This is a genomic window from Micrococcus sp. SL257 (genome assembly GCF_026625585.1).
GTDB lineage: Bacteria > Actinomycetota > Actinomycetes > Actinomycetales > Micrococcaceae > Micrococcus > Micrococcus luteus.
On record NZ_CP113053.1, the window covers coordinates 957,878 to 1,012,177 of the forward strand.

The window sequence follows — 54,300 nt, forward strand, 5'->3', positions numbered from 1 at the left end:
TGATCTGCTCGACCTCATCCAGCGGCACGTCCCGGGTGAGCTTGAGGGTGAGGGCCTGCGAGTGGGAGCGCATGGCGCCGATCCGCACGCACAGCGAGTCGAACGGGATCCGGTCCGCCCCGGTCAGTCCGAGCACCTTGTTGGTCTCGTCGTAGGCCTTGCGCTCCTCGCGGGAGACGCCGTCGCCCAGGTCGGAGTCGATCCAGGGGATCAGCGAGCCGCCCAGCGGCACGCCGAACTGCGTCGAGTCCAGGCCGCCGCGCTGCAGCTCGATCACCTTGCGGTCGATCTCGAGGATAGCCGACGCCGGATCGGCCAGCTCGGCGCGCACCGCGCCGCCCAGCTCGGCGTACTGGGTGAGCAGCTCGCGCATGTGCCGGGCGCCGCCGCCGGAGGCCGCCTGATAGGTCATGGCGGTGCCCCACTCGACCAGGCCCGCCTTGAACAGGCCACCCAGGCCCATGAGCATGCAGGACACGGTGCAGTTGCCGCCGATGAAGTCCTTCGTCCCGTTCGCCAGGGCGGCGTCGATCACGCCGCGGTTCACGGGGTCCAGTGCGATCACGGAGGTGTCCGCCATGCGCAGGGTGGAGGCGGCGTCGATCCAGATGCCGTCCCAGCCGGCGGCGCGCAGCTTCGGGTACACGGCCTGCGTGTAGTCCCCGCCCTGCGCGGTGAGGATCACGGGCAGGGCCCTGAGCGCGTCCACGTCGTACGCGTCCTGGAGCACGCCCGGGTCGCCGGCCATGCCCTCGAGCACGGGCGCGGGACCGCCGGCGTTGGACGTGGAGAAGAAGACGGGATGGAGACGGGCGAAGTCGCCCTCCTCGGCCATGCGCTGCAGGAGGACGGACCCCACCATGCCACGCCAGCCGACCAGACCCACGGTGGGCACGGCGGCCGCGTCGGGGGCGTTCACAGATGCGGGGGCAGCGGAAGTCATGCCCTCCAGGCTAGCGGCCCTGCTGCGCGCGCTTCCGCTTGTTCCACGCGATGAGACCGCCCACGGCGAACACCTGGGTCAGCACGAGCAGGAACACCAGCCCGGCGAGGGTCTTGCCCTGCAGCACGAGGATCAGCCCGAACACGGCGCACACGAACGCCAGCACGGGCAGGGCGACGAGCGCGAGGAACGAGACCGCCTGCGGGGAGAGCAGACGCTGGTCGGAGTCGGTCGGGGCCATGTCAGTCGCGTTCCCATCGTTCGAAGCGGTGGCGCGGGCCGGAGGCGGAGTCCAGCCACGCGTCGGGGGCGGGGTCGACGGCGGTGCGCCGCCAGCGGGCGTCGAGCAGCGGGGCGTGCGTGTCGCCGTCGACGTCCGCGTCGATCACGGTCACCTCGGCGCGCGAGGCCACGTCGAGGGCCTGCTCGTAGAGGGTCGCCCCGCCGATCACCCACACGGTGTCACAGCCGTCGGCCTCGGCCGCGGCGGCCAGGGCCGCCCCGAAGTCCGGCACGACGACGGCACCCGCGGCCCGCAGCTCCGCGCCGGCCTCCTCGGTGGCCGTCAGGGTGCGGGAGACCACGATGTTCGTGCGCCCGGGCAGCGGGCGGAACCGCGCCGGGAACGACTCCCACGTGCGCCGGCCCATGATCACGGGGTGGCCGTGCGTGTGGGCCCGGAAGTTCGCGAGGTCCTCGGGGACGTGCCACGGCATGGTGCCGTCGCGGCCGATGACGCGCTCGGGGGTCTGGGCCCAGATCATGGCGATCACGGGCTCGGTGGGACGGGTGGCCCGGCTCATGGGTCGCTGCGCATCCTCGGCTCAGACGGCGATCGGCGCCGTGATGGTGGGGTGGTGACGGTAGTCGAGGACCTCGAAGTCCTCGTAGTCGTAGTCGAAGATCGACGCGGGGGTGCGCCGCAGCCGCAGCCGCGGGTACGGGTACGGGTCGCGGGAGAGCTGCTCGCGTACCTGCTCCTCGTGGTTCGCGTAGATGTGCACGTCCCCGCCGGTCCACACGAACTCGCCGGGCGTCAACCCGGTCTGCTGCGCGACCATCACCGTGAGCAGCGCGTACGAGGCGATGTTGAACGGCACGCCGAGGAACAGGTCCGCCGAGCGCTGGTAGAGCTGGCATGAGAGCCGCCCGGGGGCGCCGTCCTGACCGGGGGAGACGTAGAACTGGAATAGCGCGTGGCACGGCGGCAGCGCCATCTCGTCCACCTCGGCGGGGTTCCACGCGGTGACGATGTGCCGGCGCGAGTCGGGGTTCGTCCGGATCTGCTCCACGACCTTGGCGATCTGGTCGATGTGGCCCCCGTCCGGGGTGGGCCACGAGCGCCACTGCACGCCGTAGACGGGGCCGAGCTCGCCGTCCTCGTCCGCCCACTCGTTCCAGATCCGCACGCCGCGCTCCTGGAGCCACCGCACGTTCGAGTCCCCGCGCAGGAACCACAGCAGCTCGAGCGCGACCGACTTGAAGTGCACGCGCTTGGTGGTGATCAGCGGGAAGGACTCGGCCAGGTCGAAGCGCAGCTGGCGGCCGAACACGCTGCGCGTGCCCGTGCCGGTCCGGTCCGTCTTGACGGCCCCGTGGGCCATCACGTCGGCGAGGAGGTCCTCGTAGGGGGTCGGGATGCTCACCCGGTCCACTCTAGCGATCCGAGCGGACGCGCTGAGCGTCGTGGACGGCCCGGCGGAGGCGGGTACCGGCAGGGCAGGGCCCCGCCCCCGGTCAGCCGTGGAAGACCATGTCCTGGTACTCGGGGTAGCGGCGCAGGTAGTCCTCCACGTAGGAGCACTCGGGCACGATCCGGTCACCCTCCGCGCGCAGCCGGTCCAGGACCATGGTCACGAGGGCGCGGGCATAACCGCGGCGGCCGAACTGCTCGTCGATGATGGTGTGCTGCAGGCGCAGGACCACGGTGTCCTCGCCGTCCGCGCCGCGCACGGTCTCCTGGTCGTAGCCGAGGAACCCGATGAAGGTCCCGTCCTGGCGCAGCTCGAAGCGCTGACGGTCCGGGTCCCGGGTCACCGTGAGGCGCTCGTGGACGATCTTCTCGGGCTGGCTCTGGGCGGCGGTGTTCTCCATGACCCGAGCCTAGGGCCGGGGGCGGGCCCGCTCAACGGTGGCCCGGTCGTGCGGGCCGAGGCCGGCGCGGGCGGCTCAGTCGTCCCAGGGGTCGTAGACCTCGACGGCCACCACGTCGCCGTCGAGGTCGAGCGCGCGGTGCGCCACGAGCACAGCGCCGGGCCGCAGCCACGGGTCCTCGGTCGGCAGGGCCCGCAGCACGCGGTCCGCCTGGCCGGCGGCCGCGTCCTCGACCACCTCGAACAGCGTCGGCAGCACCGGCCGGTGCGTGCACACGACCAGCGGCCGGGAGCGGCCCATGAGCTCGGCCATCACCTTGCGGGTCTTCTTGGGCTTCTCCCGGGCCGTGGTCTCCGTGAACGCGCCATTGGTCTTCAGCGGCAGCCGGCTGGACTTCACGAGCGGGGCCAGCGTCTCCACGCAGCGGCGCCACGGGGAGGAGACCAGCCGCTCCGGCCGCCAGGCCGACACGAGGCCCTCGACAGCGAGCGCCTGCCGCCGGCCCGTCGCCGCCAGCGGGCGCTCCTGCTCGGCGCGGGACCACGAGGAGCGGGGCTTGGCCTTGGCGTGGCGCAGCACCAGCAGCGGCACGGTCCGCAGGCGCCCCCGGGAGGCGGCACGCAGCAGCAGCTCGAGCGGTTCGCGATCCGAGTCGTTCGTCAGCAGCCGCCGGGCCTCGTCCGGCCCGACCCAGCGGACCTCGTCCACCTCGTCGCCGTCGGGCAGGGCGCGCTGGCCGTCGACCTCGGCGGCCCAGTACCAGACCTCCTTGCTCAGACGTGCGCCCCGCTTGCCGGGCACCTCGTACGCGGTCACGCACAGCGGGATGCCCGGCCGCAGCTCCAGGCCGACCTCCTCGCGCAGCTCGCGCACCGCGCACTCCGGCAGCGTCTCACCCGGATCAAGCTTGCCCTTGGGCCACGACCAGTCGTCGTAGCGGGGCCGGTGGATCACCATCACCTCGAGGCCGCCGGGCACGCGGCGCCACGGCAGCATGCCGGCGGCCAGCACCTCGGCGCGGGGGCCTTCCGAGACACGGTCCTCCGTGGACCAGCGGGCGACGCGGTCGGCGTGGGACGAGGGCATGGGGCGGGTTCCTCTCGGGGTGCGGCGGCCGCGACGACTGCTGGGGCAGGGCACGGGGCGTGGCCGACCCCGCGGGGGCCGGCCACACCAGGATACGAGGCCGCCGGGATGTGCCCGGCCGGCCCCCGCCCGAGGGTCTCAGGGGCGGCGGTACTGGGCGTCGGCGGCGAACAGCTCGAAGCCGAGGGACGCGTAGAGCGCGACGGCGGCCGTGTTGTCCGCGTCCACGTACAGGTCCACGACGTCGACTCCCTGTTCCGCCATCCGGTGCAGCCCCGCCAGCGTCAGGGCCCGACCGAGGCCGAGGCCCTGGGCGTCGGGGGAGACGCCCACGGCGTACACCTCCCCGACGCGCGGGCCGTCGGCTCCGGCATCCGGCTCCACCTTCGTCCAGTGGAAGCCGAGCAGCCGCCCGTCCGCCTCGCGGGCGGCGAGCAGGAGGCCGTCGGCGTCGAACCAGTCCTCCGCCATGCGGTCGTCGAGGTCGGCGCGGGTCAGGCTGCCCTGTTCGGGGTGGTCCGCGAAGGCGGCGGCGTTCACGTCCAGCCAGGCCTGCTCGTCCTGGCCGGGGACGAAGCCGCGCAGGGCCACCCCGTCGGCGAGCCGCACCTCCGGCAGGGCCGCGAGCGCCGCGTGCGACAGGCGCATCCGGCGCAGCTCGCGGACGGGCTCGAGGCCGTGCCGCCGGGCGAGCCGGACCGCCCCCGGGAGCATGCCGTGGGCCCAGACGCTCGTGGTCTCCTCCCGAGCCAGGTCCCGGACCGCGGCGGCCGCGGCGTCGGCCAGGACCGTCCCCCGGCCGGTGCGGCGTGCGGTCGGGTCGACGACGAGCTCGAGCACCGCCGCCGCGCCCTCGGGCACGAGCACGGCCGCCCCGTCGATCGCCCCGTCCGGGCCCCGGGTGGCCCCCCACCAGAGCTGCCCGCCGCGGGCGAGCAGCACGCGCGTCTGGTCCGACAGCGGGGGATGACCGTCCGCCGCCCCGGCGCGGTCGGCCAGGTCCAGGACGGCGCTCGCCTCCTCCGGGCGCGGGGTGACGACGCGCGGCATGCCGTCAGCGTCGGAGGTCGTGGGGGTGGGGTGTTCGGCCATGCCGGCCACCCTACGGAAGGAGGACGGTGGCCCGCGAGGTGCGCCCCGCCGTCGCCCGCCCAGGGCCGAGCCGGTGCGCACCTGGCAGGATGGGGCAGGTGATGCGCTTGTCCATGGCCCTGAGTGCGGCCGTCGCCGCCCTCGTCCTGGGCGGTGCCGCGTTGCTGGGCCCGGTCCCCGCCGCCCTCGCCGCCGCCGTCGTGATCCTGGTCATCGCCTGGGGCTGGCCGCGGCAGATGGGGGCGCCCGCGCGCCTCTCGCTCAGCGTCACCCTGGCCGTCGCCGGGGGCATCGCGGTGCTGCTCATGCTGCTGTGGCCGCCGCTCGAGGACGGCCACAGCGGGGCCTGGACGCTCTTCGAGCCGCTCGCCGTCGTCGTCGCCTGGAGCACCATGGCCTCGTTTGTCGTCCAGCTGGTGCGCGGGACCGGCCGGCCGCTGCGCCTCGAGTCCACCGTCGCCACGATGGGCGGGGCGTTCATGGCCGTCGTGACGGCGTGCTGGGTGGCCGTCTCACGCTGGAGCGACACCCCCGCGGTCGCCGGGCTGGTCATCACGCTGGCGGTCACGGTGGCCGCGGTCTCCCTCGTCGGCCTCACCCCGTGGATGCAGGGCCGGCCGGGAGTCCTGGCGCTCGTGGTCATCCCCCTCAGCACGGTGCTCGCGTGGCCCGTCTCCGCGCTGGCCGGCGTGGGCGCCCGGGACCGGCCGGCCGTCATGGCCGCGGCGCTCGCGGTGGCCGTGCTGGTGTCCCTGACCGCCGCCACGGCGCCGTCGTCGCGGCCGCGACCCGAGGACCGGCCGGTGGGCACCACCCTGCGCCCGCGCCGGGCGGGCTACGCCCTCGCGTTGGCGCCCGTGGGCGCGGCCGGCGTCGTGGCGCACGTCATGGTGGGCTTCCTGGCCTGACAGGTCGGGCCCGCTCGGTAGGATGTCCCGCATGGATACCCTTCTTGCGCTCGAGATCTTCTTCCTGGCCCTCGTGGTCCTGGCCGGCCTGGGGATGGCCGCCGTCGCCGCGGTCGTCATCAGCGGCCTCTTCAAGGGCCAGCGCTGAGGACGCGCGGCCCGCTGTCGGGCCGCGCCGTGATCTGCCATGGCGACTGAACTCCCCTACGACCTCACCCCCGAGCTCGCGCCCCTGTCCTGGCTCATCGGCAGCTGGGAGGGCCAGGGTCGCCTCGGCGACGGCTCCGCCGGCACCGAGATCTTCTACCAGCGGGTGGACTTCACCGAGCACGGTCTGCCGTTCGTCGAGTACCGCGCGGAGTCGTGGCTGTGCGAGGCGGACGGCACGCTGCTGCGTCCGCTGACCGTGGAGTCCGGCTTCTGGCAGGTGGACCGGGCGCGGCGCGACGGTGACGTCGGCCCCGGCATGCGCCCGGCGGACATCGTCCCCGCGTTCCGCTCCGCCGAGGACGTCGAGCGGCTGCGCGCCGGCGACGAGGGCTTCGGCCTGACCGCCACCATCACGCATCCGGGCTCGCTGTCCGAGCTGTACTACGGCCGCATCAAGGGCCCGCAGCTGCAGCTGGCCACGGACGCGGTCCTGCGTGGCTCCGCCGCCGGCCCGTACCACCGGGCCACCCGCATGGCCGGTCTCGTGAACGGGCAGCTGTTCTGGCGCTGGGACGTCGCGGACGCCGCGGGCGCCGAGCTCGAGGCGCACGCCTCCGCCATCCTGGACCGCATGCCGAGCGCGGCCGAGGGTCGGCTCGCTCCGGGGGCCGAGCGTCCTCGCGGGGCTCGCGGGGAGCAGTCGTGACGACCTCCCGCAGCCCGCTGCTGGACCTGGCCGTGGCCGAGCCGCAGGGGCCGGCCGGCGGCGCCGTCGAGGGCCGCGGCCCGGACGCCGGCGTCGCCGCGCACTACGGTCGCCCCCTGCCCGAGCAGCGCGCCCTCGCCCGGGGCCGCGCCCTGGTCGACCTCTCCCACCGGGCCGTGCTCTCCGTGTCCGGCCCGGACCGGCTGAGCTGGCTGCACACGCTCGGCACGCAGCACGTCGAGACGCTGCCCCCCGGCACGAGCACCGAGATCCTCTTCCTCGACGTGCAGGGGCGGATCGAGCACGCCGCCCACCTGCTCGAGGACGGTACCGCGGCCTGGCTCGTCACGGACCGCGAGGACGGCCCGGGCCTGGCCGCGTGGCTCACCTCGATGCGCTTCTCCCACGACGTCACGCTGCGGGACCACACCGGGGCGGTCGCCGTCGTGGGCGCCACCGCGCCCGTGCCCGGCTGGGAGGACCGCACCGTGTGGCTGGACCCGTGGCCGCGCGTCGGCGCGGGCGGCTGGGCCTACACGGCCGATCCGGATCCGGCGACCCACCCGGGTGCGGACTGGTCCTGGCGCGAGTACCTCGTCACCCGGGCCGACCTCGAGGCCACCGTCCGCGCGCTCGGCACGGGCGTGCTCGCGGGCTGGTCCCTGGCGGGCACGACGGCGGCCGAGGCGCTGCGCATCGAGGCCGGCCGCCCCCGCCGGGCCCTCGACGTGGACGACCGCGCGATCCCGCACGAGCTGGACCTGCTGCGCACCGCCGTGCACCTCGAGAAGGGCTGCTACCGCGGTCAGGAGACCGTGGCGCGCGTGCACAACCTGGGCCGCCCGCCCCGCCGCCTCACCCGCCTGCTCCTGGACGGCTCCGTCCACGCGCTCCCCGAGCACGGTGCCCCCGTGATCCTCCGGCCGGCCGAGGACACGCCCGAGGCCCGCGCCGCCGCCCGTCCGGTGGGGACGGTCACCGCCGCGGCCCAGCACCATGAGGCGGGCGCCGTCGCCCTGGCGCTGCTCAAGCGCACGGTGCCCGTGGACGCCGAGCTGCTGGTCCGCGAGGACGGTGTCGCCGAGGACGGTGTCGCCGAGGGCGGCTGGATCGCCGCGAGCCAGGAGCCGCTCGTGTCCCCGGACGCCGGGCAGGTCGTCGGCCGACCGCGCGGCGTGGGCCGCCTGCGCTGACCGACTCTCCCGCTCAGTCCAGCGCGAGCACGGTCCGCGTGCCCGCCGCCTCCAGCCCGACGGCGATCGCCACGTGGTGCGCGGCCGTGTGGCCCGCCTGCACCTCGGCGAACGGCAGCAGCCCTTCCAGCGCCGCCCGGTCCATCGCCACGGCCACCGCGTAGCGGCCGAGCCCACGACCGCGCAGCCGCGGTGGGGTGAGGGTGCCCAGCGAGGCCAGCACGCCGCCCGTCACGCGATGCCCCGCCGCCGCCACCGCGGCTTCGATCGCCCGTCCCGCGCCGTCGTCGGGAACGAGCGCGACCGAGGACTCCCAGGAGAGGACACCCGCCTCGGCCACGTCGTCCGCGGGGGCCTGCGCGACCACGGCGTGGACGTGGGCGGGGTCGTCGGACACGGCGACGGTGCGCGAGGGGTCGACCGGCGGCGGTTCCTCGGCGGCGTAGAGCGTGAACTCGCCGCGCGAGCGCACGGCCTCCCCGGCGGCGGCGCGCACCGCCGTCCGCAGCAGGGCCGACTCCACGCCCAGCGCCTCGGCGGGCACGCCGCGGCAGGCACGCGTGAACCACGCCGGCCCCGCCACGACGGTGGCCCAGGGCAGGGCCAGCACCTCCGCCTCGGCGACGCCCTGCCGGGCCACCTCGATGCGGCGCGGCTCGGCGCCCGCCGCCGGGGCGTCGCCGGGCAGGAGCGCGGTGTCGGGCAGGCCGAGCCGACGCGCCAGCCCGAGGGCCAGCACGCCGACGGCGGGGTGGTCGGGTCTCACCGGCCGAACAGGATCTTCGCCTCGTCGTAGCGGGAGACCGGCACCTTCTTGAGGCCCTTGAGGGCGGCGCTCATGGGGATGGAGATGATCTCCGTGCCGTTGGCCGCCACCATCTGTCCCCAGCGGCGCTGGGCGACGAGGTCGACGGCGCCCATGCCGAAGCGCGTGGAGAGCACGCGGTCCGTGGCGGTGGGGGCGCCGCCGCGCTGGATGTGGCCCAGGATGGTGCTGCGCGTCTCGATGCCCGTCATCTCCTCGATCTCGCGGGTCACCCACTCGCCGATGCCGCCCAGACGCGGCCGGCCGGACGCCTCGACGCCGGCCTCGGCCAGCGGGTCGTCGTGGCCCTCGGGGACGAAGCCCTCCGCCACCACGACCAGCGGGGAGCGACCGCGGTCGTGGACCTGCTGCACCCACTCGGCGACCTGGGACATCGGGGTGCGGACCTCGGGGATGAGGATCGCGTGGGCGCCGGCGGCCATGCCCGAGTGCAGGGCGATCCAGCCGACGTGGCGGCCCATGACCTCGGCGACCATGCAGCGGTGGTGGGACTCGCCCGTGGTGCGCAGCCGGTCCATGGCGTCCGTGGCGATCTGCACGGCCGTGTCGAAGCCGAACGTGTAGTCGGTGCCCTGCAGGTCGTTGTCGATCGTCTTGGGCACGCCCACGATCGGCAGCCCGTCCGCGGCCAGGAGGTTCGCGCCGGCCAGGGTGCCCTCGCCGCCGATGGCGATGACGGCGTCGATGTCCAGCTCGCGCAGGTTGCGGAGCATGTTCTCCGGGCCGCCGCCCTCCGCGTTGTAGGGGTGCGTGCGGGAGGTGCCGAGGATGGTGCCGCCGGTGCGGGCCAGGCCGCGCACGCGGGAGCGGGGCAGGTCCTCGACGTCCTTCTCGATCAGGCCGGACCACCCGTTGCGGATGCCCACCATCTCCATGTCGTACGACTTGATGCCGTGCAGGACGGCGGAGCGGATGACGGCGTTGAGGCCGGGGCAGTCGCCTCCGGAGGTGAGCATTCCGATGCGCATGGGATCCTCTCGGGCGTTCTCGTGCGGGGGGTCGGCACCACCCTAGGCGCGCCCGCCCCGTCGCGTCAGGGGACGGGCGACGGGCGGCGGGTCAGCCGAGGGCCACGAGGACGGCGACCTGGAGGGCCGTCGCACCCACGAGGATGCCGCTCGCCGGGCCGAGGGTGCCGGGACGACGGCCGCTGAGCAGAGCGCCCAGCATGACGGGGGCGATCACCGCGAGCGCGGCCACGAGCATCGGCACCGCCAGCAGCGTGGGGGTCGGACCGACACCGAGCAGCAGGCTGATCCCGAGGGCGGCGAGCGCGGCGAGGACGGCCCCGGCGTAGGTGGCGGCCTGCGCGATCGGCCCGAGGCGCGGCTTCGCGGCCGTGGCTGCGGACCCCGAGCCGGTCGGGGCGGTGGCTGCCCGGGGGGCCTCCTCGGCCAGGCGCGCCGCGGCTCGCCGCTCGCGGGAGTGGACGTGGTCGCGCCAGGTGCCGGTCGCGGGGTCGATCCATTCGGGGCGGAAGCCGTGCGGGTCGGTGACCTCGGCCGCCCGCTCGCGCGGACCTCCGCCGACGTACCAGGCCGGGCGCGGCACGGCGTGGCTGGGCTGGTCGGCGTCGGGGGCCCGGCCCGGGGCCACGCGGGCCTGCGCCCGGCCGTCCCAGCGGGTCACGAGCCACCAGACGAGCACCGCCAGCGCGCCCAGGCCCACGAGGGAGCCGGGGCCGCCCACGGCCGGGGCGATGAGGGTGAACCCGGCGCCGAGCAGCAGGTTGAGGGCGCCGATCGCCCCGATCACGCCGATGGCCACGGTGGCGTCCTGCCGCTCCCCGCGGCGCAGGCGGCCGAACTGCACGCGTCCGTCGGCGTCGGGGAGCACGGCCCAGGCGGCCGCGTAGGCCAGCAGGCCCAGGCCCGCGGAGACCATGCACACGGCGACGAACACGCCGCGGGCGAGCAGCGGGTCGATGCGGTAGCGCTCGGCCACGCCGCCGAGCACCCCGCCGACCCACGAGGCCGGCGAGCGGCGCACGGCCCAGCTCAGGACGGCGCGGCGCAGCCAGCCCGGCAGGGCGTCCAGTCCGTCGGGGCCGGTCTCGCCCGCGGCGGCTCCGACGGGGGCGACGTGGGGGCCGGGGCCGGTGAACGGGTCGGGTGTGCTCGTCATGTCTCCATCCTCGTCCGCCTCCGGTCCCCGCCCATTCGGGAACTCCCGGAATCCTCCCCGGATGTGCCGCCCCGTCCGACGCGGCAGGATGGGGGCATGTCCACCCCGTCCGCGCCCGCGCCGGCCCCGCGTCCGCCGTTGATGCGGCACGGGGCCGACCGTCCGGTGTCCGGCGTCGCCGCGGGGCTCGCCCGGCATCTCGGGGTGCCCGTCGGCCGCGTCCGCGTGGCCCTGGCGCTGCTGAGCCTGGTGGGCGGCGCGGGCCTGGCCCTGTACGTGTGGCTCTGGCTGCTCATGCCGGAGGAGGGCCCGGACGGCGCCCCCGCCGCCGACGCCCCCACCCTGCGTGGTCGCGCCCCCGAGGTGCTCGAGCGGGTGCGTGAGGGCGGCTGGCCGGTGCTGCTGGCCGCCGTGGTGCTCGGCGTGGGCGTGCTGACCGTCGCGGACGGCCTCGGCCTCGCCGTCGACTGGGCGCTCGTGGGCCCGGTGGCCGTCCTCGTGATCGGCCTCGGCCTGGCCTGGATGCAGCTCGACCTGGCGGGCGGGCCCCGGGCCGGGCGGAGCGGACGACTGGTCCGCCTCGTGCTCGGCACGGCCCTCGTGCTGCTGGCGGTGCTGGCCATCGTCCTGGGCGCCGTGAGCTCGGGCGAGCTGTGGCGGGCGCTGCTGGCCGCCGTCGCGATGCTCGCCGGCGCGGCGCTGGTGGCCATGCCCTACGTCCTGGCCTGGCTGCGCCGACGCGACGCGGAGCGGACCGCGTTCGCGGTGCAGGCTCAGCGCGCCGAGATCGCGGCGCACCTGCACGACTCGGTGCTGCAGTCCCTCGCCCTCATCCAGCGGCGCGCCCAGGACGCGGACGCGGTGGCCCGGGTGGCCCGCGCCCAGGAGCGTGAGCTGCGTCAGTTCCTCGCCCTGGACTCCCGCGGCGGCCCGCACACCCCGGCGGAGGCGCTCGAACAGCACGCCGCCGCCGTCGAGGACGCCCACGGGGCCCGGGTGGAGGTCGTGGCCGTGGGGCGGGCCGCGGGGGCGTGGCTCGAGCCGCTCGCGGCCGCGGCACGCGAGGCCATGCAGAACGCGGCCCGGCACGCCGGCGACGCGCAGGTCTTCGCGGAGGCCGGTGAGGACGACCGCGGCCGCATCGTCGCGGAGGTGTTCGTCCGGGACCGCGGCCCCGGCTTCGACCTGCCCACGGTCCCGGCCGACCGGCTCGGCGTGCGGGAGTCGATCCTCGGCCGCATGGAGCGTGCCGGCGGGACCGCCCGCATCCGGTCCGGCCCGGGCGGCACCGAGGTCCACCTGACCCTGGCCGAGCCCGAGGGTGCGCGAGCGCACACCGGACAGGAACACCCATGACCGACCCCGCCCCGCGCACGGCCGTCATCGTGGACGACCACGCGATCTTCCGCTCCGGCCTGCGCGCCGACCTGGGCCCGGACCGACTGGCCATCGTCGGCGAGGCCGGGGACGTGGACGAGGCCGTCCGCACCGTGCTGGACCTGGCGCCGGATGTGGTGCTGCTGGACGTGCACCTGCCCGGCGGGGCCGGCGGCGGGGGAGCGGAGGTGGCCGAACGCGTCCTCGCGCGCCGACCCGCGCAGCGGTTCCTGGCCCTGTCCGTCTCGGACGCGGCCGAGGACGTCGTCGCCGTGATCCGTGCGGGGGCCCGCGGCTACATCACCAAGACGGCCTCCGGCGCCGAGGTGGCGGACGCGGCGGTCCGCGTGGCCGACGGCGACGCCGTGTTCTCGCCCCGGCTGGCCGGGTTCGTCCTCGACGCCTTCCGCGGCACGGCGCCCGCGTCCCCGCCCGTCCCCGCCGCGGCGACGAGCGGGGCTGCGGCGCCCGACGAGGACCTCGACCGGCTCTCGGCACGGGAGCGGGAGGTCATGCGACTGATCGCCCGCGGATACACCTACCGGGAGGCCGGGGCGGAGCTGTTCATCTCGGACCGCACGGTCGAGACCCACGTGTCCTCCGTGCTGCGCAAGCTCCAGCTCTCCAACCGCCACGAGCTGACCCGCTGGGCCGCGCGCCGCGGATACGCCTGAGCCCCGCGGCACGCGGTGTCGCGGGGCTCAGGGACGGGGTGGGCGGCTCAGGCGCTGAGCAGGGCGCGGATGCGCTCGACGCCCTCGGCGAGGTCCGCATCGCCCAGCGCGTAGGACAGTCGCAGATAGCCGGACGGGCCGAACGCCTCGCCCGGGACCACGGCGACCTCTGCCTCGTCGAGGATGAAGGCGGCCAGCTCGGCCGACGTCGTGGGGGTGACGCCGCCGCGGTAGGTCTTCCCGAGCGCCTCCCGCACGTCCACATACGCGTAGAACGCGCCCCGCGGGGTGGGGCAGTGGAAGCCCGGCACGGCGTCCATGGCCTCGACCATGGCCCGGCGCCGACGGTCGAACGCCGTCTTCATCTCCGCCACGGCGTCCAACGGGCCGGCGACGGCGGCCAGGGCGGCCCGCTGCGACACGTTGGCCACGTTCGAGGTGGCGTGGGACTGCAGGTTCGTGGCGGCCTTGACCACGTCCAGCGGGCCGGCCATCCACCCGACGCGCCAGCCCGTCATGGCGTAGGTCTTGGCGACGCCGTTGAGGATCACGGACTGCTCCGCCAGCTCGGGCACGGCGCGGACGATCGAGGTGAACGGCATGCCGTCGTAGGTCAGGTGCTCGTAGATCTCGTCGGTGACCACCCACAGCCCCCGCTCCTGCGCCCACTGGCCGATCGCCGCCGTCTCCTCGGGGGAGTAGACGGCGCCGGTGGGGTTGGAGGGGGAGACGAACAGGAGCACCTTGGTGCGGTCCGTGACGGACTCGTCGAGCTGGTCCACGGTGACCTTGTAGCCCTGCTCGGGGCCGGCGAACACCTCCACCGGCACGCCGCCGGCCAGGCGGATCGCCTCCGGGTAGGTGGTCCAGTAGGGGGCGGGGACGAGCACCTCGTCCTGCGGGTCCAGCAGGGCGGCGAAGGCGTTGTACACGGCCTGCTTCCCGCCGTTGGTCACGAGCACCTGGGCGGCCTCGAGGGACACGCCGGAGTCGCGCAGCGTCTTGGCCGCGATCGCCTCGCGCAGCTCGGGCAGGCCGGCGGCGGGGGAGTAGCGGTGGTTCTTCGGGTCCCGGGCCGCGGCGACGGCGGCCTCCACGATGTAGTCCGGGGTGGGGAAGTCGGGCTCGCCGGCGCCGAAGCCGATCACCGGGCGCCCGGCGGCCTTGAGCTCCTTGGCGCGGGCGTCGACGGCGAGGGTGGCGGAGGGCGCGATGGCGGACAGACGGGCGGAGACGCGGCGGGCGGGCGCGGCCATGGGGACCTTCTTCGAGCTCGACGGGGAGGGCGGGGCGGAGCGGGGCTCCGTCCTGCCAGGGTACTGACTGCCCGGGGCCCGTTCGACTCCCGCCGCCCGATGGCGTATCCTGGATCTCCGGTACCGCGATCACGGTCGATCCCGCGAGGGTTCGGCCGGCTCCGTCGGTCCGAAGGGTAGTGGCGCAATTGGTAGCGCAGCGGTCTCCAAAACCGCAGGTTGCAGGTTCGAGTCCTGTCTGCCCTGCTCGATGCCGGGCCTCGTGCTCGGCATCGGACGTGTAGAAAGCGATTCGGCGATCCGACGAGTGAGGCCACGTGACTGAGATGGCGGCGAACGGCGGGGGGCCCACCCCCACGCCGAGCAGGCAGCGTCGCGGGCTGTTCGCGCGGATCGCGCTGTTCCTGCGCCAGGTGGTGGACGAGCTCCGCAAGGTCGTCACCCCCACGAGCGAGGAGCTGCTGCGCACGACCGGAGTGGTGCTCGCCTTCGTGGCGTTCATGATCCTGCTGGTCATGGGGCTGGACTGGGTGTTCGGCACCGTGGCGGGTCTCCTGTTCGGCGCCGGCGGCCTCTGAGCCCGGCGCGGACGGTCCCGACGTCGCAGGACGCGTCCCCCGCACGCCCGTGAGGGCCCTCCCCGACGGCAGGGCCCGCCGTCCGTCAGCAGAAAGCAGGAACCGTGTCCGAGCAGGAACTGGATCGTCAGCCCGCCGAGGAGTCCGTCCCGATGTCGGAGGACGCCGTGGCCGAGGAGACCGCCGAGACCGCGCAGGACGCCGGCACGCCCGTCGAGGACGCCCTGGACGAGGTCGCCGGCAGCGGTGACGAGACCGCCGAGGCCACCGTGCAGGAGGCCGACCTGGCCGTCGCCGAGGGCGAGGACGCACCGACCCCCGTCGAGGAGCAGTCCGACGACGAGCCCGCCGTGGACCCCGCCGAGGAGCTGCGCACCCGCCTGCGCCGCCAGCCCGGCGACTGGTACGTCGTCCACACCTACGCCGGCTACGAGAAGCGCGTGAAGACGAACCTCGAGGCCCGCATCCTGACCCAGGACATGGAGGACTCGATCTACGAGATCGAGGTCCCCATGGAGGAGGTCGTGGAGATCAAGAACACCACGCGCAAGATCGTCTCGCGCGTGCGCATCCCGGGCTACGTGCTCGTCCGCATGGACCTCGACGACGCCTCGTGGGGCGTCGTGCGGCACACCCCGGGCGTCACGGGCTTCGTGGGCAACGACGCCCACCACCCGCAGCCGCTCAGCCTGGACGAGGTGTACGACATGCTCGCCCCGTCCGTGATCCAGGAGGCCGCCCGCGCCGCCGAGAAGGCCGGTCTGGCCGTCCCCGCCGCGGCCGAGTCCGGTGCGCCCGCCGCCCCCGCGATCCACGTGGACTTCGAGGTCGGCGAGTCGGTCACCGTCAACGACGGCCCGTTCGAGACCCTCCCGGCCACGATCTCCGAGATCAAGCCGGAGGCCCAGCAGCTCGTGGTGCTCGTCTCGATCTTCGAGCGCGAGACCCCCGTGACGCTGTCCTTCAACCAGGTGACCAAGGCCATCTGAGGACACCCGACGCTTCCGCACCGGGCCGGCCGCCTGCCGGCCCGGACGCGGCACCGGCCGCCGCGCCACGGCGGCCACCGCCCCCGGTGCGCTCCTGCGCCGAGGGTCCCCCAGTGAGAGAAGGATCCACTCATGGCTCCCAAGAAGAAGGTCACCGGTCTGATCAAGCTTCAGATCCAGGCCGGCGCCGCCAACCCGGCCCCGCCCATCGGCCCCGCCCTGGGCCAGCACGGCGTGAACATCATGGAGTTCTGCAAGGCGTACAACGCCGCCACCGAGTCGCAGCGCGGCAACGTGGTCCCGGTCGAGATCACCGTGTACGAGGACCGCTCGTTCACCTTCGTGACCAAGACCCCGCCGGCCGCCGAGCTCATCAAGAAGGCCGCCGGCGTCGCCAAGGGCTCCGCCACCCCGCACACGGCCAAGGTCGGCACGCTGACCCAGGCCCAGTGCGAGGAGATCGCCCAGACCAAGATGGAGGACCTGAACGCCAACGACGTGCAGGCCGCCGCCAAGATCATCGCGGGCACCGCCCGCTCGATGGGCATCACCGTCGAGGGCTGACGCCCACCCCCACCCCCTTCCAGTGGCAGGGCCGAGCGCGGTCCGCAGACCACGACTGCACAAGGAGAAGAACGCAGATGGCACAGCGCAGCAAGGCATACAAGGCGGCCAAGGCCGCGATCGGCGAGGATCTGTACTCGCCGGTGGAGGCGATCCGCCTCGCCAAGGAGACCAACCCCTCCAAGACCGACGCCACCGTGGAGGTGGCCCTCCGCCTCTCGGTCGACCCCCGCAAGGCCGACCAGATGGTCCGCGGCTCCGTGAGCCTGCCCCACGGCACCGGCAAGACCGCCCGCGTCGTCGTGTTCGCCACCGGTGACCGCGCCGAGGCCGCCCGCGCCGCCGGCGCGGACGTCGTGGGCGACGACGACCTGATCGCCCGGATCTCCGAGGGCTGGGTGGACTTCGACGCCGCCGTGGCCTCCCCGGAGCTCATGGGCAAGGTCGGCCGTCTGGGCAAGGTGCTCGGCCCCCGCAACCTGATGCCGAACCCCAAGACCGGCACCGTGACCCCGGACGTGGCCAAGGCCGTGGCCGACATCAAGGGCGGCAAGATCGACTTCCGCGTCGACAAGCACTCCAACCTGCACTTCATCATCGGCAAGACCTCCTTCGAGGCCAAGGCCCTGGTGGAGAACTACGCCGCAGCCCTCGAGGAGGTCCTGCGTCTGAAGCCGTCCTCCTCCAAGGGCCGCTACATCTCCAAGGCCACCGTGGCCACCACCTTCGGCCCGGGCGTGCCCATGGACCCGAACGTGACCTCGGTGGACTCCTCCGAGCTCTGAGCCACGCGGCCCCGGTGATCGGGGCCCACGACGTCGGCCGGTCGTCCCCGCAGCGGGGACGACCGGCCGGCGTCGTCCCGGGTCGATTTTGCGGGCCCGCCCCGGACGTGTACGCTGGTGCCTACCGAAGACCGCCGGTCGTGGTGCCCTGCCTCCGGGCAGAGCCCACCGAAGGATCTCCCTGACGGAGACGGCCCGCGCAGGTGAACGTGAGCCACGCTCGCATCCGCACGTCGACCCTCCGGGTCCGGCCGCGTCGATGCTCCTGCTGCGCCCCGTGCATCTGCACGGGGCGCTTTCTCGTCTCGGGGTGGCGGTTCCCACGCATCATCGAGAGGAGTGCCATGGCGACGTCCGCGAAGGAGTCGGCGGTGGCTGAGCTCACGGACCTGTTCCGTGAGTCCAGCGCCGCTGTTCTGACGGAATACCGTGGCCTGACGGTGACGGAGCTCAAGCAGCTGCGCGACTCCATCCGTCAGGACGCGACCTACGCCGTGGCGAAGAACACGCTGGCCGAGATCGCGGCCAAGGACGCCGGTCTGGAGGGCCTCGAGGCTCACCTGTCCGGTCCCACCGCGATCGCGTTCGTGACCGGGGACCCGGTCAACGTCGCGAAGGCCCTGCGTGACTTTGCCAAGGATCACGAGAAGCTCGTGCTCAAGGGCGGCTACATGGATGGCCAGCCCCTGGACGAGGCCGGCATCAAGAAGCTCGCGGACCTCGAGTCCCGCGAGGTGCTGCTGGCCAAGTTCGCCGGCGCGATGAAGGGCAGCATGTCCAAGGCTGCCGCCCTGTTCCAGGCGCCGCTGTCCAAGACCGTCCGCACGGTCGAGGCGCTGCGCGCCGCGCAGGGCGAGGCTGCCTGAGCAGTCCGCCCCGGGCTGCACGGCCCACCACTTCACACGTAGTCAAGACGTACCCGTAAAGGAGCCATCATGGCCAAGCTGACCACCGAAGAGCTGCTCGCCGCGTTCGAGGAGCTGACCCTCATCGAGCTGTCCGAGTTCATCAAGGCGTTCGAGGAGAAGTTCGACGTCACCGCCGCCGCCCCCGTGGCCGTGGCCGCCGCCGGCGGTGCCGCCGGTGGTGCCGAGGCCGCCGCCGCCGAGGAGAAGGACGAGTTCGACGTCGTCCTCGAGGCCGCCGGCGACAAGAAGATCGGCGTCATCAAGGAGGTGCGCGCCCTCACCTCCCTCGGCCTGAAGGAGGCCAAGGACCTGGTGGACGGCGCTCCCAAGCCCATCCTCGAGGGCGTCAACAAGGAGACCGCCGAGAAGGCCAAGGAGCAGCTCGAGGGCGCCGGCGCCACCGTCACCCTCAAGTGATGATCGCGGCCTGAGCCGCATCACGCCTCCTCACGAGGCCCCCGGACCCGCGCTGCGGACCGGGGGCCTCGTGGCGTCCCGGGTCACGCACCCCCGGCTGGACAGGGGCGACGGGCGCGGATAGGATGGATCTTTGCATCTCCCCTGTTCCGTGCCGCCCGCAGGACCTCGCGTCCCGCCGTGGCCCGCACGGTTCCGCACGGCCTTCATATAGCGGTGGGCCGGCGCCGCCGTCTCGCGGCAGGGGAGCGAACGGAACCCAGAAGGCCTGTGGAAGGATCCTACGTGGTCGCCTCGAGCACCTCCAACGAAACCGCTACCGTCTCCCCGCGATCCGGCGCCTCCGCCGGACGCGTCTCCTTCGCCAAGATCTCCGAGCCGCTGGACGTGCCGGACCTGCTGGCGCTGCAGACCGAGTCGTTCGACCGCCTGATCGGCAATGAGCGGTGGGCCGCGCGCGTGGACGCCGCCCTGGCCGCCGACGACCACTCCGTGCCCGTCACCTCGGGACTGACGGACATCTTCGAGGAGATCTCCCCGATCGAGGACTTCCAGGGCACCATGTCCCTGTCCTTCGCCGAGCCCGAGTTCGCCGACGCGAAGATGACGGAGGAGGAGTGCAAGGATCGCGACGCGACCTTCTCCGCCCCGCTGTACGTCAAGGCCGAGTTCATGAACAACACGACCGGCGAGATCAAGCAGCAGACCGTCTTCATGGGCGACTTCCCGCTGATGACCCGCAACGGCACGTTCATCATCAACGGCACCGAGCGCGTCGTCGTCTCCCAGCTGGTCCGCTCCCCGGGCGCCTACTTCGAGCGCACCCCGGACAAGACCTCGGACAAGGAGATCTTCTCCGCGAAGATCATCCCCTCGCGCGGCGCCTGGTTCGAGCTCGAGGTGGACAAGCGTGACCAGGTCGGCGTCCGCCTCGACCGCAAGCGCAAGCAGCCCGTGACGGTGCTGCTCAAGGCCATGGGCTGGACCGAGTCCCGCATCCTGGAGGAGTTCGGCCACTACGACTCCATCCGCGCCACCCTCGAGAAGGACGGCACCGCGGACCAGGACGAGGCCCTGCTCGACATCTACCGCAAGCTGCGCCCGGGCGAGCCGGCCGCCGTCGACGCCGCGCAGACGCTGCTGAACAACCTGTACTTCACCCCGAAGCGCTACGACCTCGCCAAGGTGGGCCGCTACAAGCTCAACCGCAAGCTCGGCGTGGACGTGCACCTCGGCGACCCCAACGCGTCTGTGCTCACCGAGGACGACATCGTCCAGATGGTGCACTTCATCGCCGCGCTGCACGCCGGCGAGACCGTCATCAAGGGCACGCGCGACGGCGAGCCGGTGGATGTGCGCGTGGAGATCGACGACATCGACCACTTCGGCAACCGTCGCATCCGTGCGGTGGGCGAGCTGATCGAGAACCAGATCCGCACCGGCCTGTCCCGCATGGAGCGCGTCGTGCGCGAGCGCATGACCACCCAGGACGTCGAGGCGATCACCCCGCAGACCCTGATCAACATCCGCCCCGTGGTGGCGGCGATCAAGGAGTTCTTCGGCACCTCGCAGCTGTCCCAGTTCATGGACCAGAACAACCCGCTGGCCGGCCTGACGCACAAGCGTCGCCTGTCCGCGCTCGGCCCGGGCGGCCTGTCCCGCGACCGTGCCGGCATGGAGGTCCGTGACGTCCACCCGTCGCACTACGGCCGCATGTGCCCCATCGAGACCCCGGAAGGCCCGAACATCGGCCTCATCGGGTCGCTGGCGACCTTCGGCCGGATCAACTCCTTCGGCTTCATCGAGACCCCGTACCGCCGCGTGGTCGACGGCCGGGTCACGGACACCGTGGACTACCTGACCGCCGACGACGAGCTGGCCTTCCAGATCGCCCAGGCGAACGCCCCGGTGGATGAGGACGGCCGGTTCGAGGAGGAGTTCGTGCTCTGCCGCCAGCGCGGCGGCGACGGCGAGCCCGTGCTCTCGACCGTGGACGAGATCGACTACATGGACGTGTCCCCGCGCCAGATGGTGTCGGCGGCCACCGCCCTGATCCCGTTCCTCGAGCACGACGACGCCAACCGCGCGCTCATGGGCGCGAACATGCAGCGTCAGGCCGTGCCGCTGCTCCGCTCCGAGGCCCCCTACGTGGGCACCGGCATGGAGAAGTACGTGGCCGTGGACGCGGGCGACTCCGTGACGGCCACCCAGGGCGGCGTCGTGACCGAGGTGGCCGCGGACCTGGTGACCGTCATGAACGACGACGGCACCACCACGCACTACCCGATCATGAAGTTCGCCCGCTCGAACCAGGGCAACGCCTACAACCAGCGGGTGCGCGTCTCCGAGGGCGAGCGGGTGGAGCCGCTGAGCATCATCGCCGACGGTCCCGCCACGGACAACGGCGAGCTCGCGCTCGGCAAGAACCTCCTCGTCGCGTTCATGCCCTGGGAGGGCCTGAACTACGAGGACGCGATCATCCTGTCCCAGCGCATGGTCTCGGAGGACGTCCTCACCTCGATCCACATCGAGGAGCACGAGGTCGACGCCCGCGACACCAAGCTGGGCGCCGAGGAGATCACGCGCGACATCCCCAACGTGTCCGAGGAGGTGCTCTCGCAGCTCGACGAGCGCGGCATCATCCACATCGGCGCCGAGGTGGAGGCCGGCGACATCCTGGTCGGCCGCGTGACCCCGAAGGGCGAGACCGAGCTGACCCCGGAGGAGCGCCTGCTGCGCGCGATCTTCGGCGAGAAGTCCCGCGAGGTCCGCGACACGTCCCTGAAGGTGCCGCACGGCGAGTCCGGCACAGTCATCGGCGTGCGCATCTTCGACCGCGACGAGGACGACGACCTGCCCCCGGGCGTGAACCAGCTGGTGCGCGTCTACGTGGCGCAGAAGCGCAAGATCACCGACGGCGACAAGATGGCCGGCCGCCACGGCAACAAGGGCGTCATCTCGAAGATCCTGCCGCTCGAGGACATGCCGTTCCTGGCGGACGGCACCCCGGTGGACATCGTGCTGAACCCGCTCGGCGTCCCCGGCCGCATGAACCTCGGCCAGGTCATGGAGCTGCACCTGGGCTGGGCCGCCTCGCGCGGCTGGGACATCCAGGGCGAGCCGGAGTGGATCAAGGACCTGCCGAACTTCCCGCGGCAGTCCGGTCCGGTCAACGTGGCCACCCCGGTGTTCGACGGCGCCGAGGCGTACGAGATCACGGGCCTGCTCGGCCACGTGAACGTGACCCGCGACGGCGACCGTCTCATGAGCGACAGCGGCAAGGCGCAGCTGTTCGACGGCCGCACCGGCGAGCCGTTCCCGGACCCGGTGTCCGTGGGCTACATGTACATGCTCAAGCTGCACCACCTGGTGGACGACAAGATCCACGCCCGTTCCACGGGCCCGTACTCGATGATCACGCAGCAGCCGCTGGGCGGTAAGGCCCAGTTCGGCGGCCAGCGCTTCGGCGAGATGGAGGTGTGGGCGCTCGAGGCGTACGGCGCGGCGTTCACCCTCCAGGAGCTGCTGACCATCAAGTCCGACGACATCCACGGCCGCGTGAAGGTCTACGAGGCCATCGTCAAGGGCGAGAACATCCCGGAGCCGGGTGTTCCCGAGTCCTTCAAGGTGCTCATCAAGGAGATGCAGTCCCTCTGCCTGAACGTGGAGGTCCTCTCCGCCGACGGCCAGGCCATCGAGATGCGCGACGCGGAGGACGAGGTCTACCGCGCCGCCGAGGAGCTGGGCATCGACCTCTCCCACGCCGAGCCCAGCTCGGTGGAGGAAGTCTGAGCCGGGCCCGATCCCGCATCCACAAGACGTCACCTGAGAACCACTGAACCAAGGGAGTTCACCGGAGCATGAGCGTGAACAGCATGTCCACTGACAACTCTTTCGGCCTGATGCGCATCGGCCTGGCCACGGCGGAGGACATCCGCCGCTGGTCCTACGGCGAGGTCAAGAAGCCGGAGACCATCAACTACCGCACCCTGAAGCCGGAGAAGGACGGACTCTTCTGCGAGAAGATCTTCGGCCCCACCCGTGACTGGGAGTGCGCGTGCGGCAAGTACAAGCGCGTGCGCTTCAAGGGCATCATCTGCGAGCGCTGCGGCGTCGAGGTGACCCGCTCGAAGGTGCGCCGCGACCGCATGGGCCACATCGAGCTGGCTGCGCCGGTCACCCACATCTGGTACTTCAAGGGCGTGCCCTCGCGCCTGGGCTACCTGCTGGACCTGGCGCCGAAGGACCTCGAGAAGGTCATCTACTTCGCGGCGTACATGATCACCTCGGTGGACGAGGAGGCCCGGCACCGCGACCTGGCCAACCTCCAGGCCGAGTACGACCAGGAGACCCGTGTCCTGGCCGACCAGCGTGACTCCGACATCGCCGCGGTGGCCGCCGACCTCGAGAAGGACCTGGCCAAGCTGGAGTCCGAGGGCGCCAAGGCCGCCGAGAAGAAGAAGGCCCGCGACGCCGCGGACAAGACCATGGCGCAGATCCGCAAGCGCGCGGACGCGGACCTGGACCGCAAGGAGCAGGTCTGGGACCGCTTCAAGAACCTCAAGGTCGCCGACCTCGAGGGCGACGAGGGTCTGTACCGCGCCATGCGGGACAAGTACGGCCAGTACTTCGAGGGCTCGATGGGCGCGGAGGCGATCCAGCGTCGCCTGCAGACCTTCGACCTCGAGGCCGAGTCCGAGATGCTGCGTGAGACCATCAAGACGGGCAAGGGCCAGCGCAAGACCCGCGCCCTGAAGCGCCTGAAGGTCGTCAACGCGTTCCTGACCACGGACAACTCGCCCGAGGGCATGGTCCTGGACGCCGTCCCGGTGATCCCGCCGGAGCTGCGTCCGATGGTGCAGCTGGACGGCGGCCGCTTCGCGACCTCCGACCTCAACGACCTGTACCGTCGCGTGATCAACCGCAACAACCGCCTGAAGCGGCTGCTCGACCTCGGCGCGCCCGAGATCATCGTCAACAACGAGAAGCGCATGCTGCAGGAGGCCGTGGACTCGCTGTTCGACAACGGCCGCCGCGGCCGGCCGGTGACCGGCCCGGGCAACCGCCCGCTCAAGTCACTCTCCGACATGCTCAAGGGCAAGCAGGGCCGGTTCCGTCAGAACCTGCTCGGCAAGCGCGTGGACTACTCGGGCCGCTCGGTCATCGTGGTGGGTCCCCAGCTCAAGCTGCACCAGTGCGGCCTGCCGAAGCAGATGGCGCTGGAGCTGTTCAAGCCGTTCGTGATGAAGCGTCTCGTGGACCTGAACCACGCGCAGAACATCAAGTCCGCCAAGCGCATGGTGGAGCGCTTCCGTCCGCAGGTCTGGGACGTGCTCGAGGAGGTCATCACCGAGCACCCGGTCCTGCTGAACCGCGCCCCCACCCTGCACCGTCTGGGCATCCAGGCCTTCGAGCCGCAGCTCGTGGAAGGCAAGGCCCTGCAGCTGCACCCGCTGGTCTGCTCCGCGTTCAACGCGGACTTCGACGGCGACCAGATGGCGGTCCACCTGCCCCTGTCGCCGGAGGCCCAGGCCGAGGCGCGCCTGCTCATGCTCTCGAGCCACAACATCCTGAAGCCCTCGGACGGCCGCGCGGTCGCCGTGCCGGCCCAGGACATGATCATCGGACTGAACCACCTCACCACGGTGCGTCCGGACGAGGTCGGCGCGGGCAACCTGTACGCGACCGTCGGCGAGGCCATCATGGCGTTCGACGGCGGCGACCTGCACCTGAACGCGCCCGCGCGGATCGGCGTCGAGGGCTTCGTGCCGTCGGCGGACGTGCCGGCCCCCGAGGGCTGGTCCGAGGGCGAGATCGCCCTCATCGAGACCACCCTGGGCAAGGTGCTGTTCAACGAGCTGCTGCCGGACGACTACCCGTGGCTGGACAAGCAGGCGACCAAGGGCACCCTCGGTCAGCTGGTCAACGACCTGGCCGAGCGCTACCCGATGGTCGTCACCGCGCAGACGCTGGACAACCTCAAGGACGCCGGCTTCCACTGGGGCACCTGGTCGGGTGTGACCGTGGCGATCTCGGACATCACCTCCGACTTCGACAAGGCCGCCATCATGGAGGGCTACGAGGAGCAGGCCCAGCGCGTGCAGCAGCAGTACGACAAGGGCCTGATCGCGGACGACGAGCGTCGCTCCGAGCTGATCGACATCTGGAACAAGGCCACCGACGAGGTCGCCGCGGCCATGAAGGACGGCCTGCCGGAGCTCAACACCATCAACCGCATGGTGTCCTCCGGTGCGCGAGGCAACTGGCTCCAGGTGCGCCAGATCGCGGGCATCCGCGGCCTCGTGGCCAACCCGAAGGGTGAGATCATCCCGCGTCCGATCAAGTCCTCGTACCGCGAGGGCCTGTCCGTGCTCGAGTACTTCTCCGCCACCCACGGCGCCCGCAAGGGCCTCGCGGACACCGCGCTGAAGACCGCGAACTCGGGCTACCTGACCCGTCGTCTCGTCGATGTGTCCCAGGACGTCATCGTCCGCGAGGACGACTGCGGCACCGAGCGCGGCCTGTCCGTCACGATCGCCGCCCCGAACGCCGACGGCGAGCTGGTGGCCCACGAGCAGGTCGAGAACTCGGCCTTCGCCCGCACGCTGGCCCAGGACGTCACGGGCGAGGACGGCACGGTGCTGGCCTCGGCCGGTGCGGACGTGGGCGACGTGCTGATCGGCGAGCTGGTGGCCGCCGGCGTCACGGAGATCAAGGTCCGCTCGGTCCTGACCTGCGAGTCCGCCGTGGGCACCTGCGCGAAGTGCTACGGCCGCTCCATGGCCACCGGCCAGCTGGTGGACATCGGCGAGGCCGTCGGCATCATCGCGGCCCAGTCGATCGGTGAGCCGGGCACCCAGCTCACCATGCGCACGTTCCACACCGGCGGTGTGGCCTCGGCCGACGACATCACGCAGGGTCTGCCCCGCATCCAGGAGCTCTTCGAGGCCCGCACCCCGAAGGGCGTGGCCCCGATCTCCGAGGTCGCCGGCCGCGTGACCATCGAGGACACCGAGGCGTCCGTGCGCCTGCTGCTCACGCCGGACGACGGCTCCGAGGAGATCGCCTACCCGGTGCTGCGCCGTGCGCGCATCCTCGTGGCCGACGGCGAGCACGTGCCGGTGGGCACGCAGCTCGTGGCCGGCGCCGTGGACCCGAAGCAGGTCCTGCGCGTGCTCGGCCCGCGGGCCGCGCAGCGGTTCCTCGTGGACGAGGTGCAGAACGTGTACCAGTCCCAGGGCGTGGGCATCCACGACAAGCACGTGGAGGTCATCGTCCGGCAGATGCTGCGTCGCATCACCGTCATCGAGTCCGGTGACACCGACCTGCTGCCGGGCGAGCTCACGGACCGGGCGCGCTTCGTGGCCGCCAACCGCGCCGCCGTCGCTGAGGGCCGCCAGCCGGCCTCCGGCCGCGACGAGCTGATGGGCATCACGAAGGCCTCGCTGGCCACGGACTCGTGGCTGTCGGCCGCGTCCTTCCAGGAGACGACCCGCGTCCTGACGCAGGCGGCCATGGAGGGCAAGTCCGACCCGCTGCTGGGCCTGAAGGAGAACGTGATCATCGGCAAGCTGATCCCGGCCGGCACGGGCCTGGACCGCTACACGAAGACCGTCGTGGAGCCGACGGAGGAGGCGAAGGCCAACCTGTTCGCCTCGCCGGCCGGCTTCGCGGACTTCGACTACCCGGGTCTGGACCAGTCGCTCGGCGAGAACGACTTCCACGCCGTCTCGTTGGACGACTACGACCGCGGGGGCGACTTCCGCGCCTGATCCCCGTCCCCCAGGGGGCCCGCCGTTCCGCCGCTCACGCGGGGGAGCGGCGGGCCCCTTGGCGTGCGGGGCCGGCTCGTCGACGGCGCCGGGGCGTGCTATGCTGTCAAGGATTGTTTTTCGTGTGGCAAATTGGACGCTGTCCGGGTCGCGGGGTCATTGCGCGGCAGATGCCACACTTTTGCACGCCTGCGGACGTCTGCTCGTTGCGAGCCCCCACAGGGAGAGGCAGAGCAGAGGAACGAGCAGCCGGCGCCCCGGGCGCCGGTCGATCACGTCAGCGATCACCGAAACACAGGAAGGCTGAAGAGTGCCTACGATTCAGCAGCTGGTCCGCAAGGGCCGCTCACCCAAGGTCGTCAATACGAAGGCCCCTGCCCTGCAGGGGAACCCCATGCGTCGTGGCGTGTGCACCCGTGTGTACACCACCACGCCCAAGAAGCCGAACTCGGCGCTGCGCAAGGTCGCCCGTGTGCGCCTGAACGGCGGCATCGAGGTCACGGCCTACATCCCCGGCGAGGGCCACAACCTGCAGGAGCATTCGATCGTGCTCGTCCGCGGCGGTCGTGTGAAGGACCTGCCCGGCGTGCGCTACAAGATCGTGCGCGGCGCCCTCGACACCCAGGGCGTGAAGAACCGCGGCCAGGCCCGCTCCCGCTACGGCGCCAAGAAGGAGAAGAAGTAATGCCTCGTAAGGGTCCTGCGCCGAAGCGCCCCCTCGTCGTCGATCCCGTCTACGGCTCCCCGCTGGTCACGCAGCTGATCAACAAGGTGCTCGTCGACGGCAAGAAGTCCACCGCCGAGCGCATCGTGTACGGCGCGCTCGAGGGCGCCCGTGCCAAGAACGGCGCCGATCCCGTGGCCACCCTCAAGAAGGCCATGGACAACATCAAGCCGGCCCTCGAGGTGCGCTCCCGCCGCGTCGGCGGCGCCACCTACCAGGTGCCCGTCGAGGTCAAGCCGGGCCGCTCCACGGCCCTGGCCCTGCGCTGGCTGGTCGGCTTCTCCAAGGCCCGCCGTGAGAAGACCATGACCGAGCGTCTGATGAACGAGATCCTGGACGCCTCGAACGGCCTGGGCGGCGCCGTGAAGCGTCGCGAGGACACCCACAAGATGGCCGAGGCCAACAAGGCCTTCGCCCACTACCGCTGGTGATCCGTGTGGCCCGGGGCGCGCGATCCGCGCCTCGGGCCGCAGGTGCGTCCTCTCGGACGGGCCACCCACCGCATCCACCTCACGAGCCCCCCCATTCCACCCGACCAAGGGAGACACCGTGGCACAGGACGTGCTGACCGACCTGCACAAGGTCCGCAACATCGGCATCATGGCCCACATCGATGCCGGCAAGACCACCACCACCGAGCGCATCCTGTTCTACACGGGTGTCAACCACAAGCTGGGCGAGACCCACGACGGCGGCGCGACGACGGACTGGATGGAGCAGGAGAAGGAGCGCGGCATCACCATCACCTCCGCCGCGGTGACCTGCTTCTGGAACGACCACCAGATCAACATCATCGACACCCCCGGCCACGTGGACTTCACGGTCGAGGTGGAGCGCTCGCTGCGCGTGCTCGACGGCGCCGTCGCCGTGTTCGACGGCAAGGAGGGCGTGGAGCCCCAGTCGGAGACCGTGTGGCGCCAGGCGGACAAGTACAACGTCCCGCGCATCTGCTTCGTCAACAAGATGGACAAGCTGGGCGCGGACTTCTACTTCACCGTCGACACCATCGTGAAGCGCCTCGGCGCGCGTCCGCTCGTGATGCAGCTGCCGATCGGCGCCGAGAACGACTTCGTGGGCGTCGTCGACCTGCTCTCCATGAAGGCCTTCGTGTGGCCGGGTGACGCCAAGGGCGACGTCACCATGGGCGCCTCCTATGAGACCCGCGAGATCCCCGCCGAGCTCCAGGAGAAGGCCGAGGAGTACCGCAACGAGCTCGTCGAGGCCGTCGCCGAGACCTCCGAGGAGCTCATGGAGAAGTACCTCGAGGGCGAGGAGCTCACCGTCGAGGAGATCCAGGCCGGCGTGCGCCAGCTGACCGTGAACGCCGAGGCCTACCCGGTGTTCTGCGGCTCCGCGTTCAAGAACCGTGGCGTGCAGCCGATGCTGGACGCCGTGGTCGCCTACCTGCCGAACCCGCTGGACGCCGGCTCCGTCAAGGGCCACGCCGTGAACGACGAGGAGGAGGTGCTGGAGCGCGAGGCGTCGAAGGAGGCCCCGTTCTCGGCGCTCGCCTTCAAGATCGCCACGCACCCCTTCTTCGGCACGCTGACCTTCATCCGCGTGTACTCCGGCCGCCTGGAGTCCGGTGCGCAGATCCTCAACGCCACCAAGGGCAAGAAGGAGCGCATCGGCAAGCTGTTCCAGATGCACGCCAACAAGGAGAACCCGGTGGACGAGGTGGTCGCCGGCCACATCTACGCCGTGATCGGCCTCAAGGACACCACCACGGGCGACACCCTGTGCGATCCCGCGAACCCGATCATCCTCGAGTCGATGACCTTCCCGGAGCCCGTGATCTCCGTGGCCATCGAGCCGAAGACCAAGGGTGACCAGGAGAAGCTCTCCACCGCCATCCAGAAGCTCGTCGCCGAGGACCCCACGTTCCGCGTGAACCTCAACGAGGAGACCGGCCAGACCGAGATCGGCGGCATGGGCGAGCTCCACCTGGACGTGTTCGTGGACCGTATGAAGCGCGAGTTCAAGGTCGAGGCCAACGTGGGCAAGCCCCAGGTCGCGTACCGCGAGACCATCAAGCGCAAGGTCGACAAGGTCGACTACACGCACAAGAAGCAGACCGGCGGCTCCGGCCAGTTCGCCAAGGTGCAGCTGTCCTTCGAGCCCCTGGACACCGCCGAGGGCGAGGTCTACGAGTTCGAGAACGCCGTCACCGGCGGTCGCGTGCCCCGCGAGTACATCCCCTCGGTGGACGCGGGCATCCAGGACGCCATGCAGTTCGGCGTGCTGGCCGGCTACCCGATGGTCGGCGTGAAGGCCACCCTGCTCGACGGCGCGTACCACGACGTCGACTCCTCGGAGATGGCGTTCAAGATCGCCGGCTCCCAGGCCTTCAAGGAGGGTGTCCGCAAGGCCAACCCGATCATCCTCGAGCCGCTGATGGCCGTGGAGGTCCGCACCCCCGAGGAGTTCATGGGCGACGTCATCGGCGACCTGAACTCCCGCCGCGGCCAGATCCAGTCCATGGAGGACGCCACCGGCGTGAAGGTGGTCAACGCCCTCGTGCCGCTGTCGGAGATGTTCGGCTACATCGGCGACCTGCGCTCCAAGACGCAGGGCCGCGCGGTGTACTCGATGACCTTCCACTCCTACGCCGAGGTCCCCAAGGCCGTGGCGGACGAGATCATCCAGAAGTCCCAGGGCGAGTGACCGCAGGTCACCTGCTCTGAACGACCTGCCCCGGGTCGGCCGCCGCAGCCGCGGCCGGCCCGGGGCGACCGGACCGCCCTCCCCGGCGCGGCGGTCCGCGATCAGGACGGGTCAGGTCCGGTCCGCTTCCGGCGGTCCCGACGGCCTGGAACCGGACTGGCCCTCGTGAGGCCGGGATTTCCCCAACCCCGCACCATCCGAGTAGACTCAGTCAAGTTGTCAGCACGTCGCAGGCGGCTGAGCAGTCTTCTTGACGATGAACCAGTTCTTAGGAGGAACTAGTGGCAAAGGCAAAGTTCGAGCGGACGAAGCCGCACGTCAACATCGGCACCATCGGCCACGTTGACCACGGCAAGACCACGCTGACCGCCGCCATCTCGAAGGTCCTGTACGACAAGTACCCGGACCTGAACGAGGCCCGTGACTTCGCGACGATCGACTCCGCCCCCGAGGAGCGTCAGCGCGGCATCACCATCAACATCTCCCACGTGGAGTACCAGACCGAGAAGCGTCACTACGCCCACGTGGACGCCCCCGGTCACGCCGACTACATCAAGAACATGATCACCGGCGCCGCTCAGATGGACGGCGCGATCCTCGTGGTCGCCGCCACCGACGGCCCGATGGCCCAGACCCGTGAGCACGTGCTCCTGGCCCGCCAGGTCGGCGTGCCGGCCCTGCTCGTGGCCCTGAACAAGTCGGACATGGTCGAGGACGAGGAGCTCCTCGAGCTCGTCGAGATGGAGGTCCGCGAGCTGCTGTCCTCCCAGGACTTCGACGGCGACGAGGCCCCGGTCATCCGCACCTCCGGTCTGAAGGCCCTCGAGGGCGACCCCCAGTGGGTCAAGTCCGTCGAGGACCTCATGGAGGCCGTGGACGAGTTCATCCCGGACCCGGTCCGCGACAAGGACAAGCCGTTCCTGATGCCGATCGAGGACGTCTTCACCATCACCGGTCGTGGCACCGTGGTGACCGGTCGCGCCGAGCGCGGCACCCTGAAGATCAACTCCGAGGTCGAGATCGTCGGCATCCGCGACGTGCAGAAGACCACCGTCACCGGCATCGAGATGTTCCACAAGCAGCTCGACGAGGCCTGGGCCGGCGAGAACTGCGGTCTGCTGCTGCGCGGCCTGAAGCGCGACGACGTGGAGCGCGGCCAGGTCGTGGTGGAGCCGGGCTCCATCACCCCGCACACCAACTTCGAGGCGAACGTCTACATCCTGTCCAAGGACGAGGGTGGCCGTCACAACCCGTTCTACTCGAACTACCGCCCGCAGTTCTACTTCCGCACCACCGACGTCACCGGCGTCATCACGCTGCCCGAGGGCACCGAGATGGTCATGCCCGGCGACACCACCGAGATGTCGGTCGAGCTCATCCAGCCGATCGCCATGGAGGAGGGCCTCGGCTTCGCCATCCGCGAGGGTGGCCGCACCGTGGGCTCCGGCCGCGTCACCAAGATCACCAAGTGATCTGACGCATCCCGTCTCGTGGCTCCGTTGAGCCGCTGACGCGCGACGCCCCCGTCTCCGGGTCCCCCGGAGGCGGGGGCGTCGCCGTGTCCGACGACGGCGCGGCGGCGGCGGCTAGGCTGGGGAGCATGCCTGAACTGCTCATCCTCATCGTGGTGCTCGCCGTGGCCGTCGTGGCCGTGCGCTGGGCGCTGCGGACCTTCCGTCCCGAGATCGACCGTGCCCGGCGCATCCGGCGCGCGAACCGCGGCGGGGAGCTGGAGCGATGAGCCTGCCCGGCCCGCGCCGCCTCTTCGCCGTCACGGCGATGGCCGAGATGTTCACCTGGGCCGGTCTGCTGATCGCCATGGGCCTCAAGTACGGCGGAGTCACGGAGCGGATGGTGCCGATCGCCGGCGGCGTCCACGGCTTCGTGTTCCTCTGCTACCTCGTGGTGACGGTCGCCGTGTGGATCGATGGGCGGTGGCCCGTGGCCCGCGGACTCCTCGGCCTCGGTTCGACGATCGTCCCGTTCATGACGGTCCCGTTCGAGCGGGCCCAGCGGCGGCGCGGCGAGCCGGCGTCGCGGTGGCAGGTCGTGGACCGCGCGCCGGGGGAGCGGGGGCCCCTCGAACGGCTTCTCGTCGTGGTGCTGCGCCATCCGGTGGTCAGCGCGCTCCTGGCGGTCGCCGTGGTCGCCGTCGTCTTCACCCTGCTGCTCAATGCCGGCCCGCCCACCGAGTGGGGCCGCTGAGCCCGGGGGACCGCCGGGCCCGGCCCGCCGATTGGCGGACTGGGCCCGCTTCTGTCTATACTGATTCGGTTGCTCAAGCGCCATTGCGCTGTCGTCGTGTGTCTCGCGGCGGCAGCTCGGCCCAGATGTGACGTCACCACTCCGACCCGCCACAGGCGTGTGCCCTCCCAGGAATGCGACACGCCCGACCGCGTGGACCGGAGTCCGGCGGCGGCGAGGAACCCGGTCCGACCGGATTCGCCCCGCGCGGGTGGAGGACAAGAAGGCGGGCACGATCCGCCGCACAGGGACAGGAACAGCACACCCGACGAGAGAGGCGTGACGCCATGGCGGGACAGAAGATCCGCATCCGGCTGAAGTCGTACGACCACGAGGTCATCGACGTCTCGGCCCGCAAGATCGTTGACACGGTCACGCGCGCAGGCGCGACGGTGGTCGGCCCCGTGCCGCTGCCGACGGAGAAGAACGTGTACTGCGTTATCCGTTCTCCCCACAAGTACAAGGACAGCCGCGAGCATTTCGAGATGCGCACCCACAAGCGGCTCATCGACATCATCGACCCGACCCCGAAGGCCGTCGACTCGCTCATGCGACTGGACCTGCCCGCGGACGTCAACATCGAGATCAAGCTCTGAGAGGGAGGTGCTGAGAGACTATGACCAACACCCAGAACATCAAGGGCCTGCTGGGCACGAAGCTCGGCATGACCCAGGTCTGGGATGAGGACAACAAGCTCATCCCTGTGACCGTGGTCAAGGCAGACCCGAACGTCGTCACCCAGCTGCGCTCCGAGGAGACCGACGGCTACACCGCCGTGCAGATCGCCTACGGCCAGATCGATCCCTGCCGCGTGACCAAGCCCCTGGCCGGTCACTTCGAGAAGGCCGGCGTGACCCCGCGTCGCCACCTCGTCGAGCTGCGCACCGCCGACGCCGCCGAGTACTCGCTCGGCCAGGACGTGACCGTGGAGGTCTTCGAGGCCGGCCAGAAGGTCGACGTCGTGGGCACCACCAAGGGCAAGGGCTTCGCCGGCGCCATGAAGCGCCACGGCTTCGCCGGTGTGGGCGCCTCGCACGGCCAGCACAAGAACCACCGCAAGCCCGGCTCCGTGGGCGGCGCGTCCACCCCCGGCCGCGTGTTCAAGGGCCAGCGCATGCCCGGTCGCATGGGCGCCGTGCGCCAGACCACCATGAACCTGACCCTCCACGGCATCGACGTGGAGAACAACCTCCTGCTGATCAAGGGCGCGGTGCCCGGCTCCAAGGGCCAGGTCGTGCTCGTCCGCAGCGCCGTGAAGGGAGCCTGAGACCATGGCTGAGAACTCCGTGAAGACCGTCCAGGTCGATCTGCCCGCCGAGCTCTTCGACGTGCAGTCCAACGTGCCGCTCATGCACCAGGTCGTCGTCGCCCAGCTCGCCGCCGCCCGTCAGGGCACGCACAAGACGAAGCGCCGCGGCGAGGTGTCCGGTGCCGGTCGCAAGCCGTTCAAGCAGAAGGGCACCGGCCGCGCACGTCAGGGCTCCATCCGCGCCCCGCACATGACCGGTGGTGGCGTCGTCCACGGCCCGACCCCGCGTGACTACTCGCAGCGCACCCCCAAGAAGATGAAGGCCGCCGCCCTGCGCGGTGCCCTGTCGGACCGCGCCCGCAACGGCCGCGTCCACGTCATCGAGGCCCTCGTGTCCGGGACCACCCCGTCCACCAAGGCCGCCAAGGCGGGCCTCGCGTCCCTGAACACCGGCCGCAAGAACGTGCTGCTGGTGATCGACCGGGCCGACGACGTCGCCGCCCTGTCCGCCCGCAACCTGCCCGCGGTCCACACCCTGTACGCCGACCAGCTGAACACCTACGACGTGCTCGTCTCCGACGACGTCGTGTTCACCCAGGCGGCCTACGAGGCGTACGTGGCCCAGGCTTCCGGCGCCAAGAAGGAGGATGCCCAGTGAGCGGCTCCATCAACAAGGATCCCCGCGACGTGATCATCGCTCCCGTCGTGTCGGAGAAGAGCTACGGTCTGATCGACGAGGGCAAGTACACCTTCCTGGTCGACCCGCGCTCCAACAAGTCCGAGATCAAGCAGGCGGTGGAGCGCATCTTCAACGTCGACGTGGCCTCGGTCAACACCCTGAACCGTTCCGGCAAGCGCCGTCGCACCCGCTTCGGGTGGGGCCAGCGCAAGTCCACCAAGCGTGCCATCGTCACGCTCAAGGACGGGACCATCGACATCTTCGGAGGTCCGCTCGCCTGATCGGCGTGCGGAGACCACTTAATCGAGGAACTGACACATGGCTATCCGTAAGTACAAGCCGACCACCCCGGGCCTGCGTGGCTCGTCCGTGGCCGACTTCGCAGAGATCACCCGGTCCACGCCGGAGAAGTCCCTTCTCCGTCCGCTGCACAAGACCGGCGGCCGCAACAACACCGGTCGCATCACCACCCGTCACAAGGGCGGCGGCCACAAGCGCCAGTACCGCCTGGTCGACTTCCGTCGCCACGACAAGGACGGCGTGCCCGCCACCGTCGCGCACATCGAGTACGACCCGAACCGCACCGCCCGCATCGCGCTGCTGCACTACGCGGACGGCGCCAAGCGCTACATCCTGGCCCCGGCCAAGCTGAAGCAGGGCGACGTGGTCGAGGCCGGCCCGAACGCCGACATCAAGCCCGGCAACAACCTGCCGATGCGCAACATCCCCGTGGGCACCACCATCCACGCGGTGGAGCTGCGCCCCGGCGGCGGCGCCAAGATGGCCCGCTCCGCCGGCGCGTCCGTGCAGCTGGTCGCCCGCGAGGGCAAGTACGCCCAGCTGCGCCTGCCCTCCGGTGAGATCCGCAACGTCGACGTGCGCTGCCGCGCCACGATCGGCGAGGTCGGCAACGCCGAGCAGTCGAACATCAACTGGGGCAAGGCCGGCCGCATGCGCTGGAAGGGCGTCCGCCCGACCGTCCGCGGCGTCGTCATGAACCCGGTCGACCACCCGCACGGCGGTGGCGAGGGCAAGACCTCCGGCGGTCGTCACCCCGTCAACCGGAACGGCAAGCCCGAGGGCCGCACGCGTCGTCCGAACAAGGAAAGCGACAAGCTCATCGTGCGTCGCCGTCGTACCGGCAAGAACAAGCGATAAGGGAGCAGGGAAGACATGCCTCGCAGCCTGAAGAAGGGCCCCTTCGTCGATCAGCACCTCTACCTGAAGGTTCTGGCCGAGAACGAGAAGGGCAGCAAGAACGTCATCAAGACCTGGTCCCGCCGGTCGATGATCATCCCGGACATGCTGGGTCACACCATCGCGGTCCACGACGGACGCAAGCACGTCCCGGTGTTCGTCACCGAGTCCATGGTGGGTCACAAGCTGGGCGAGTTCGCCCCGACCCGGACCTACCGCGGCCACGTGAAGGACGACAAGAAGGGCAAGCGCCGCTGAGCCTGAGGGCACAGCACGCTTGACCTTCTCGAGAATCGAAAGAGAGAAGCAATGGAAGCCAAGGCAATTGCGCGCCACCTGCGCGTGACGCCGATGAAGGCCCGGCGCGTCGTCGACCTGGTCCGTGGCAAGCAGGCCACCGAAGCACTGGCCATCCTGAAGTTCGCCCAGCAGGGCGCTTCGGAGCCGGTGTACAAGCTGGTGGCCTCCGCGGTGGCGAACGCCCGCGTCAAGGCGGACCGCGAGGGCCAGGCCTTCGACGAGGACGCCCTCTACATCACCGAGGCCTTCGTGGACGAGGGCCCGACCATGAAGCGGTTCCAGCCCCGTGCTCAGGGCCGCGCGTACCGCATCAACAAGCGCACGAGCCACGTGACCGTGGTCGTCGCGTCCAAGGACGAGAAGGGTGGGAACTGACAATGGGCCAGAAGATCAACCCCAACGGGTTCCGCCTCGGCATCACCACCGACCACGTCTCGCACTGGTTCGCGGACTCCCACAAGGAGGGCCAGCGCTACGCTGACTTCCTCAAGGAGGACGTCAAGATCCGCGAGCTGATGACCACCGGCATGGAGCGCGCCGGCATCTCCAAGGTGGAGATCGAGCGCACCCGTGACCGCGTGCGCGTGGACATCCACACCGCGCGTCCGGGCATCGTGATCGGCCGCCGCGGCGCCGAGGCCGACCGCATCCGCGGTGAGCTCGAGAAGCTCACCGGCAAGCAGATCCAGCTGAACATCCTCGAGGTCAAGAACCCCGAGACCGATGCCCAGCTGGTGGCGCAGGGTGTGGCCGAGCAGCTCGCCTCGCGCGTGGCGTTCCGCCGCGCGATGAAGAAGGCGATCCAGTCCGCCATGCGCGCCGGCGCGCAGGGCATCCGCATCCAGTGCTCCGGCCGCCTCGGCGGCGCCGAGATGAGCCGCTCGGAGTTCTACCGCGAGGGTCGCGTGCCGCTGCACACCCTCCGCGCGAACATCGACTTCGGCAAGTTCGAGGCCAAGACCACCTTCGGCCGCATCGGCGTGAAGGTCTGGATCTACAAGGGCGACCTGACCGCCAAGGAGCTCGCGGCCAAGGAGGCCGCGCAGCCCTCCGGCCGTGGCCGTGGCGGCGAGCGCCGCGGCGGCGGTGAGCGTCGTCGTCGCAACGATCGCGCCGAGCGTGCTCCCCGCCAGGAGAACGCCGGCGCCGGCGCCGAGACCCCGGCCGCCGCTCCCGCTGAAGGAGGCAACGCCTGATGCTGATCCCCCGTCGCGTCAAGCACCGCAAGCAGCACCACCCCAAGCGTTCCGGCGCCGCCAAGGGCGGCACCACCGTGACGTTCGGCGAGTGGGGCATCCAGGCGCTCACGCCGGCCTATGTGACCAACCGTCAGATCGAGGCCGCCCGTATCGCCATGACCCGCTACATCAAGCGTGGCGGCAAGGTCTGGATCAACATCTACCCGGACCGTCCGCTCACCAAGAAGCCCGCCGAGACCCGCATGGGCTCCGGCAAGGGCTCGCCGGAGTGGTGGGTCGCCAACGTCAAGCCCGGACGCGTGCTCTTCGAGCTGTCGGGTGTCACGGAGGACGTCGCCCGCGAGGCGCTCCGCCTGGCCATCCACAAGCTGCCGCTGAAGGCCCGTATCATCCGTCGAGAGGGTGGTGAGTGATCCCATGGCGATCGGCACCAAGGATCTGAACGTCGAGTCCCTGGACGGGATGGACAACGCCCGCCTGCTGGAGGCCCTGAAGTCCTCCAAGGAGGAGCTGTTCAACCTGCGCTTCCAGGCCGCCACCGGTCAGCTGGACAACGCCAGCCGGCTGAAGGCCGTCAAGCGTGACATCGCGCGCATCTACACGATCCTGCGCGAGCGCGAGCTGGGCATCCGCGGCGATGTCGCCGCCGAGGCGCAGGCCGAGAAGAACGAGGAGGCTGCCAAGTGACCGAGCAGACCCCGGCCGTCTCCGAGGAGCGCGGCTACCGCAAGGCCCTCCGTGGCATCGTCGTCTCCGACAAGATGGACAAGACCATCGTCGTCGAGGTCGAGGACCGCAAGAAGCACTCGCTCTACGGCAAGGTGCTGAAGACCTCGAAGCGCGTGAAGGCGCACGACGAGGACAACACCGCCGGCGTGGGCGACCGCGTCCGCCTCGCCGAGACCCGCCCGCTGTCCGCCTCCAAGCGGTGGCGTCTGGTGGAGATCGTCGAGCGCGCCAAGTGATCGACCCGGCCCCCTGAGGGCCGGCGACGCAGAGGGCCGCCCCGTGCACTGGCACGGGGCGGCCTTGTGCGTTAGACTCTGATATTCGTGCGCCCTCTCGTTGGCAGGACCATCCATCCTGTGTGCCGAGGGCCGCGCACGCCGATCCCGGATCCGCCTCGGCCCTGCCCTGCGCGCCCCTCCGCTCTCGACCTCCCCGACGCTGTCTGAACACGCGTCGCCGGGGGACGACGGCGGGCGGCCCGCCTCGGGGGAGGGGTAAGCGTCCCGGGATGCCCGTTCAACCGTTCCGCAAGGCTCGCCCATCGTGGGGGAGAACCGGCGCGACGCTAGGAGAGACAAGTGATCCAGCAGGAGTCGCGGCTCAAGGTCGCCGACAACACCGGTGCGAAGGAAATCCTGACCATCCGTGTTCTCGGCGGTTCCGGACGCCGCTACGCAGGCATCGGCGACACCATCGTCGCCACCGTGAAGGACGCCATCCCCGGCGGCAACGTCAAGAAGGGCGACGTCGTCAAGGCCGTGGTGGTCCGCACCCGCAAGCAGTCCCGCCGTCCCGACGGCTCGTACATCAAGTTCGACGAGAACGCGGCGGTCATCCTGAAGACCGACGGCGAGCCCCGTGGCACGCGCATCTTCGGCCCCGTGGGTCGCGAGCTGCGTGACAAGAAGTTCATGAAGATCGTGTCGCTCGCCCCGGAGGTGATCTGACCTCATGGCCAAGATCAAGAAGGACGACCTCGTCCAGGTCATCAGTGGCAAGGACAAGGGCAAGCAGGGCAAGGTCCTGCGCGTGTTCCCGGCGGATGAGCGCGTGCTCGTCGAGGGCGTGAACCGCGTGACCAAGCACCTGCGCGCCGGCCAGGACAACAACGGTTCCACCGAGGGCGGCCTGCAGGTCGTCGAGGCCCCGATCCACATCTCGAACGTGGCCGTGGTGGACCCGGAGACCAAGAAGCCGACCCGTGTGGGCTACCGCTTCGAGACCGTCGAGAAGGACGGCGTGAGCAAGACCGTGAAGGTCCGCTTCGCCAAGGCCTCGGGGAAGGAGCTGTGATGACCGAGGTGCAGCAGACCGAGAAGGTCACCCCGCGTCTGAAGACCAAGTACCGCGACGAGATCCGCGGCGCCCTGCAGGAGCAGTTCCAGTACGGGAACGTCATGCAGGTGCCGGGTCTCGTGAAGGTCGTCGTCAACATGGGCGTCGGCGAGGCCGCCAAGGACTCCAAGATCATCGACGGCGCGGTCGCCGACCTCACCGCCATCACCGGCCAGAAGCCGATGATCACCAAGGCCCGCAAGTCCATCGCGCAGTTCAAGCTGCGTGAGGGCATGCCCATCGGCACGCACGCCACGCTCCGTGGCGACCGCATGTGGGAGTTCCTGGACCGCCTGGTCACGCTCGCGCTGCCGCGCATCCGTGACTTCCGCGGCCTGTCCGACCGCCAGTTCGACGGCAACGGCAACTACACCTTCGGCCTGTCCGAGCAGACCGTGTTCCACGAGATCGATCAGGACAAGATCGACCGCGTGCGCGGCATGGACATCACCGTGGTGACGACCGCCAAGAACGACGACGAGGGCCGCGCGCTGCTCAAGGCGCTGGGCTTCCCGTTCAAGACCGACCAGTAAGACCTCCACGCCACAGGTCCTCCACCGGTGAACCGGTGGCGGAAACCACGGCGAGAAAGGGCGTGAAGCCCACATGACCATGACCGATCCCGTCGCAGACATGCTGACCCGTCTGCGCAACGCAAACTCGGCCTACCACGACACCGTGTCCATGCCGTCCTCGAAGCTGAAGACTCGCGTCGCCGAGATCCTCAAGGCCGAGGGCTACATCCAGGACTGGCGCGAGGAGGAGGCCGAGGTCGGCAAGAAGCTGACCATCGACCTGAAGTTCGGCCCGCAGCGTGAGCGTGCGATCGCCGGCCTGCGCCGCATCTCCAAGCCGGGCCTGCGCGTGTACGCGAAGTCCACGAACCTGCCCCACGTGCTGGGCGGCCTCGGCATCGCCATCCTGTCCACCTCCTCTGGTCTCCTCACGAACCAGCAGGCCGCCAAGAAGGGCGTGGGCGGAGAAGTCCTCGCCTACGTCTGGTGACGGGCAAGACGGAAGAAAGGCTGAACTGACATGTCTCGAATCGGACGTCTCCCGATCACCATCCCCGCCGGCGTCGATGTGACCATCGACGGCGACCGCGTCTCCGTGAAGGGCCCCAAGGGCCAGCTCGAGCACTCGCTGCCCACGCCCATCACGGCCACCCTCGAGGAGGGGCAGGTCACCGTGGCCCGCCCCGACGACGAGCGTGAGTCCCGCTCCCTGCACGGTCTGACCCGCACCCTCATCAGCAACATGGTCGAGGGCGTGACCAACGGCTTCTCCAAGCAGCTCGAGGTCGTCGGCACCGGCTACCGCGTGCAGGCCAAGGGCCAGGACCTCGAGTTCGCCCTGGGCTACTCCCACCCCGTCCCGGTGAAGGCGCCCCAGGGCATCACCTTCACGGTGGAGGGCAACAAGGTCACCGTCGCCGGTATCGACAAGCAGCAGGTCGGCGAGACCGCCGCCAACATCCGCAAGCTGCGCCGCCCCGACCCGTACAAGGGCAAGGGCGTGCGCTACGCGGGCGAGCAGATCCGCCGCAAGGCCGGAAAGGCAGGTAAGTGATGTCTACTCTGAAGGTGAAGGGCAAGGGCAAGTTCAACGCCCGCACCCGCCGCCACCTCCGGGTGCGCAAGCGGATCTCCGGCACCACCGTCCGTCCCCGCCTCGTCGTCAACCGCTCTGCACGGCACATGTTCGTGCAGGTCGTGGACGACACGCAGAGCCGCACGCTCGCGTACGCCTCCACCATGGAGGCCGACGTGCGTGCGCTCGAGGGCGACAAGACGGCCAAGGCCAAGCGCGTGGGCGAGCTCGTCGCCGAGCGTGCCAAGGCGGCCGGCATCGAGGCCGTGGTCTTCGACCGCGGCGGCAACAAGTACCACGGGCGCGTCGCGGCCGTGGCCGACGGTGCGCGAGAGGGTGGGCTGCAGCTGTGACCGAGAACATCAACCAGAAGGACACTCAGGTGACCGAGAGCACCGAGACCACCGTCTCCGAGACCGGGTCGGGCTCGGCGAGCCAGACCACCGAGCGCGCCACCGGTGGCCGCGGCGGTCGCGACGGCGGCCGCGGTGGCCGTGACGGCGATCGTCGTGGCGGCCGTCGCGACGACCGCAACCGTCGTGGCGCCCAGGACGACGAGAAGGACCAGTTCCTCGAGCGCGTCGTGGGCATCAACCGCGTCTCCAAGGTCGTCAAGGGCGGCCGCCGCTTCTCCTTCACCGCCCTCGTGGTGGTGGGTGACGGCGACGGCACCGTCGGCGTCGGCTACGGCAAGGCGAAGGAGGTCCCCGCCGCGATCCAGAAGGCCGTGGAGGAGGCCAAGAAGTCCTTCTTCCGCGTCCCCCGCGTCGGCTCCACCATCCCGCACCTGGTGCAGGGTGAAGACGCCGCCGGCGTCGTGCTGCTCCGCCCGGCCTCCCCGGGTACCGGCGTGATCGCCGGCGGTCCGGTGCGCGCCGTGCTCGAGTGCGCCGGCATCCACGACGTGCTGTCCAAGTCCATGGGCTCCGTGAACGCGATCAACATCGTGCGCGGCACCGTGGACGCCCTCAAGAAGCTGGAAGAGCCCCAGGCCGTCGCCGCCCGCCGCGGCAAGGCCCTGGACGAGATCGCCCCCCATGCGATGCTGCGCACCATGGAGAACGATCGCGCCCAGAAGAGCGCGAAGGCAGGTGCGTGAGCCGTGTTTGAGCCCACTCGCAAGAACATCCAGCCCTCGGACGCCACCCTGGTCATCACCCAGACCCGCGGCGTCACGGGCTCCAAGCAGAACCATCGGGACACCCTGCGCTCGCTGGGCCTGAAGCGGATCGGCCACCAGGTCACCCGCAAGGCCGACGCGGTGACGGTCGGCATGGTCAACACCGTGCCGCACCTGGTGTCCGTGGAGGAGGTCAACAATGGCTGACAACGACGCCATCAAGGTCCACGACCTGCGTCCGGCCCCCGGTGCCAAGACCGCCAAGACCCGTGTGGGTCGCGGTGAGGCGTCGAAGGGCAAGACCGCCGGTCGCGGCACCAAGGGCACCAAGGCCCGTTACCAGGTCCGTGCGGGCTTCGAGGGCGGCCAGCTGCCCCTGCAGATGCGTCTGCCGAAGCTCCGCGGCTTCAAGAACCCGTTCCGCACGGAGTACCAGGTCGTGAACCTGGACAAGCTCTCCGCGCACTTCCCCGAGGGCGGTGAGGTCACCGTGGACGCGCTCGTGTCCAAGGGCCTCGTCCGTCGCGGTCAGCCCGTGAAGGTGCTGGGCACGGGGGAGATCACCTCGGCCGTGCAGGTGAAGGCGAACGCCTTCTCCTCGTCCGCCGTGGAGAAGATCCAGGCCGCCGGCGGGTCCACCGAGACCCTCTGACACGCCGACCCATCCACCGAGGGCCCTGGCCCGGAGCAGCCGCTCCGGACCAGGGCCCTCGGTCCGTCCGTGTAGACTCGCACAGCGGCCGCCCCGGTGTGGCCGCCGTCTCGTGCCCCGCCCCGCGGCCGGCGCGCGCCCCACAGGACCACCGCAGGAGGACTCGTGCTCAAGGCCATCGCCCGGATCGTCCGGACGCCTGACCTGTTGCGGAAGATCGCCTTCACGCTCGCGCTCATCGCCGTCTACCGGATGGGCGCCTTCGTACCGGCCCCCGGGGTGGACTACCCGGCGGTGCAGCAGTGTCTCGCGGCGGGCAACGCCCAGGGCGGCCTGTACTCCTTCGTGAACATGTTCTCGGGCGGGGCGCTCCTGCAGGTGTCCGTCTTCGCGCTCGGCATCATGCCCTACATCACGGCGTCGATCATCGTGCAGCTGCTGCGCGTGGTGATCCCGCGCTTCGAGCAGCTCCACCAGGAGGGCCCGCAGGGCCAGGCGACGCTGACGCAGTACACCCGCTACCTGACCCTCGCCCTCGCCCTGCTGCAGGCGACCACGATGGCCTCGCTGGCCCGCACCGGGGCCCTGCTCGGATGCAGCCTGCCGCTGCTGCGCGACGGCTCCATCCTCACGGTGCTGCTCGTGGTCATCGCCCTGACCACCGGCTGTCTCATCGTCATGTGGTTCGGCGAGCGGATCACCGAGAACGGCGTGGGCAACGGCATGTCCCTGCTGATCTTCACCTCCATCGCGGCGGGCTTCCCGGCCGGCCTCGGCCAGGTGGTCCAGACGCAGGGCTGGCGCGTGTTCGCGATCGTCATGGGGATCGGCCTGCTCACCATGCTGGCCATCGTCTTCGTGGAGGAGTCGCAGCGCCGGATCCCGGTCCAGTACGCCAAGCGGCAGATCGGCTCGCGGACCGTGGGCGGGTCGAGCACCTACATCCCGGTCAAGGTGAACATGGCCAACGTCATCCCGGTCATCTTCGCCTCCTCCGTGCTGATGCTCCCGAGCATCCTCATCCAGTTCAACACGCCGCAGGACGGCAGTGCGCCGGCCCCGTGGATCACGTGGCTGAGCCGGTACTTCGGCCCCGGCGACCACCCGGTGTACATGGCCCTGTACTTCCTGCTCATCATCGGCTTCACGTACTTCTACGTGTCCATCACGTTCAACCCGGTGGAGATCTCGGACAACATGAAGCGCTACGGCGGCTTCATCCCCGGCGTCCGCGCCGGCCGGCCCACCGAGCGTTACCTGCAGTACGTCATCAGCCGCATCACGCTCGTGGGCGCCCTCTACCTCGGTATCGTGGCCATGATCCCGCTGATCGCCTTCGCGGTGATCGGCACCAGCCAGAACTTCCCGCTCGGCGGCACGTCCATCCTCATCATGGTGGGCGTCGGCCTCCAGACCGTGAAGCAGGTCAGCGCACAGATGGAGCAGCGCCACTACGAGGGCCTGCTGCGCTGAGCCCCGACCCGATCCCGCAACGCCGTCCGTATCGACAGTGAGGAACACACGATGACCCGCATGCTGCTCATGGGCCCTCCCGGTTCCGGCAAGGGCACCCAGGCCACCCGGATCGCCGACAAGATGGGGATCGTCCCGATCTCCACCGGTGACATCTTCCGCCACAACGTGAAGTCGATGACGCCGCTCGGCGTCGAGGCCAAGAAGTACATCGACAACGGCGACTTCGTCCCCGATGAGGTCACGAACCGCATGGTCGCGGACCGCATCGCCCAGGCCGACGCGGAGCACGGCTTCCTGCTGGACGGCTACCCGCGCACGAAGGGCCAGGTCGAGGCGCTGGACGCCATGCTCGCCGAGTCCGGCCAGTCGCTGTCCGCCGTCGTCGAGCTGGAGGTGCCCGACGAGGAGCTCGTGGAGCGTCTGCTCAAGCGTGCCGAGATCGAGGGCCGCGCGGACGACACCCAGGAGGTCATCGAGCACCGCCTGGACCTGTACCACCGCGAGACCGAGTCCGTCATCCAGGAGTACGTGGAGCGCGGCATCGTCGCCCGCGTGGACGGCACCGGGCAGATCGACGACGTCACCGAGCGCCTGCTGCAGGCCGTGTACTCCGTGCGCGCAGCCACGGGCTCCCTGCCCGTGATCCAGCCGGGCGCGGAGTCCTGACCCCGTGATCGGCCGCCGCTCGCTCGAGCTCAAGACCGCCCCCCAGCTGCAGGCCATGCAGCGCGCGGGGGTGGTCCTGTCCGAGGCCCTGGACGCCACGCTGACCGCGGCCGCGCCGGGCGTCACCACCGCGGAACTGGACGCCGTGTTCGCGGGCGTGCTGGCCGAGCGCGGTGCGACCTCCAACTTCCTGGGCTACTACGACTTCCCGGCCTCGATCTGCACCTCGGTCAACGACGAGGTCGTGCACGGCATCCCCGGGGACCGGGTCCTGCAGACCGGCGACGTGCTGAAGGTCGACGGGGGCGCGATCGTGGACGGCTGGCACGCCGACTCGGCCCGCACGGTGATCCTGGGCTCCTCCGCGGCCGGCACCGCGGACCCGGCCGACGAGCGCCTCTCGGCGATCACGCGGGAGGCACTCTGGGTCGGCATCGCGGCCTTCGCCTCCGCCACCCACGTCGGGGACATCGGGGACGCCATCGACGACTTCGTCTCCGCGCAGCCGGGCGAGGAGCTCGGCATCCTCGAGGAGTACGTGGGGCACGGCATCGGCTCGGCCATGCACCTGCCGCCGGACGTGTTCAACTACCGCACCGGCCACCGGGGGCCCAAGATCCGCCCCGGTCTGGCGCTCGCCATCGAGCCGATGCTGGTGCGCGGCTCCATCGACACGAAGGTGCTCGCGGACGACTGGACCGTGGTGACCCTCGACGGCGCCCGCGCCAGCCAGTGGGAGCACTCGGTCTGCCGGCACGACGGCGGTGTGTGGGTGCTCACCGCGCCCGACGGCGGCGCCTCCGAGCTCGCCCGGTTCGGCGTGGTCCCGGTCCCGCCGGGGGAGTGAGCGGCCCGAGCTGTCGGCCGTCCGTCCCGCCCGTCCGGCGGACCGGGCGGCCGTCGTCGTCTGTGCTGGTTCTCAGACCGAGAATGCGGTATCATCGAACGTTGTTCGTGTGCGCGCACTCGTGTGCGCCCGCGGGCAGACCCGTTCCCGCCCCGTCATCCGGCCCTCCGCGGCCGTGCCCGGGGCATGACGATTGTGGAGGACATGGCTAAGAAGGAAGGTGTCATCGAGGTCGAGGGCACGGTGTCGGAGGCATTGCCGAACGCGATGTTCCGGGTCCGTCTGCAGAACGAGCACGTCGTGCTCGCCACGATCTCCGGAAAGATGCGTCAGCACTACATCCGCATCCTCCCCGAGGATCGCGTCGTGGTGGAGCTTAGCCCGTACGACCTCAACCGGGGTCGGATCGTGTACCGATACAAGTAAGAACCCCCGTCCAAGCGAGCGCAGGAGGAAGAGCCGTGAAGGTTCAGCCGAGCGTGAAGCGGATTTGTGACAAGTGCCAGGTCGTGCGCCGTAAGGGCCGCGTGCTGGTGATCTGCTCGAACCCGCGCCACAAGCAGCGCCAGGGCTGATCGCCTCCCCGGGAGCCCGGGGAGCGACGCCGTCGCGTTGACCACACCACCCACCGGCCATCGGGCCGAACAGCAGGGACAGCGGTCCACCCCGTGAGGGGAGGGCCCCCACCTCCGGCCGCAGGGGCCGGAGACCGACGACGGCGGACGCCCGCCGCGGAGCACGCCGGATCTTCCCCGGCGCCGCGACGACGGGTCCGCGAGGCCCAGTGCCGCGTCGTGCGGGACGTCCCTGGTGCAGACCCCTGCTGCAGAAGAACAGGAGGACGGCCACATGGCTCGTCTTGCAGGCGTTGACATTCCGCGCGAGAAGCGCGTGATCATCGCACTCACGTACATCTACGGTGTGGGCAAGACCCGCGCTGAGGAGACCCTCGCGGCCACGGGCATCGACCCGAACATCCGCGTGAAGGACCTCTCCGACGAGCAGCTGGTGCAGCTGCGCGACCACATCGAGGGCAGCTACAAGGTGGAGGGCGACCTCCGCCGCGAGGTGGCCGCCGACATCCGTCGCAAGGTGGAGATCGGCTCCTACGAGGGCCTGCGCCACCGCCGCGGCCTGCCGGTGCGCGGCCAGCGCACGAAGACCAACGCCCGTACCCGCAAGGGCCCCAAGAAGACGGTCGCCGGCAAGAAGAAGTGATCCTGCACCGGCGGTGACCGCGTCCACGTCCGGACGCCCCGCCCGCAGCATCAGCACCAGCAGCTTTCCCGGAGGAGAATCACATGCCCCCCAAGACTCGCGCATCGGCTGCCCGCAAGCCGCGTCGCAAGGCCAACAAGAACATCACCGTGGGCCAGGCCCACATCAAGAGCACGTTCAACAACACCATCGTGTCCATCACGGACACCACGGGTGCCGTCATCTCCTGGGCCTCGTCCGGCGAGGTCGGCTTCAAGGGGTCGCGCAAGTCGACCCCGTACGCCGCGCAGATGGCCGCCGAGCAGGCCGCCAAGCGTGCGCAGGAGCACGGCATGAAGAAGGTGGACGTCTTCGTGAAGGGTCCGGGCTCGGGCCGCGAGACCGCCATCCGCTCCCTGCAGGCCGCCGGCCTCGAGGTGGGGTCCATCCAGGACGTCACCCCCATGGCCCACAACGGCGCTCGCCCGGCGAAGCGCCGCCGCGTCTGACCTGAGCGCTGTGTCCGCGTCCGCCCCCGCCCGGGGCGGACGCGGACAGGTCTGCGGACCTGCCCCCACCCCGTCCTCGTTTCCACCCACCGCGTGCGTCATATGGCGGACGCTCGCCGAAAGGAAATGTCCGTGCTCATTGCACAGCGCCCCACGCTGACCGAAGAGGTCGTCTCCGACCGTCGTTCCCGGTTCGTCATCGAGCCCCTGGAGCCCGGCTTCGGCTACACCCTCGGCAACTCCCTGCGCCGCACTCTGCTCTCGTCGATCCCCGGTGCTGCCGTGACCAGCATCCGCGTGGACGGCGTGCTGCACGAGTTCAGCACCGTCAACGGAGTCAAGGAGGATGTCACCGAGATCATCCTCAACATCAAGAAGCTCTCCGTCTCCTCGGAGAACGACGAGCCCGTGGTGGCCTACCTGCGCAAGCAGGGGGCCGGCGTCGTCACCGCCGCGGACATCACCGCGCCGGCCGGCGTCGAGATCCACAACCCGGACCTGCACATCGCGACCCTGAACGCGAAGGGCAAGTTCGACATGGAGCTGACCATCGAGCGCGGTCGCGGCTACGTGACCGCCGCCCAGAACAAGTCCGCGGACGCGGAGATCGGCCGTATCCCGGTCGACTCCATCTACTCCCCGGTCCTCAAGGTGACCTTCAAGGTCGAGGCCACCCGTGTGGAGCAGCGCACCGACTTCGACCGTCTGATCCTGGACGTGGAGACCAAGGAGAACATGCTGCCGCGTGACGCGGTGGCCTCTGCCGGCTCCACCCTGGTCGAGCTGTTCGGCCTGGCCCGCTCGCTCAACGTCGAGGCCGAGGGCATCGACCTGGGTGACGAGCCCGAGGTCGTCGAGGGCTCCGCCGACCTGGCCCAGCCGATCGAGGAGCTCGAGCTCACCGTGCGCTCGTACAACTGCCTCAAGCGCGAGGGCATCCACACCGTGGGCGAGCTCGTGGGCCGTTCCGAGGCCGACCTGATGGACATCCGCAACTTCGGCGCGAAGTCCATCGACGAGGTCAAGGAGAAGCTCCAGGAGCTGGGCCTGTCCCTCAAGGACTCGCCGGCCGGCTACGACCCGCAGGCGCACGCGCGCCAGATGGACGACGACCCGTTCTCGGACTACTGAGCCGATTCCGCACCACCTGACATCTTCGACCCGACGCCGCAGCCGGCTGAAGGGTCCCACCCGAGGAGAAACACCATGCCTACCCCCACCAAGGGTCCGCGTCTGGGCGGCAGCCCGGCCCACGAGCGCATCATGCTGGCGAACATGTCCGCCCAGCTGTTCGAGCACAAGTCGATCACCACGACGCTCACCCGCGCCAAGCGCCTGCGCCCCTACGCCGAGCGCCTGATCACCTTCGCCAAGAAGGGCGATCTGCCGGCCCGCCGCAAGGTGCAGGGTCTCATCGCCGCCAAGAACCGCACCAACAAGGCGGTCGTGCACGAGCTGTTCACCGTGATCGGCCCCGCGATGGCCGAGCGCAACGGCGGCTACACCCGCATCACCAAGATCGGCAACCGCCATGGCGACAACGCGCCCATGGCCGTGATCGAGCTGATCATGGACCCGATCTCCGGCAAGCAGGCCGTGGTGCGTGAGGCCGAGCAGGCCGCCGCGTCCGCGCCGGCCGCCCCGGCCGAGTCCACCCCGGTGGAGGCCGTCGACCCGGCCGCCACCGAGGAGGTCACCGTGGCCGAGTCGCAGGAGACCGCCGCCGAGATCGACGGCGCCGTGCCCACCACCGAGGACGGCTCGGCTCCGGCCGAGGCCACCATCAAGGGCAACGCCAGCTCGAAGAAGTACCACGTCCCCGGCTCGCGCTGGTATGACCAGACCACCGCCGAGGTCTGGTTCTCCACCGTCGAGGAGGCCAAGGCCGCGGGCTTCGAGCCCGCCGGTGGCGAGGCCGCCCAGAAGATGGCCTGACGCCATCGCGGGAGTCCGCGTCCGTCCCCGTGACGACGCATCGGCGAAGGGCCGTCCACCACTCGGTGGGCGGCCCTTCGCCGTCCCCGGCCCCGCCCCGCTGAGAGGAGCAGCATGAGCGAGCAGCACCGCCCGGACGCCCCGTCGGCGCCCGGGGAACCCGCGTCCGTGCGAGTCCGCCTGGACCTGGCCTACGACGGCGGCACCTTCCACGGCTGGGCCCGCCAGCCCGGTCTCGACTCGGTCCAGGGTGCGCTGGAGGACGGGCTCGAGCGGATCCTGCGCCGGCCCGTGCGCACGGTGGTCGCCGGCCGCACCGACGCGGGGGTGCACGCGCGCGGCCAGGTCGTCCACCTCGACCTGACCGAGACGGAGTGGGCGGGCCTGACCCGCGGCCGGCCCGGCCTGGAGCCGGCCACCTCCCTCACCCGACGCCTCGGCGGGGTGCTCTCCGGGTGGGGCGGGGCCGTCGTCGTGCACGGGGCGCGGCGGGCCCCCGCGGGCTTCGACGCGCGGTTCAGCGCGCTGTGGCGCGAGTACGAGTACCGGATCGACGACGCACCCGCCGCGCGTGATCCGCGCACGCGGGGCTTCACCCACTGGCACGGCGCCGCCCTGGACGATCGCCTCATGGCGCTGGAGGCCGACGCCGTCCTCGGACTGCACGACTTCCTGTCCTTCTGCCGGCCCCGCGCGGGCGCCACGACCATCCGCGAGGTCCAGCACCTGGAGGTGCGACGCGATGAGGACGGCGTCGTGCGCGTCCGGATCCGGGCCGACGCGTTCTGCCACAACATGGTCCGGGCGATCGTCGGGGCGCTGCTCCAGGTGGGGGAGCGGGCACGCGAGCCCGGCTGGCTCGCTCACCGGGTGGCGAGGCCTGCCCGCGACTCCGAGGTGCGCCTCGCCCCGCCCGGGGGGCTGACGCTGCTCGCCGTCGGCTATCCCGACGAGGCGGAGGAGCTGCACCGGCGCGCCGAGGGCACCCGGGCGAAGCGGACCCTGTGAGCCGGGGTGGCCCGCGGTGGCGGCTTTTGGCTCCGGGGCCCGCGTTCGGTAGGATGGGTGGACGTTGCGCATGCCCGCACCCGGATGCGTCGTGCCGCGAGTGGCTCAGTTGCATGGCCTTCAGCTCGCGCCGCACCCCCGGGGCATCGGGCCCGGACGCCTTCCAGCCCTCACCTGGGGGACCGGCGCGCACGGAGAACTGACAGCGCGAGCGCGCCGGAATCACGACCCGGCGGGCAGGTGCTGTGGACCACCACCGACCCTGAAGGCAGACAACGTGCGTACGTACTCTCCCAAGCCTGGCGACGCCGACCGTCAGTGGCACATCATCGATGCCACCGACGTCGTCCTCGGCCGCCTGGCCTCCCACACCGCCGCCCTCCTGCGCGGCAAGCACAAGCCGACGTTCGCCCCCCACATGGACATGGGCGACTACGTCATCATCGTGAACGCCGAGAAGGTCGCCCTCACCGGTGCCAAGCTCGAGAAGAAGCGCGCCTACCGCCACTCGGGCTACCCGGGCGGCCTGAAGTCGCAGTCCTACGCCGAGCTGCTCGAGACCAACCCGGTCCGCGCCGTGGAGAAGGCCGTCAAGGGCATGCTCCCGAAGAACTCGCTGGCCGCCCAGCAGCTCTCCAAGCTGAAGGTGTACAAGGGCGCCGAGCACCCGCACACCGCCCAGCAGCCCCAGACCTTCGAGATCGGCCAGGTCGCCCAGTGACCCCGGCGGGCCACTGACGCAGACCTTCCCTGAGGAGAACCATGAGCATCAACGAGAACGACGACGTGGAGCTGACGAGCTACACCTCTGAGTCCACCGCCACCGCCGAGGCCCCCGCCGCCTCCGAGCGCCCGGCCCTGACCGTGCCCGGCTCCGCCGTCGGCCGCCGCAAGGAGGCCGTGGCCCGCGTGCGCCTCGTCCCCGGCTCCGGCCAGTGGACCATCAACGGCCGCGCCCTGGAGAACTACTTCCCGAACAAGCTGCACCAGCAGGAGGTCTCCGACCCCTTCACGCTGCTGGAGCTGACCGGCGCCTACGACGTGATCGCCCGCATCCACGGCGGCGGCCCCTCCGGCCAGGCCGGTGCGCTGCGCCTGGGCATCTCCCGCGCCCTCAACGAGATCGACCGCGAGCACAACCGCCCGGCGCTCAAGAAGGCCGGCTTCCTGACCCGCGACGCCCGCGTCATCGAGCGCAAGAAGGCCGGCCTCAAGAAGGCCCGCAAGGCCTCGCAGTTCTCGAAGCGCTGATCCTGCGCCGTACGGTGTCCCCACCGTGCCCCCGCCGACGCCCCGTCCCGCTCCTCACGAGCGGGGCGGGGCGTCCGCCGTCTCCGTGGGCCGGCGGCACCTGACCCAGGGGTAATATGAAGGCGCATGGCGACGACGCCATGACGGGCCGCTCGCCCGTCCGGTGCGCGGTCCGATCGGAGACACCCTCGGGAGCCGCCGTGGCCGAGAACACGAGTCCCACGCCCGACCCCCGCACCCGTGGCGAGCACGGCACGGAGCACGCCGCGCAGGCCCCCTTCGCCGTGACCCGTGACTACGCCGCCGAGGTGGACGAGATCCGGGAGCTGGGCCGCAAGCTCGGCGGGGAGAAGAAGACCCCCACCCCGGACCCGCAGGCCTGGCGTGAGGGCTACCCGTACAAGACCAAGCTCAGCCGCAAGAGCTACGAACGACGCAAGCGTGAGCTGCAGATCGAGCTGCTGAAGATGCAGCTCTGGGTCAAGGAGACCGGCCAGAAGGTCCTGATCATCTTCGAGGGCCGCGACGCCGCCGGCAAGGGCGGCGCCATCAAGCGCTTCAACGAGCACCTCAACCCCCGCGGTGCCCGGACCGTGGCCCTGGAGAAGCCCACGGAGGAGGAGGCCTCGCAGTGGTACTTCCAGTGCTACATCCAGCACCTCGAGTTCATGCGCGAGACCCCTGAGCTGGAGCGCATGCTCGTCAACTCCGGCGTGCACATCATCAAGTTCTGGTTCTCCGTGTCCCAGCGCGAGCAGCTCAACCGCTTCGCCGCGCGGGAGACCGACCCCGTGCGTCGCTGGAAGCTCTCGCCCACCGACCTGGCCTCCCTGGACAAGTGGGACGACTACACGAACGCGAAGGAGGCCATGTTCTTCTACACGCACACGGCCGACGCCCCGTGGACCGTCGTGAAGTCGAACGACAAGAAGCGCGCCCGCCTCGAGGCCATCCGCCATGTGCTGCACACGCTGCCCTACCCGGATGTAAGCGGCCATGAAAAGCTGCCCATAGGTGGCCAGGGAATGACCCGCTGACGGCCATGAGGACTGCCCAGTGATGGCCACGGGAACTGCCCGGTGCTGGCCATCTGGTTTGCCCGCGTTGCTCGTTGCCCGCCGCGTCGTGAGCCGGCGGGGGCCTCCTCCCCGGGTTGGATATCGGTGTCGAATCGAATCCAGCGAGGAAGAGGCCCTGAATGAAGGATGCCGCAGAAACCATGAAAATACTCAGTGCCTATGACCTGACCAAGTCATTGCGGGGCGCCGCCGAGCTGGCCGGTTGCTCCCATCACACCGTGGCCCGGCTGGTGCGGGCCCGCGACGCCGGCCAGACCCCTGGATCCGGAGCCAGCCGCCCGAAGGTCACCGATGTCTGGCTGCCCAAGATCGAGGAATGGGTCGAGGCCTCCACGGGCAGGATCCGCGCCGATGTCGTGCACGCCAAGCTCACCGCAATGGGCTACACCGGCTCTGAGCGCTCCACCCGGCGGGCGGTGGCCGAGGTGAAGGCCGCCTGGCGGGCCGGGAAGCGCCGGGTGCACCGGCCCTGGATCACCGAGCCGGGCGCATGGCTGCAGTACGACTTCGGCGATGGGCCGGCGATCGACGGGGCCAAGACGGTGCTGTTCGTGGCCTGGCTGGCCTGGTCCCGCTACCGGATCGTCATCGCCCTGCGTGATAGGACGGCTCCGAGTGTGTTCGCCGCCCTGGACCGGTGCTTCCGGCTGATCGGGGGCGCGCCGACCTATGTGCTGACGGATAACGAGAAGACAGTGACGGTCTCTCATGTGGCCGGGGTGCCGGTGCGTAACCAGGCCACCGTGGCGTTCGCTCGGCATTACGGCGTGGAGGTGCTGACCTGCCAGCCAGCGGATCCGGCCGCCAAGGGCGGGGTGGAGAACGCGGTGAAGCTGGCCAAGGCCGACCTGGTCCCGAAGGACACCAACCTGCGGGACCAGTACGCCTCGTTCGCTGAGCTCGAGGCCGCCTGCGCGGGGTTCATGGCCATGGTGAACTCCCGGGAGCACCGGGTGACCCGGCGCCGCCCGGACCACATGCTCGCCGAGGAGACCAGCGCGTTGCATCGGATCCCCGCCACGGCGCACACCGTGGCCTACGGGGTGGGACGGAAGGTGCCGGAGAACACGCCGATGGTCTCCTTCGAAAACGCCCAGTACTCGGTGCCCGCGCACCTGCTCGGGGCCGAGGTGTTCGTGCGCCATCACGGCACCGGACCGGACTCGATGGTGGTGATCATGCACGCCGGTGCGCAGGGGCCGGTGGAGGTCGCCCGGCACCGGGTGGCCCGGCCCGGGTCCCCGGCCATCGACGACGCGCACTTCCCCGGCCACGAGACGGACAAGGTGCCCGGGGACTACACCCCGGTGCCCCGTTCGGCGGCGGAGGCCGAGTTCCTGGCCATCGGGGCCGGAGCGAGGACCTGGCTGGTGGAGGCCGCCGCGGCCGGCACCAGCCGGATCGGTCAGAAGATGGCCGAGGCCGTCACCCTGGCCAAGCTCGCCGGCACCGACCAGGTCGACCGCGCCCTCGGGGTGGCCGCGGTGCACCAGCGCTTCGCCCACGGCGACCTGGCCTCCCTGCTCACCGCCGCCGGCCACCGCACCGGGATGCACACCGCCACCGAGGAACGGTCCCTGACCCAGGGCACCGCCGGCTGGGCCGGCCTCGGTACCTCCAACACCGAGGGGGCAGCCCGGTGAGCATCCACACCCCGAACACCGCCGCACCGGCGCTGCCGGCCGATTTGGAGGCGCTGTTGCGGCAGCTGAAGATGCCCCACGCCCGCGGTATCGCCGCCGAGGTACTGGCCACCGCCCGGGCCCAACGCTGGGAGCCGGCCGAGGTCCTCAAGGCCCTGCTGGTCGAGGAGACCACCGGTCGGGCCCGATCCATGCTCGCCGCCCGGCGCAAGGCCGCCGGGTTCCCCACCGGCAAGACCTTCACGACCTGGGATCCGGGCGCCTCCTCGATCCCGGCCCCGACCCAGCAGTCCCTGCGCACCCTGGAATGGCTCTCGCGCAGAGAGAACCTCGTGGTCTGCGGGCCCTCCGGCACCGGCAAGACCTTCTTCCTCGAGGCCCTGGGCCAGCAGGCCGTGGAGGAGGGCAAGCGGGTGGCCTGGTTCACCCTGGAGGACCTCGGGGCGATGATCCGGGCCCACCGGCCCGATGACACCATCACCAAAGCCGTCGCCCGAATCCTGCGCGCCGACCTGATCGTCATCGACGACATCGGCCTGCTGCCGGTCGCCGACGATGCCGCCGA

The 54,300-nt window shown here is 70.9% G+C and carries 65 protein-coding genes and 1 tRNA gene (2 of these 66 only partly in view); 55 read left to right on the forward strand and 11 right to left on the reverse strand.

The window, feature by feature from the left end; genetic code table 11:
• The 7 genes from asd to mshD form a co-directional block, all read right to left on the reverse strand.
• Nucleotides 1-943, reverse strand: partial view of an aspartate-semialdehyde dehydrogenase gene (gene asd, locus OVA32_RS04490; RefSeq protein ID WP_210078967.1) — the 5' portion only. 230 nt of this gene lie to the left of the window's left edge; 943 of the gene's 1,173 nt are visible here — the first part of the coding sequence; it begins with the start codon at nt 941-943; its stop codon lies off the left edge, out of view.
• 10 nt (nt 944-953) lie between these two features.
• Nucleotides 954-1,184 carry an NF038396 family protein gene (locus tag OVA32_RS04495; RefSeq protein ID WP_210078965.1) on the reverse strand — a complete coding sequence of 77 codons (231 nt, stop codon included), beginning with the start codon at nt 1,182-1,184 and terminating at the stop codon, nt 954-956.
• 1 nt (nt 1,185) lies between these two features.
• Nucleotides 1,186-1,746 (reverse strand): dihydrofolate reductase, encoded by a 561-nt coding sequence (locus tag OVA32_RS04500; protein ID WP_210078963.1) that lies wholly within the window; start codon nt 1,744-1,746, stop codon nt 1,186-1,188.
• Between the two features lie 21 nt (nt 1,747-1,767).
• Nucleotides 1,768-2,598 carry a thymidylate synthase gene (locus OVA32_RS04505; RefSeq protein ID WP_210078961.1) on the reverse strand — a complete coding sequence of 277 codons (831 nt, stop codon included), beginning with the start codon at nt 2,596-2,598 and terminating at the stop codon, nt 1,768-1,770.
• An 82-nt stretch (nt 2,599-2,680) separates the two neighbouring features.
• On the reverse strand, nt 2,681-3,037 hold the full coding sequence (locus tag OVA32_RS04510) for a GNAT family N-acetyltransferase (RefSeq protein WP_041103569.1): 357 nt from the start codon (nt 3,035-3,037) through the stop codon (nt 2,681-2,683).
• A 75-nt stretch (nt 3,038-3,112) separates the two neighbouring features.
• A complete protein-coding gene (locus OVA32_RS04515; protein ID WP_101967408.1) occupies nt 3,113-4,123 on the reverse strand; it encodes an NUDIX hydrolase in 1,011 nt (336 codons plus the stop codon).
• A gap of 138 nt (nt 4,124-4,261) precedes the next feature.
• Nucleotides 4,262-5,215 (reverse strand): mycothiol synthase, encoded by a 954-nt coding sequence (gene mshD, locus OVA32_RS04520; protein ID WP_101967409.1) that lies wholly within the window; start codon nt 5,213-5,215, stop codon nt 4,262-4,264.
• Nucleotides 5,216-5,316: 101 nt separating this feature from the next.
• On the opposite strand from mshD, the gene OVA32_RS04525 reads away from it, so the two are divergent.
• From OVA32_RS04525 to OVA32_RS04535, 3 genes are all read left to right on the forward strand, one after another.
• The gene (locus tag OVA32_RS04525; RefSeq protein ID WP_250162090.1) at nt 5,317-6,123 is read left to right on the forward strand and encodes a hypothetical protein; all 807 of its coding nucleotides are present in this window, start codon (nt 5,317-5,319) and stop codon (nt 6,121-6,123) included.
• A 187-nt stretch (nt 6,124-6,310) separates the two neighbouring features.
• Nucleotides 6,311-6,979, forward strand: a complete 669-nt coding sequence (locus OVA32_RS04530) for an FABP family protein (RefSeq protein WP_036337900.1) — start codon at nt 6,311-6,313, stop codon at nt 6,977-6,979.
• Nucleotides 6,976-8,172, forward strand: a complete 1,197-nt coding sequence (locus OVA32_RS04535) for a YgfZ/GcvT domain-containing protein (protein WP_101967411.1) — start codon at nt 6,976-6,978, stop codon at nt 8,170-8,172. Before OVA32_RS04530 ends, OVA32_RS04535 begins: the two co-directional genes overlap by 4 nt.
• Nucleotides 8,173-8,185: 13 nt before the next feature.
• Here the strand turns inward: OVA32_RS04535 and OVA32_RS04540 are convergent, their stop codons facing one another.
• From OVA32_RS04540 to OVA32_RS04550, 3 genes are all read right to left on the reverse strand, one after another.
• The gene (locus tag OVA32_RS04540; protein WP_101967412.1) at nt 8,186-8,938 is read right to left on the reverse strand and encodes a hypothetical protein; all 753 of its coding nucleotides are present in this window, start codon (nt 8,936-8,938) and stop codon (nt 8,186-8,188) included.
• Nucleotides 8,935-9,966, reverse strand: coding sequence for a 6-phosphofructokinase (locus OVA32_RS04545; protein WP_101967413.1), 1,032 nt, complete (start codon nt 9,964-9,966; stop codon nt 8,935-8,937). Before OVA32_RS04545 ends, OVA32_RS04540 begins: the two co-directional genes overlap by 4 nt.
• 91 nt (nt 9,967-10,057) lie before the next feature.
• Complete coding sequence (locus OVA32_RS04550) at nt 10,058-11,122, reverse strand: PspC domain-containing protein (protein WP_144786265.1); 1,065 nt, start codon at nt 11,120-11,122, stop codon at nt 10,058-10,060.
• 96 nt (nt 11,123-11,218) lie between these two features.
• Between OVA32_RS04550 and OVA32_RS04555 the strand changes: the two genes are divergently transcribed.
• Both OVA32_RS04555 and OVA32_RS04560 read left to right on the forward strand, forming a co-directional pair.
• Nucleotides 11,219-12,478, forward strand: a complete 1,260-nt coding sequence (locus OVA32_RS04555; protein ID WP_144786266.1) for an ATP-binding protein — start codon at nt 11,219-11,221, stop codon at nt 12,476-12,478.
• Nucleotides 12,475-13,173 (forward strand): LuxR C-terminal-related transcriptional regulator, encoded by a 699-nt coding sequence (locus tag OVA32_RS04560; protein WP_144786267.1) that lies wholly within the window; start codon nt 12,475-12,477, stop codon nt 13,171-13,173. The genes OVA32_RS04555 and OVA32_RS04560 overlap by 4 nt, the downstream gene beginning before the upstream one ends.
• 47 nt (nt 13,174-13,220) lie before the next feature.
• Here OVA32_RS04560 and OVA32_RS04565 read toward each other — a convergent pair whose 3' ends face one another.
• Complete coding sequence (locus OVA32_RS04565) at nt 13,221-14,429, reverse strand: pyridoxal phosphate-dependent aminotransferase (RefSeq protein WP_210078955.1); 1,209 nt, start codon at nt 14,427-14,429, stop codon at nt 13,221-13,223.
• A gap of 173 nt (nt 14,430-14,602) precedes the next feature.
• On the opposite strand from OVA32_RS04565, the gene OVA32_RS04570 reads away from it, so the two are divergent.
• The 50 genes from OVA32_RS04570 to istB form a co-directional block, all read left to right on the forward strand.
• A tRNA-Trp gene (locus tag OVA32_RS04570) sits at nt 14,603-14,675 on the forward strand.
• Nucleotides 14,676-14,755: 80 nt separating this feature from the next.
• Nucleotides 14,756-15,007: a preprotein translocase subunit SecE gene (gene secE / locus OVA32_RS04575; RefSeq protein ID WP_002854774.1), complete on the forward strand. Its 252-nt coding sequence runs from the start codon at nt 14,756-14,758 to the stop codon at nt 15,005-15,007.
• Nucleotides 15,008-15,111: 104 nt separating this feature from the next.
• Nucleotides 15,112-15,996: a transcription termination/antitermination protein NusG gene (nusG, locus tag OVA32_RS04580; protein ID WP_036317744.1), complete on the forward strand. Its 885-nt coding sequence runs from the start codon at nt 15,112-15,114 to the stop codon at nt 15,994-15,996.
• Nucleotides 15,997-16,128: 132 nt separating this feature from the next.
• Nucleotides 16,129-16,560 (forward strand): 50S ribosomal protein L11, encoded by a 432-nt coding sequence (gene rplK / locus OVA32_RS04585; protein WP_010080374.1) that lies wholly within the window; start codon nt 16,129-16,131, stop codon nt 16,558-16,560.
• A 77-nt stretch (nt 16,561-16,637) separates the two neighbouring features.
• A complete protein-coding gene (gene rplA, locus OVA32_RS04590) occupies nt 16,638-17,345 on the forward strand; it encodes a 50S ribosomal protein L1 (protein WP_036317746.1) in 708 nt (235 codons plus the stop codon).
• A gap of 344 nt (nt 17,346-17,689) precedes the next feature.
• A complete protein-coding gene (rplJ, locus tag OVA32_RS04595) occupies nt 17,690-18,211 on the forward strand; it encodes a 50S ribosomal protein L10 (protein ID WP_002854782.1) in 522 nt (173 codons plus the stop codon).
• 69 nt (nt 18,212-18,280) lie between these two features.
• Nucleotides 18,281-18,670, forward strand: coding sequence for a 50S ribosomal protein L7/L12 (gene rplL / locus OVA32_RS04600; protein WP_036317747.1), 390 nt, complete (start codon nt 18,281-18,283; stop codon nt 18,668-18,670).
• A gap of 285 nt (nt 18,671-18,955) precedes the next feature.
• Entirely contained in the window at nt 18,956-22,462 is a 3,507-nt protein-coding gene (rpoB, locus tag OVA32_RS04605; protein WP_036317750.1) for a DNA-directed RNA polymerase subunit beta, read from the forward strand.
• A gap of 83 nt (nt 22,463-22,545) precedes the next feature.
• Complete coding sequence (locus OVA32_RS04610) at nt 22,546-26,442, forward strand: DNA-directed RNA polymerase subunit beta' (protein ID WP_036317751.1); 3,897 nt, start codon at nt 22,546-22,548, stop codon at nt 26,440-26,442.
• A 310-nt stretch (nt 26,443-26,752) separates the two neighbouring features.
• On the forward strand, nt 26,753-27,127 hold the full coding sequence (gene rpsL / locus OVA32_RS04615; RefSeq protein WP_002854787.1) for a 30S ribosomal protein S12: 375 nt from the start codon (nt 26,753-26,755) through the stop codon (nt 27,125-27,127).
• On the forward strand, nt 27,127-27,597 hold the full coding sequence (gene rpsG, locus OVA32_RS04620) for a 30S ribosomal protein S7 (RefSeq protein WP_010080379.1): 471 nt from the start codon (nt 27,127-27,129) through the stop codon (nt 27,595-27,597). The genes rpsL and rpsG overlap by 1 nt, the downstream gene beginning before the upstream one ends.
• A 118-nt stretch (nt 27,598-27,715) precedes the next feature.
• Nucleotides 27,716-29,830 carry an elongation factor G gene (gene fusA / locus OVA32_RS04625; RefSeq protein ID WP_036381535.1) on the forward strand — a complete coding sequence of 705 codons (2,115 nt, stop codon included), beginning with the start codon at nt 27,716-27,718 and terminating at the stop codon, nt 29,828-29,830.
• Nucleotides 29,831-30,111: 281 nt separating this feature from the next.
• The gene (tuf, locus tag OVA32_RS04630; RefSeq protein WP_036317754.1) at nt 30,112-31,302 is read left to right on the forward strand and encodes an elongation factor Tu; all 1,191 of its coding nucleotides are present in this window, start codon (nt 30,112-30,114) and stop codon (nt 31,300-31,302) included.
• 128 nt (nt 31,303-31,430) lie between these two features.
• Nucleotides 31,431-31,571, forward strand: coding sequence for a hypothetical protein (locus OVA32_RS04635; protein ID WP_162833779.1), 141 nt, complete (start codon nt 31,431-31,433; stop codon nt 31,569-31,571).
• Nucleotides 31,568-32,035 (forward strand): DUF3817 domain-containing protein, encoded by a 468-nt coding sequence (locus OVA32_RS04640; RefSeq protein WP_041103558.1) that lies wholly within the window; start codon nt 31,568-31,570, stop codon nt 32,033-32,035. Before OVA32_RS04635 ends, OVA32_RS04640 begins: the two co-directional genes overlap by 4 nt.
• A gap of 326 nt (nt 32,036-32,361) precedes the next feature.
• A complete protein-coding gene (gene rpsJ, locus OVA32_RS04645; RefSeq protein ID WP_002857463.1) occupies nt 32,362-32,670 on the forward strand; it encodes a 30S ribosomal protein S10 in 309 nt (102 codons plus the stop codon).
• A gap of 20 nt (nt 32,671-32,690) precedes the next feature.
• Nucleotides 32,691-33,341 (forward strand): 50S ribosomal protein L3, encoded by a 651-nt coding sequence (rplC, locus tag OVA32_RS04650; protein WP_267715568.1) that lies wholly within the window; start codon nt 32,691-32,693, stop codon nt 33,339-33,341.
• A gap of 4 nt (nt 33,342-33,345) precedes the next feature.
• Entirely contained in the window at nt 33,346-33,981 is a 636-nt protein-coding gene (gene rplD / locus OVA32_RS04655; protein WP_041103272.1) for a 50S ribosomal protein L4, read from the forward strand.
• Nucleotides 33,978-34,283, forward strand: a complete 306-nt coding sequence (rplW, locus tag OVA32_RS04660) for a 50S ribosomal protein L23 (protein ID WP_002857471.1) — start codon at nt 33,978-33,980, stop codon at nt 34,281-34,283. Before rplD ends, rplW begins: the two co-directional genes overlap by 4 nt.
• A gap of 37 nt (nt 34,284-34,320) precedes the next feature.
• The gene (rplB, locus tag OVA32_RS04665; RefSeq protein WP_010080386.1) at nt 34,321-35,160 is read left to right on the forward strand and encodes a 50S ribosomal protein L2; all 840 of its coding nucleotides are present in this window, start codon (nt 34,321-34,323) and stop codon (nt 35,158-35,160) included.
• Between the two features lie 15 nt (nt 35,161-35,175).
• On the forward strand, nt 35,176-35,457 hold the full coding sequence (gene rpsS / locus OVA32_RS04670; protein ID WP_002857475.1) for a 30S ribosomal protein S19: 282 nt from the start codon (nt 35,176-35,178) through the stop codon (nt 35,455-35,457).
• Nucleotides 35,458-35,508: 51 nt separating this feature from the next.
• Nucleotides 35,509-35,874 (forward strand): 50S ribosomal protein L22, encoded by a 366-nt coding sequence (rplV, locus tag OVA32_RS04675; RefSeq protein WP_017487837.1) that lies wholly within the window; start codon nt 35,509-35,511, stop codon nt 35,872-35,874.
• Nucleotides 35,875-35,876: 2 nt separating this feature from the next.
• Nucleotides 35,877-36,695, forward strand: coding sequence for a 30S ribosomal protein S3 (gene rpsC / locus OVA32_RS04680; RefSeq protein ID WP_002857479.1), 819 nt, complete (start codon nt 35,877-35,879; stop codon nt 36,693-36,695).
• Nucleotides 36,695-37,111: a 50S ribosomal protein L16 gene (gene rplP / locus OVA32_RS04685; protein ID WP_036317764.1), complete on the forward strand. Its 417-nt coding sequence runs from the start codon at nt 36,695-36,697 to the stop codon at nt 37,109-37,111. The genes rpsC and rplP overlap by 1 nt, the downstream gene beginning before the upstream one ends.
• 4 nt (nt 37,112-37,115) lie before the next feature.
• Complete coding sequence (gene rpmC, locus OVA32_RS04690; RefSeq protein WP_036317766.1) at nt 37,116-37,385, forward strand: 50S ribosomal protein L29; 270 nt, start codon at nt 37,116-37,118, stop codon at nt 37,383-37,385.
• A complete protein-coding gene (gene rpsQ / locus OVA32_RS04695) occupies nt 37,382-37,663 on the forward strand; it encodes a 30S ribosomal protein S17 (RefSeq protein WP_036317768.1) in 282 nt (93 codons plus the stop codon). Before rpmC ends, rpsQ begins: the two co-directional genes overlap by 4 nt.
• A gap of 342 nt (nt 37,664-38,005) precedes the next feature.
• Nucleotides 38,006-38,374 (forward strand): 50S ribosomal protein L14, encoded by a 369-nt coding sequence (rplN, locus tag OVA32_RS04700; protein WP_002857487.1) that lies wholly within the window; start codon nt 38,006-38,008, stop codon nt 38,372-38,374.
• Nucleotides 38,375-38,378: 4 nt separating this feature from the next.
• Nucleotides 38,379-38,720, forward strand: coding sequence for a 50S ribosomal protein L24 (gene rplX / locus OVA32_RS04705; RefSeq protein ID WP_036317770.1), 342 nt, complete (start codon nt 38,379-38,381; stop codon nt 38,718-38,720).
• Nucleotides 38,720-39,295, forward strand: a complete 576-nt coding sequence (gene rplE, locus OVA32_RS04710; RefSeq protein ID WP_036317773.1) for a 50S ribosomal protein L5 — start codon at nt 38,720-38,722, stop codon at nt 39,293-39,295. The genes rplX and rplE overlap by 1 nt, the downstream gene beginning before the upstream one ends.
• Nucleotides 39,296-39,368: 73 nt before the next feature.
• A complete protein-coding gene (gene rpsH, locus OVA32_RS04715) occupies nt 39,369-39,767 on the forward strand; it encodes a 30S ribosomal protein S8 (RefSeq protein WP_002857494.1) in 399 nt (132 codons plus the stop codon).
• A 30-nt stretch (nt 39,768-39,797) separates the two neighbouring features.
• The gene (rplF, locus tag OVA32_RS04720) at nt 39,798-40,331 is read left to right on the forward strand and encodes a 50S ribosomal protein L6 (RefSeq protein ID WP_036381545.1); all 534 of its coding nucleotides are present in this window, start codon (nt 39,798-39,800) and stop codon (nt 40,329-40,331) included.
• Nucleotides 40,331-40,705: a 50S ribosomal protein L18 gene (gene rplR, locus OVA32_RS04725; protein WP_002857498.1), complete on the forward strand. Its 375-nt coding sequence runs from the start codon at nt 40,331-40,333 to the stop codon at nt 40,703-40,705. The genes rplF and rplR overlap by 1 nt, the downstream gene beginning before the upstream one ends.
• Nucleotides 40,702-41,451: a 30S ribosomal protein S5 gene (gene rpsE, locus OVA32_RS04730; RefSeq protein WP_002857500.1), complete on the forward strand. Its 750-nt coding sequence runs from the start codon at nt 40,702-40,704 to the stop codon at nt 41,449-41,451. Before rplR ends, rpsE begins: the two co-directional genes overlap by 4 nt.
• 3 nt (nt 41,452-41,454) lie before the next feature.
• Nucleotides 41,455-41,679, forward strand: coding sequence for a 50S ribosomal protein L30 (gene rpmD / locus OVA32_RS04735; RefSeq protein ID WP_002857502.1), 225 nt, complete (start codon nt 41,455-41,457; stop codon nt 41,677-41,679).
• Nucleotides 41,672-42,124 (forward strand): 50S ribosomal protein L15, encoded by a 453-nt coding sequence (gene rplO, locus OVA32_RS04740; protein ID WP_036317776.1) that lies wholly within the window; start codon nt 41,672-41,674, stop codon nt 42,122-42,124. Before rpmD ends, rplO begins: the two co-directional genes overlap by 8 nt.
• A gap of 165 nt (nt 42,125-42,289) precedes the next feature.
• Entirely contained in the window at nt 42,290-43,597 is a 1,308-nt protein-coding gene (gene secY, locus OVA32_RS04745; RefSeq protein ID WP_036317778.1) for a preprotein translocase subunit SecY, read from the forward strand.
• Between the two features lie 51 nt (nt 43,598-43,648).
• Entirely contained in the window at nt 43,649-44,266 is a 618-nt protein-coding gene (locus OVA32_RS04750; protein WP_036381548.1) for an adenylate kinase, read from the forward strand.
• A 4-nt stretch (nt 44,267-44,270) separates the two neighbouring features.
• Nucleotides 44,271-45,113, forward strand: coding sequence for a type I methionyl aminopeptidase (map, locus tag OVA32_RS04755; protein ID WP_036317782.1), 843 nt, complete (start codon nt 44,271-44,273; stop codon nt 45,111-45,113).
• Between the two features lie 204 nt (nt 45,114-45,317).
• Complete coding sequence (gene infA / locus OVA32_RS04760) at nt 45,318-45,539, forward strand: translation initiation factor IF-1 (protein WP_010080397.1); 222 nt, start codon at nt 45,318-45,320, stop codon at nt 45,537-45,539.
• A gap of 35 nt (nt 45,540-45,574) precedes the next feature.
• Nucleotides 45,575-45,688 carry a 50S ribosomal protein L36 gene (gene rpmJ, locus OVA32_RS04765; protein WP_002857509.1) on the forward strand — a complete coding sequence of 38 codons (114 nt, stop codon included), beginning with the start codon at nt 45,575-45,577 and terminating at the stop codon, nt 45,686-45,688.
• A 274-nt stretch (nt 45,689-45,962) separates the two neighbouring features.
• Nucleotides 45,963-46,331: a 30S ribosomal protein S13 gene (gene rpsM, locus OVA32_RS04770; protein ID WP_017487821.1), complete on the forward strand. Its 369-nt coding sequence runs from the start codon at nt 45,963-45,965 to the stop codon at nt 46,329-46,331.
• A gap of 83 nt (nt 46,332-46,414) precedes the next feature.
• Nucleotides 46,415-46,819: a 30S ribosomal protein S11 gene (gene rpsK / locus OVA32_RS04775; protein ID WP_002857513.1), complete on the forward strand. Its 405-nt coding sequence runs from the start codon at nt 46,415-46,417 to the stop codon at nt 46,817-46,819.
• A 132-nt stretch (nt 46,820-46,951) separates the two neighbouring features.
• Nucleotides 46,952-47,950, forward strand: coding sequence for a DNA-directed RNA polymerase subunit alpha (locus OVA32_RS04780; RefSeq protein ID WP_044659560.1), 999 nt, complete (start codon nt 46,952-46,954; stop codon nt 47,948-47,950).
• 75 nt (nt 47,951-48,025) lie between these two features.
• Nucleotides 48,026-48,754, forward strand: coding sequence for a 50S ribosomal protein L17 (rplQ, locus tag OVA32_RS04785; protein ID WP_078025925.1), 729 nt, complete (start codon nt 48,026-48,028; stop codon nt 48,752-48,754).
• A 114-nt stretch (nt 48,755-48,868) separates the two neighbouring features.
• Nucleotides 48,869-49,762, forward strand: coding sequence for a tRNA pseudouridine(38-40) synthase TruA (truA, locus tag OVA32_RS04790; protein ID WP_100057081.1), 894 nt, complete (start codon nt 48,869-48,871; stop codon nt 49,760-49,762).
• A gap of 277 nt (nt 49,763-50,039) precedes the next feature.
• Nucleotides 50,040-50,483 carry a 50S ribosomal protein L13 gene (gene rplM, locus OVA32_RS04795; protein WP_036337972.1) on the forward strand — a complete coding sequence of 148 codons (444 nt, stop codon included), beginning with the start codon at nt 50,040-50,042 and terminating at the stop codon, nt 50,481-50,483.
• A gap of 41 nt (nt 50,484-50,524) precedes the next feature.
• Nucleotides 50,525-51,013, forward strand: coding sequence for a 30S ribosomal protein S9 (gene rpsI / locus OVA32_RS04800; protein WP_036381561.1), 489 nt, complete (start codon nt 50,525-50,527; stop codon nt 51,011-51,013).
• A 200-nt stretch (nt 51,014-51,213) separates the two neighbouring features.
• Complete coding sequence (locus OVA32_RS04805; RefSeq protein WP_267715588.1) at nt 51,214-52,050, forward strand: polyphosphate kinase 2; 837 nt, start codon at nt 51,214-51,216, stop codon at nt 52,048-52,050.
• Nucleotides 52,051-52,211: 161 nt separating this feature from the next.
• Entirely contained in the window at nt 52,212-53,735 is a 1,524-nt protein-coding gene (locus OVA32_RS04810; RefSeq protein ID WP_031943827.1) for an IS21-like element ISMlu14 family transposase, read from the forward strand.
• A protein-coding gene (istB, locus tag OVA32_RS04815) for an IS21-like element helper ATPase IstB (RefSeq protein ID WP_010078636.1) crosses the window boundary here: on the forward strand, nt 53,732-54,300 show its 5' portion. Its footprint extends 217 nt past the window's final position; the window shows 569 of its 786 coding nt (coding positions 1-569); its start codon is at nt 53,732-53,734; the stop codon falls past the right edge of the window. Before OVA32_RS04810 ends, istB begins: the two co-directional genes overlap by 4 nt.

What these genes read in the sequence shown, in the direction of transcription:
- OVA32_RS04495 (WP_210078965.1), bottom strand. Translation starts at nt 1,184, where the DNA reads ATGGCCCCGACCGACTCCGACCAGCGTCTGCTCTCCCCGCAGGCGGTC.
- OVA32_RS04500 (WP_210078963.1), bottom strand. Translation starts at nt 1,746, where the DNA reads ATGAGCCGGGCCACCCGTCCCACCGAGCCCGTGATCGCCATGATCTGG.
- OVA32_RS04510 (WP_041103569.1), bottom strand. Translation starts at nt 3,037, where the DNA reads ATGGAGAACACCGCCGCCCAGAGCCAGCCCGAGAAGATCGTCCACGAG.
- OVA32_RS04515 (WP_101967408.1), bottom strand. Translation starts at nt 4,123, where the DNA reads ATGCCCTCGTCCCACGCCGACCGCGTCGCCCGCTGGTCCACGGAGGAC.
- mshD (WP_101967409.1), bottom strand. Translation starts at nt 5,215, where the DNA reads ATGGCCGAACACCCCACCCCCACGACCTCCGACGCTGACGGCATGCCG.
- OVA32_RS04525 (WP_250162090.1), top strand. Translation starts at nt 5,317, where the DNA reads ATGCGCTTGTCCATGGCCCTGAGTGCGGCCGTCGCCGCCCTCGTCCTG.
- OVA32_RS04530 (WP_036337900.1), top strand. Translation starts at nt 6,311, where the DNA reads ATGGCGACTGAACTCCCCTACGACCTCACCCCCGAGCTCGCGCCCCTG.
- OVA32_RS04545 (WP_101967413.1), bottom strand. Translation starts at nt 9,966, where the DNA reads ATGCGCATCGGAATGCTCACCTCCGGAGGCGACTGCCCCGGCCTCAAC.
- OVA32_RS04550 (WP_144786265.1), bottom strand. Translation starts at nt 11,122, where the DNA reads ATGACGAGCACACCCGACCCGTTCACCGGCCCCGGCCCCCACGTCGCC.
- OVA32_RS04555 (WP_144786266.1), top strand. Translation starts at nt 11,219, where the DNA reads ATGTCCACCCCGTCCGCGCCCGCGCCGGCCCCGCGTCCGCCGTTGATG.
- OVA32_RS04560 (WP_144786267.1), top strand. Translation starts at nt 12,475, where the DNA reads ATGACCGACCCCGCCCCGCGCACGGCCGTCATCGTGGACGACCACGCG.
- OVA32_RS04565 (WP_210078955.1), bottom strand. Translation starts at nt 14,429, where the DNA reads ATGGCCGCGCCCGCCCGCCGCGTCTCCGCCCGTCTGTCCGCCATCGCG.
- secE (WP_002854774.1), top strand. Translation starts at nt 14,756, where the DNA reads ATGGCGGCGAACGGCGGGGGGCCCACCCCCACGCCGAGCAGGCAGCGT.
- rplK (WP_010080374.1), top strand. Translation starts at nt 16,129, where the DNA reads ATGGCTCCCAAGAAGAAGGTCACCGGTCTGATCAAGCTTCAGATCCAG.
- rplA (WP_036317746.1), top strand. Translation starts at nt 16,638, where the DNA reads ATGGCACAGCGCAGCAAGGCATACAAGGCGGCCAAGGCCGCGATCGGC.
- rplJ (WP_002854782.1), top strand. Translation starts at nt 17,690, where the DNA reads ATGGCGACGTCCGCGAAGGAGTCGGCGGTGGCTGAGCTCACGGACCTG.
- rplL (WP_036317747.1), top strand. Translation starts at nt 18,281, where the DNA reads ATGGCCAAGCTGACCACCGAAGAGCTGCTCGCCGCGTTCGAGGAGCTG.
- OVA32_RS04610 (WP_036317751.1), top strand. Translation starts at nt 22,546, where the DNA reads ATGTCCACTGACAACTCTTTCGGCCTGATGCGCATCGGCCTGGCCACG.
- rpsG (WP_010080379.1), top strand. Translation starts at nt 27,127, where the DNA reads ATGCCTCGTAAGGGTCCTGCGCCGAAGCGCCCCCTCGTCGTCGATCCC.
- OVA32_RS04635 (WP_162833779.1), top strand. Translation starts at nt 31,431, where the DNA reads ATGCCTGAACTGCTCATCCTCATCGTGGTGCTCGCCGTGGCCGTCGTG.
- OVA32_RS04640 (WP_041103558.1), top strand. Translation starts at nt 31,568, where the DNA reads ATGAGCCTGCCCGGCCCGCGCCGCCTCTTCGCCGTCACGGCGATGGCC.
- rpsJ (WP_002857463.1), top strand. Translation starts at nt 32,362, where the DNA reads ATGGCGGGACAGAAGATCCGCATCCGGCTGAAGTCGTACGACCACGAG.
- rplC (WP_267715568.1), top strand. Translation starts at nt 32,691, where the DNA reads ATGACCAACACCCAGAACATCAAGGGCCTGCTGGGCACGAAGCTCGGC.
- rplD (WP_041103272.1), top strand. Translation starts at nt 33,346, where the DNA reads ATGGCTGAGAACTCCGTGAAGACCGTCCAGGTCGATCTGCCCGCCGAG.
- rplB (WP_010080386.1), top strand. Translation starts at nt 34,321, where the DNA reads ATGGCTATCCGTAAGTACAAGCCGACCACCCCGGGCCTGCGTGGCTCG.
- rpsS (WP_002857475.1), top strand. Translation starts at nt 35,176, where the DNA reads ATGCCTCGCAGCCTGAAGAAGGGCCCCTTCGTCGATCAGCACCTCTAC.
- rplV (WP_017487837.1), top strand. Translation starts at nt 35,509, where the DNA reads ATGGAAGCCAAGGCAATTGCGCGCCACCTGCGCGTGACGCCGATGAAG.
- rpsC (WP_002857479.1), top strand. Translation starts at nt 35,877, where the DNA reads ATGGGCCAGAAGATCAACCCCAACGGGTTCCGCCTCGGCATCACCACC.
- rplP (WP_036317764.1), top strand. Translation starts at nt 36,695, where the DNA reads ATGCTGATCCCCCGTCGCGTCAAGCACCGCAAGCAGCACCACCCCAAG.
- rpmC (WP_036317766.1), top strand. Translation starts at nt 37,116, where the DNA reads ATGGCGATCGGCACCAAGGATCTGAACGTCGAGTCCCTGGACGGGATG.
- rplX (WP_036317770.1), top strand. Translation starts at nt 38,379, where the DNA reads ATGGCCAAGATCAAGAAGGACGACCTCGTCCAGGTCATCAGTGGCAAG.
- rplE (WP_036317773.1), top strand. Translation starts at nt 38,720, where the DNA reads ATGACCGAGGTGCAGCAGACCGAGAAGGTCACCCCGCGTCTGAAGACC.
- rpsH (WP_002857494.1), top strand. Translation starts at nt 39,369, where the DNA reads ATGACCATGACCGATCCCGTCGCAGACATGCTGACCCGTCTGCGCAAC.
- rplF (WP_036381545.1), top strand. Translation starts at nt 39,798, where the DNA reads ATGTCTCGAATCGGACGTCTCCCGATCACCATCCCCGCCGGCGTCGAT.
- rplR (WP_002857498.1), top strand. Translation starts at nt 40,331, where the DNA reads ATGTCTACTCTGAAGGTGAAGGGCAAGGGCAAGTTCAACGCCCGCACC.
- rplO (WP_036317776.1), top strand. Translation starts at nt 41,672, where the DNA reads ATGGCTGACAACGACGCCATCAAGGTCCACGACCTGCGTCCGGCCCCC.
- OVA32_RS04750 (WP_036381548.1), top strand. Translation starts at nt 43,649, where the DNA reads ATGACCCGCATGCTGCTCATGGGCCCTCCCGGTTCCGGCAAGGGCACC.
- infA (WP_010080397.1), top strand. Translation starts at nt 45,318, where the DNA reads ATGGCTAAGAAGGAAGGTGTCATCGAGGTCGAGGGCACGGTGTCGGAG.
- rpsM (WP_017487821.1), top strand. Translation starts at nt 45,963, where the DNA reads ATGGCTCGTCTTGCAGGCGTTGACATTCCGCGCGAGAAGCGCGTGATC.
- rpsK (WP_002857513.1), top strand. Translation starts at nt 46,415, where the DNA reads ATGCCCCCCAAGACTCGCGCATCGGCTGCCCGCAAGCCGCGTCGCAAG.
- rplQ (WP_078025925.1), top strand. Translation starts at nt 48,026, where the DNA reads ATGCCTACCCCCACCAAGGGTCCGCGTCTGGGCGGCAGCCCGGCCCAC.
- truA (WP_100057081.1), top strand. Translation starts at nt 48,869, where the DNA reads ATGAGCGAGCAGCACCGCCCGGACGCCCCGTCGGCGCCCGGGGAACCC.
- rpsI (WP_036381561.1), top strand. Translation starts at nt 50,525, where the DNA reads ATGAGCATCAACGAGAACGACGACGTGGAGCTGACGAGCTACACCTCT.
- OVA32_RS04810 (WP_031943827.1), top strand. Translation starts at nt 52,212, where the DNA reads ATGAAGGATGCCGCAGAAACCATGAAAATACTCAGTGCCTATGACCTG.